General features: G+C 72.2%; 52 protein-coding genes (2 of these 52 only partly in view). 25 read left to right on the top strand and 27 right to left on the bottom strand.

The annotated features are described in order from the left end of the window. The 3 genes from ACZ60T_RS02915 to ACZ60T_RS02905 all read right to left on the bottom strand — a co-directional run. Nucleotides 1-717, bottom strand: the start of a protein-coding gene (locus ACZ60T_RS02915; protein WP_469663884.1) for an alpha/beta hydrolase. Its footprint begins 846 nt before the window's first position; 717 of the gene's 1,563 nt are visible here — the first part of the coding sequence; it begins with the start codon at nucleotides 715-717; the stop codon falls past the left edge of the window. A 109-nt stretch (nucleotides 718-826) separates the two neighbouring features. Further along, nucleotides 827-1,693 carry a helix-turn-helix domain-containing protein gene (locus tag ACZ60T_RS02910; RefSeq protein WP_469663882.1) on the bottom strand — a complete coding sequence of 289 codons (867 nt, stop codon included), beginning with the start codon at nucleotides 1,691-1,693 and terminating at the stop codon, nucleotides 827-829. A gap of 16 nt (nucleotides 1,694-1,709) precedes the next feature. Continuing rightward, complete coding sequence (locus ACZ60T_RS02905) at nucleotides 1,710-2,540, bottom strand: alpha/beta fold hydrolase (protein ID WP_469663880.1); 831 nt, start codon at nucleotides 2,538-2,540, stop codon at nucleotides 1,710-1,712. Nucleotides 2,541-2,838: 298 nt separating this feature from the next. Here ACZ60T_RS02905 and ACZ60T_RS02900 point away from each other — a divergent pair, with 298 nt between their 5' ends. Both ACZ60T_RS02900 and ACZ60T_RS02895 read left to right on the top strand, forming a co-directional pair. Then, on the top strand, nucleotides 2,839-4,293 hold the full coding sequence (locus ACZ60T_RS02900) for a hydrolase (protein ID WP_469663878.1): 1,455 nt from the start codon (nucleotides 2,839-2,841) through the stop codon (nucleotides 4,291-4,293). A gap of 157 nt (nucleotides 4,294-4,450) precedes the next feature. Beyond that, entirely contained in the window at nucleotides 4,451-4,843 is a 393-nt protein-coding gene (locus ACZ60T_RS02895; RefSeq protein WP_469663876.1) for a BlaI/MecI/CopY family transcriptional regulator, read from the top strand. Nucleotides 4,844-4,911: 68 nt separating this feature from the next. On the opposite strand, the gene ACZ60T_RS02890 is transcribed toward ACZ60T_RS02895, so the two are convergent. Together ACZ60T_RS02890 and ACZ60T_RS02885 are read right to left on the bottom strand one after the other, a co-directional pair. Beyond that, entirely contained in the window at nucleotides 4,912-5,364 is a 453-nt protein-coding gene (locus ACZ60T_RS02890) for a GNAT family N-acetyltransferase (protein WP_365630271.1), read from the bottom strand. Between the two features lie 58 nt (nucleotides 5,365-5,422). After that, the gene (locus ACZ60T_RS02885) at nucleotides 5,423-5,938 is read right to left on the bottom strand and encodes a mycothiol transferase (protein ID WP_365630274.1); all 516 of its coding nucleotides are present in this window, start codon (nucleotides 5,936-5,938) and stop codon (nucleotides 5,423-5,425) included. 142 nt (nucleotides 5,939-6,080) lie between these two features. On the opposite strand from ACZ60T_RS02885, the gene mgrA reads away from it, so the two are divergent. Together mgrA and ACZ60T_RS02875 are read left to right on the top strand one after the other, a co-directional pair. Further along, nucleotides 6,081-7,073, top strand: a complete 993-nt coding sequence (gene mgrA, locus ACZ60T_RS02880; protein ID WP_469664737.1) for an L-glyceraldehyde 3-phosphate reductase — start codon at nucleotides 6,081-6,083, stop codon at nucleotides 7,071-7,073. Between the two features lie 196 nt (nucleotides 7,074-7,269). After that, nucleotides 7,270-9,780 (top strand): ATP-dependent Clp protease ATP-binding subunit, encoded by a 2,511-nt coding sequence (locus ACZ60T_RS02875; protein WP_469663874.1) that lies wholly within the window; start codon nucleotides 7,270-7,272, stop codon nucleotides 9,778-9,780. A 37-nt stretch (nucleotides 9,781-9,817) separates the two neighbouring features. Here the strand turns inward: ACZ60T_RS02875 and ACZ60T_RS02870 are convergent, their stop codons facing one another. Further along, a complete protein-coding gene (locus ACZ60T_RS02870) occupies nucleotides 9,818-10,204 on the bottom strand; it encodes a nuclear transport factor 2 family protein (RefSeq protein ID WP_365630280.1) in 387 nt (128 codons plus the stop codon). A gap of 330 nt (nucleotides 10,205-10,534) precedes the next feature. Here ACZ60T_RS02870 and ACZ60T_RS02865 point away from each other — a divergent pair, with 330 nt between their 5' ends. Next, a complete protein-coding gene (locus ACZ60T_RS02865) occupies nucleotides 10,535-10,945 on the top strand; it encodes a hypothetical protein (RefSeq protein WP_365630283.1) in 411 nt (136 codons plus the stop codon). 16 nt (nucleotides 10,946-10,961) lie between these two features. On the opposite strand, the gene ACZ60T_RS02860 is transcribed toward ACZ60T_RS02865, so the two are convergent. Further along, nucleotides 10,962-12,209 (bottom strand): streptophobe family protein, encoded by a 1,248-nt coding sequence (locus ACZ60T_RS02860; RefSeq protein ID WP_469663872.1) that lies wholly within the window; start codon nucleotides 12,207-12,209, stop codon nucleotides 10,962-10,964. 186 nt (nucleotides 12,210-12,395) lie between these two features. On the opposite strand from ACZ60T_RS02860, the gene ACZ60T_RS02855 reads away from it, so the two are divergent. Then, the gene (locus tag ACZ60T_RS02855; protein WP_469663870.1) at nucleotides 12,396-12,821 is read left to right on the top strand and encodes a helix-turn-helix domain-containing protein; all 426 of its coding nucleotides are present in this window, start codon (nucleotides 12,396-12,398) and stop codon (nucleotides 12,819-12,821) included. A gap of 123 nt (nucleotides 12,822-12,944) precedes the next feature. Then, nucleotides 12,945-15,392 carry a SpoIIE family protein phosphatase gene (locus tag ACZ60T_RS02850; RefSeq protein WP_469663868.1) on the top strand — a complete coding sequence of 816 codons (2,448 nt, stop codon included), beginning with the start codon at nucleotides 12,945-12,947 and terminating at the stop codon, nucleotides 15,390-15,392. Between the two features lie 19 nt (nucleotides 15,393-15,411). Here ACZ60T_RS02850 and ACZ60T_RS02845 read toward each other — a convergent pair whose 3' ends face one another. From ACZ60T_RS02845 to ACZ60T_RS02815, 7 genes are read right to left on the bottom strand one after another with little or no spacing between them, the layout of a single operon-like run. Further along, nucleotides 15,412-16,056: an SRPBCC family protein gene (locus tag ACZ60T_RS02845; protein ID WP_469663866.1), complete on the bottom strand. Its 645-nt coding sequence runs from the start codon at nucleotides 16,054-16,056 to the stop codon at nucleotides 15,412-15,414. Nucleotides 16,057-16,110: 54 nt separating this feature from the next. Continuing rightward, nucleotides 16,111-17,223, bottom strand: a complete 1,113-nt coding sequence (locus ACZ60T_RS02840; protein WP_365630299.1) for an XdhC family protein — start codon at nucleotides 17,221-17,223, stop codon at nucleotides 16,111-16,113. 15 nt (nucleotides 17,224-17,238) lie between these two features. Then, nucleotides 17,239-18,378, bottom strand: coding sequence for a vWA domain-containing protein (locus ACZ60T_RS02835; protein ID WP_469663864.1), 1,140 nt, complete (start codon nucleotides 18,376-18,378; stop codon nucleotides 17,239-17,241). 1 nt (nucleotide 18,379) lies between these two features. Further along, nucleotides 18,380-19,237: an AAA family ATPase gene (locus ACZ60T_RS02830; RefSeq protein ID WP_469664735.1), complete on the bottom strand. Its 858-nt coding sequence runs from the start codon at nucleotides 19,235-19,237 to the stop codon at nucleotides 18,380-18,382. A 22-nt stretch (nucleotides 19,238-19,259) separates the two neighbouring features. Continuing rightward, a complete protein-coding gene (locus ACZ60T_RS02825) occupies nucleotides 19,260-20,117 on the bottom strand; it encodes an FAD binding domain-containing protein (RefSeq protein ID WP_469663862.1) in 858 nt (285 codons plus the stop codon). After that, complete coding sequence (locus ACZ60T_RS02820) at nucleotides 20,114-22,474, bottom strand: xanthine dehydrogenase family protein molybdopterin-binding subunit (RefSeq protein ID WP_469663860.1); 2,361 nt, start codon at nucleotides 22,472-22,474, stop codon at nucleotides 20,114-20,116. Before ACZ60T_RS02820 ends, ACZ60T_RS02825 begins: the two co-directional genes overlap by 4 nt. Next, nucleotides 22,471-22,941, bottom strand: coding sequence for a (2Fe-2S)-binding protein (locus ACZ60T_RS02815; RefSeq protein WP_469663858.1), 471 nt, complete (start codon nucleotides 22,939-22,941; stop codon nucleotides 22,471-22,473). Before ACZ60T_RS02815 ends, ACZ60T_RS02820 begins: the two co-directional genes overlap by 4 nt. 239 nt (nucleotides 22,942-23,180) lie before the next feature. On the opposite strand from ACZ60T_RS02815, the gene ACZ60T_RS02810 reads away from it, so the two are divergent. The 3 genes from ACZ60T_RS02810 to ACZ60T_RS02800 all read left to right on the top strand — a co-directional run bounded on the left by ACZ60T_RS02810 (nucleotide 23,181) and on the right by ACZ60T_RS02800 (nucleotide 25,386). Continuing rightward, the gene (locus ACZ60T_RS02810; RefSeq protein ID WP_365630314.1) at nucleotides 23,181-23,432 is read left to right on the top strand and encodes a hypothetical protein; all 252 of its coding nucleotides are present in this window, start codon (nucleotides 23,181-23,183) and stop codon (nucleotides 23,430-23,432) included. Nucleotides 23,433-23,668: 236 nt separating this feature from the next. After that, entirely contained in the window at nucleotides 23,669-24,757 is a 1,089-nt protein-coding gene (locus tag ACZ60T_RS02805; protein WP_365630317.1) for an S-(hydroxymethyl)mycothiol dehydrogenase, read from the top strand. Beyond that, nucleotides 24,757-25,386, top strand: a complete 630-nt coding sequence (locus ACZ60T_RS02800) for an MBL fold metallo-hydrolase (protein WP_469663855.1) — start codon at nucleotides 24,757-24,759, stop codon at nucleotides 25,384-25,386. The genes ACZ60T_RS02805 and ACZ60T_RS02800 overlap by 1 nt, the downstream gene beginning before the upstream one ends. Nucleotides 25,387-25,449: 63 nt before the next feature. Here ACZ60T_RS02800 and ACZ60T_RS02795 read toward each other — a convergent pair whose 3' ends face one another. Next, nucleotides 25,450-26,037, bottom strand: a complete 588-nt coding sequence (locus ACZ60T_RS02795; protein WP_469663853.1) for an RNA polymerase sigma factor — start codon at nucleotides 26,035-26,037, stop codon at nucleotides 25,450-25,452. 9 nt (nucleotides 26,038-26,046) lie between these two features. Between ACZ60T_RS02795 and ACZ60T_RS02790 the strand changes: the two genes are divergently transcribed. The 8 genes from ACZ60T_RS02790 to ACZ60T_RS02755 all read left to right on the top strand — a co-directional run bounded on the left by ACZ60T_RS02790 (nucleotide 26,047) and on the right by ACZ60T_RS02755 (nucleotide 36,449). Continuing rightward, a complete protein-coding gene (locus tag ACZ60T_RS02790) occupies nucleotides 26,047-27,417 on the top strand; it encodes a serine/threonine-protein kinase (RefSeq protein WP_469663851.1) in 1,371 nt (456 codons plus the stop codon). Nucleotides 27,418-27,544: 127 nt separating this feature from the next. Then, complete coding sequence (locus ACZ60T_RS02785) at nucleotides 27,545-28,261, top strand: DUF4232 domain-containing protein (protein ID WP_469663849.1); 717 nt, start codon at nucleotides 27,545-27,547, stop codon at nucleotides 28,259-28,261. Between the two features lie 107 nt (nucleotides 28,262-28,368). Continuing rightward, a complete protein-coding gene (locus tag ACZ60T_RS02780; protein WP_469663847.1) occupies nucleotides 28,369-29,190 on the top strand; it encodes an SDR family NAD(P)-dependent oxidoreductase in 822 nt (273 codons plus the stop codon). A gap of 179 nt (nucleotides 29,191-29,369) precedes the next feature. Then, nucleotides 29,370-32,270: a bifunctional glycosyltransferase/CDP-glycerol:glycerophosphate glycerophosphotransferase gene (locus tag ACZ60T_RS02775; RefSeq protein WP_469663845.1), complete on the top strand. Its 2,901-nt coding sequence runs from the start codon at nucleotides 29,370-29,372 to the stop codon at nucleotides 32,268-32,270. Then, entirely contained in the window at nucleotides 32,267-33,400 is a 1,134-nt protein-coding gene (locus ACZ60T_RS02770) for a glycosyltransferase (RefSeq protein ID WP_469663843.1), read from the top strand. The genes ACZ60T_RS02775 and ACZ60T_RS02770 overlap by 4 nt, the downstream gene beginning before the upstream one ends. Before the next feature lie 95 nt (nucleotides 33,401-33,495). Then, nucleotides 33,496-34,173: a response regulator transcription factor gene (locus ACZ60T_RS02765; protein ID WP_365630341.1), complete on the top strand. Its 678-nt coding sequence runs from the start codon at nucleotides 33,496-33,498 to the stop codon at nucleotides 34,171-34,173. A gap of 4 nt (nucleotides 34,174-34,177) precedes the next feature. Further along, nucleotides 34,178-35,557 carry a sensor histidine kinase gene (locus ACZ60T_RS02760; protein WP_365630344.1) on the top strand — a complete coding sequence of 460 codons (1,380 nt, stop codon included), beginning with the start codon at nucleotides 34,178-34,180 and terminating at the stop codon, nucleotides 35,555-35,557. 193 nt (nucleotides 35,558-35,750) lie between these two features. Then, a complete protein-coding gene (locus ACZ60T_RS02755; RefSeq protein WP_365630347.1) occupies nucleotides 35,751-36,449 on the top strand; it encodes a L,D-transpeptidase in 699 nt (232 codons plus the stop codon). Between the two features lie 220 nt (nucleotides 36,450-36,669). Here the strand turns inward: ACZ60T_RS02755 and ACZ60T_RS02750 are convergent, their stop codons facing one another. Further along, on the bottom strand, nucleotides 36,670-37,869 hold the full coding sequence (locus ACZ60T_RS02750) for a Gfo/Idh/MocA family protein (protein WP_469663840.1): 1,200 nt from the start codon (nucleotides 37,867-37,869) through the stop codon (nucleotides 36,670-36,672). Nucleotides 37,870-38,179: 310 nt separating this feature from the next. Here ACZ60T_RS02750 and ACZ60T_RS02745 point away from each other — a divergent pair, with 310 nt between their 5' ends. Further along, nucleotides 38,180-38,365: a hypothetical protein gene (locus ACZ60T_RS02745; RefSeq protein WP_365630353.1), complete on the top strand. Its 186-nt coding sequence runs from the start codon at nucleotides 38,180-38,182 to the stop codon at nucleotides 38,363-38,365. On the opposite strand, the gene ACZ60T_RS02740 is transcribed toward ACZ60T_RS02745, so the two are convergent. The 4 genes from ACZ60T_RS02740 to ACZ60T_RS02725 all read right to left on the bottom strand — a co-directional run bounded on the left by ACZ60T_RS02740 (nucleotide 38,319) and on the right by ACZ60T_RS02725 (nucleotide 42,299). Further along, a complete protein-coding gene (locus tag ACZ60T_RS02740) occupies nucleotides 38,319-39,506 on the bottom strand; it encodes a Cmx/CmrA family chloramphenicol efflux MFS transporter (RefSeq protein WP_469663838.1) in 1,188 nt (395 codons plus the stop codon). The genes ACZ60T_RS02745 and ACZ60T_RS02740 overlap by 47 nt on opposite strands. A gap of 272 nt (nucleotides 39,507-39,778) precedes the next feature. Beyond that, complete coding sequence (locus ACZ60T_RS02735; RefSeq protein ID WP_469663836.1) at nucleotides 39,779-40,351, bottom strand: MarR family winged helix-turn-helix transcriptional regulator; 573 nt, start codon at nucleotides 40,349-40,351, stop codon at nucleotides 39,779-39,781. A 93-nt stretch (nucleotides 40,352-40,444) separates the two neighbouring features. Beyond that, nucleotides 40,445-41,605: a permease gene (locus ACZ60T_RS02730; RefSeq protein WP_469663834.1), complete on the bottom strand. Its 1,161-nt coding sequence runs from the start codon at nucleotides 41,603-41,605 to the stop codon at nucleotides 40,445-40,447. A 37-nt stretch (nucleotides 41,606-41,642) separates the two neighbouring features. Then, entirely contained in the window at nucleotides 41,643-42,299 is a 657-nt protein-coding gene (locus tag ACZ60T_RS02725) for a nucleoside/nucleotide kinase family protein (RefSeq protein WP_469663832.1), read from the bottom strand. Nucleotides 42,300-42,306: 7 nt separating this feature from the next. Between ACZ60T_RS02725 and ACZ60T_RS02720 the strand changes: the two genes are divergently transcribed. The 3 genes from ACZ60T_RS02720 to ACZ60T_RS02710 all read left to right on the top strand — a co-directional run bounded on the left by ACZ60T_RS02720 (nucleotide 42,307) and on the right by ACZ60T_RS02710 (nucleotide 44,599). Then, the gene (locus tag ACZ60T_RS02720; RefSeq protein WP_469664733.1) at nucleotides 42,307-43,047 is read left to right on the top strand and encodes an HAD family hydrolase; all 741 of its coding nucleotides are present in this window, start codon (nucleotides 42,307-42,309) and stop codon (nucleotides 43,045-43,047) included. A 106-nt stretch (nucleotides 43,048-43,153) separates the two neighbouring features. Continuing rightward, complete coding sequence (locus ACZ60T_RS02715; protein ID WP_469663830.1) at nucleotides 43,154-43,546, top strand: hypothetical protein; 393 nt, start codon at nucleotides 43,154-43,156, stop codon at nucleotides 43,544-43,546. Nucleotides 43,547-43,615: 69 nt separating this feature from the next. Next, on the top strand, nucleotides 43,616-44,599 hold the full coding sequence (locus tag ACZ60T_RS02710; RefSeq protein WP_469663828.1) for an aldo/keto reductase: 984 nt from the start codon (nucleotides 43,616-43,618) through the stop codon (nucleotides 44,597-44,599). A 99-nt stretch (nucleotides 44,600-44,698) separates the two neighbouring features. On the opposite strand, the gene ACZ60T_RS02705 is transcribed toward ACZ60T_RS02710, so the two are convergent. Then, entirely contained in the window at nucleotides 44,699-44,959 is a 261-nt protein-coding gene (locus ACZ60T_RS02705) for a hypothetical protein (RefSeq protein ID WP_365630376.1), read from the bottom strand. 183 nt (nucleotides 44,960-45,142) lie between these two features. Next, nucleotides 45,143-46,102, bottom strand: a complete 960-nt coding sequence (locus ACZ60T_RS02700) for a threonine/serine dehydratase (protein WP_469664731.1) — start codon at nucleotides 46,100-46,102, stop codon at nucleotides 45,143-45,145. Between the two features lie 214 nt (nucleotides 46,103-46,316). Between ACZ60T_RS02700 and ACZ60T_RS02695 the strand changes: the two genes are divergently transcribed. Further along, entirely contained in the window at nucleotides 46,317-47,186 is an 870-nt protein-coding gene (locus ACZ60T_RS02695; protein ID WP_469663826.1) for a universal stress protein, read from the top strand. A 42-nt stretch (nucleotides 47,187-47,228) separates the two neighbouring features. Here ACZ60T_RS02695 and ACZ60T_RS02690 read toward each other — a convergent pair whose 3' ends face one another. The 5 genes from ACZ60T_RS02690 to ACZ60T_RS02670 form a co-directional block, all read right to left on the bottom strand. Continuing rightward, nucleotides 47,229-47,996, bottom strand: a complete 768-nt coding sequence (locus ACZ60T_RS02690; protein ID WP_365630382.1) for a dienelactone hydrolase family protein — start codon at nucleotides 47,994-47,996, stop codon at nucleotides 47,229-47,231. 102 nt (nucleotides 47,997-48,098) lie between these two features. After that, nucleotides 48,099-49,100, bottom strand: coding sequence for a TauD/TfdA dioxygenase family protein (locus ACZ60T_RS02685; RefSeq protein ID WP_469663823.1), 1,002 nt, complete (start codon nucleotides 49,098-49,100; stop codon nucleotides 48,099-48,101). 90 nt (nucleotides 49,101-49,190) lie between these two features. After that, nucleotides 49,191-50,006, bottom strand: a complete 816-nt coding sequence (locus ACZ60T_RS02680; protein WP_365630388.1) for an ABC transporter permease — start codon at nucleotides 50,004-50,006, stop codon at nucleotides 49,191-49,193. Further along, nucleotides 50,003-50,947, bottom strand: coding sequence for an ABC transporter ATP-binding protein (locus ACZ60T_RS02675; protein ID WP_469663821.1), 945 nt, complete (start codon nucleotides 50,945-50,947; stop codon nucleotides 50,003-50,005). The genes ACZ60T_RS02680 and ACZ60T_RS02675 overlap by 4 nt, the downstream gene beginning before the upstream one ends. 200 nt (nucleotides 50,948-51,147) lie before the next feature. After that, nucleotides 51,148-52,512 carry an FAD-dependent oxidoreductase gene (locus tag ACZ60T_RS02670; RefSeq protein ID WP_469663819.1) on the bottom strand — a complete coding sequence of 455 codons (1,365 nt, stop codon included), beginning with the start codon at nucleotides 52,510-52,512 and terminating at the stop codon, nucleotides 51,148-51,150. 402 nt (nucleotides 52,513-52,914) lie between these two features. On the opposite strand from ACZ60T_RS02670, the gene ACZ60T_RS02665 reads away from it, so the two are divergent. After that, nucleotides 52,915-55,344, top strand: coding sequence for a lamin tail domain-containing protein (locus tag ACZ60T_RS02665; protein WP_469663817.1), 2,430 nt, complete (start codon nucleotides 52,915-52,917; stop codon nucleotides 55,342-55,344). Between the two features lie 264 nt (nucleotides 55,345-55,608). Next, nucleotides 55,609-56,297, top strand: the 5' portion of a protein-coding gene (locus ACZ60T_RS02660) for a glutathione-independent formaldehyde dehydrogenase (protein ID WP_469664729.1). The gene runs 463 nt beyond the window's last position; 689 of the gene's 1,152 nt are visible here — the first part of the coding sequence; it begins with the start codon at nucleotides 55,609-55,611; the stop codon falls past the right edge of the window.

The following is a 56,297-nucleotide window of genomic DNA, read 5'->3' as shown; positions in this document are numbered from 1 at the left end:
CACCCCGTCGAGCGCCATCCGGCCCACCTTCGTGGGGAACTGGGCCGCGTACACCGCGCCCAGGCGTGTGCCGTACGAGAAGCCGAGGTAGTTCAGCTTCTTGTCGCCGAGCGCCTGGCGCATCACGTCCAGGTCGCGGGAGACGTTGACGGTCCCCATGTGGGGCAGGACGGGCCCGGAGTGCCGGGCGCACTGCTCGGCCAGCTTCCGTATCTGCCGCAGGGCGGCCCGGGGATCGCTGCCGCCGACGGGGACACCCACCCCGTCCGTGTTCTCTCCACAGCTCACGGGCGAGGACCTGCCGACCCCGCGCGGGTCGAACGTCACCACGTCGTAGGACGTCGTCAGGTCCGAGAACGCCCCTTGGGACGCGGCCAGTTGGGGAAGGCCCGGCTGGCCGGGGCCGCCGAAGTTCAGCAGGAGCGACCCCTGGGGCTTGCCGGTCGCCGGGAGGCGGGCCAGCGCCAGGTCGAGGGTTCCGGCGGAGGGGTGCGTGTAGTCGAGGGGCACGGTCACCTTCCCGCACTCCATGTCCTTCGCCATGTCCTCGCCCTTACAGGCGGACCAGGAGATCTTCTGGTGGTAGAAGCGGGACAGCGCACGGTCGGGGTCGCCGTCGGTCGCGACCGCCGACGGAAGCGCCGTGCCCCACAGGGCCAGCGCCGCGGTCGTGGCCGCCGCCGTGGTGAGGGCACGGCGTCTGCGCATGGGCTGCATGGTGCCTCCCAGGGCGCCCCGGCCGCGAATACCGGCGACGGCCCTTCGACTCACCATAGGCGGGCCGTCGGTGGCCCGCCCGCGGGCGGGCGGGGCGTACGGAGGTGCCCTATCCTCCCGGTCGCCGGGCCGGGGCGACCTGCGGACCGCCCGTCGGCCACGCGATGTCGTCGATCGCGAGCCATGGCGCGACGGCCACGGCCGTGGGCGTGAGCCCGGTGAACGCCTTGACCTCGCGGTGGAGATGGGACTGGTCGACGTAGCCGCTCTCGGCGGCGACCCCGGCGGGGGCGTGCCCGGCCGCGAGCAGGTGGGCCGCGTGGTCGAACCGCACCAGTCGTGCGGCGTGCTTGGGCGTGATGCCGAGCTGGGAGCGGAAGCGGGCCGACAGCCGCGTACGGCTCCACCCGACCTCGTACGCCAGCCGGTCGACCCGCACGCGTCCCCGACCGGTGCGCATCCGCCGCCAGGCGTGGGCGACCTCCGGGTCGACCGGTCGGCGGGTGCCCAGCCTGCGGCCGAGGAGCTCCGCAGCGATCGCGAACCGCTCGTCCCATGACGCGGCGGCACGCAGCCTGTCCTCGTCCCGCCCGGCGTCGCGGCCCCAGACGTCCTCGAAGGCGACCGCCGTCCCGCTCAGCTCGGCCGACGCGCCGAACAGGGCGGCCGCCGCGACCGGCTCAAGGCGGATCTGGAGGCATTCGCCCATGAGAGCGCCTGCCCAGAACTCGCCGGGATGGAGCCCGACGGCGACGCTGCCGCGCCCGTGCCGGTCGGGTGTGCGGTAGACGAGGCCCGCTGTCTCGCTCAGGTCGATGAGCAGGGCGACGGACGGGTGCGCGACCATGGCGATGTCCACGGTCGCGGGGACGCGGTGGCCGAACCCGGCCATGCGCACCCCCGGCAGGTGTCCAGACGGTCGCGGGACCGCGACCTCCGCCAACGCCCAGTCGAAGGGCCTCCCAGCCGACGTCATGTCAACAGCCTAGGTCTCAGGGGGCGATGGGCGGAATCTCCGTGGCCCTCGCGGCGAAGTCCAGGAGCAACTCGCTTGTCACGTCGGGTGCTTCGAACATGGGCAAGTGCCCTACCCCGGGCAGCACTTCGATCCGGGCGTTCGGCACCGCGTCGTACTGGTGCACCGAGGAGGGTGCGTAGCGGGGCTCGGCGGCGCCGAAGATCACCAGCACGGGGACGTCGAGGACGGCGAGACGCGCGGGCAGGGTCCGCTCGGTGAGGTACGCGGCACTGCGGCGCAGCACCTTCCTGAGCGCGGGGTAGGTGGTTCTCCGTAGATCGGCGACCACGTCGTCCGGTACGTCCACGGGGCGCGCGCAGATCCTGTCGAACTGCCCGCGGATCATCGCATCCGAACGCGCCGCCCAGAGGAGCGGGCCGAGGGGCGGGGTCAACAGGGCGCGCAGCAGGAGCGGTTGGGGGAGGAGGGCGTCGAGACTGGGGCCACTGCTGATCAGCGCGAGTGACCTCGCCAGGTCGGGGCGCTGTTCGGCGAGCGCGGTGGCGAGGTAGCCGCCGCTGGAGTGCCCGGCCACGGTGACGGGGCGAAGACCGAGGTCGTCGAGCAGCGCCGCCACCCGGCCCGCCTGCACGGGTACGTCGTACGACGTCGCGGGCGGGGACTGGCCGCAGCCGGGGAGGTCGATCCGGATGACGTGATGGTGGCGGGTGAGTGCCGGGAGCACCGGGTTCCAGTACGTGCCCGCGGCACCCGAGCCATGGATGAGCAACAGGGGCGGCGCCTGCCGAGGGCCGTCGTGGACGACATGCATCCCGTGTGAGAACTCTGTGCTGTGTTCGCTCATACCGGGCATGGTGAGGGGACTGTCGGCCGCCGGTCTTGTACTTATGTCCTCGTGGACTGGGCATGGTCCAGTCGGGATCTCGTCGTGGACCAGGCGAGGGCGAGTAACTCTCCTGTTCCATCTCTCCTGTTCATCCCTACGTCTGCCATGTACCGTTCAACCGGCCGTCATCCAGGCGGCGTATGAAGAGATGTCTACGCGCGCAGACCGCCGATGTGGTCCTTCTGCGGCCCTTCGCGCGAAGACTCGGCACCCGCACCGTTCCTTCCCCCCACTTCCTCATACGGAGGTCCGTCGGATGCACACACTCGCCAGGTCCCGCCGCGGACTCACCACGGCCCTCGCCGTGTTCGGCCTGCTCACCGCGGGCGCCGCCGTCCAGGCGACCGCGGCGGCGCCACCCGCGCACGCGGCCACGGCCGCCACTCACCGCGTCCTGTTCGACAACGCCCACGCCGAGACCGCGGGCAACGCCGACTGGATCATCTCCACCAGCCAGCCCGACCCCCTCGGCCAGAACCCCTCCCCGTCCGCCGAGAAGGACTGGACCGGGGCGCTCTCCTCCTGGGGCGTCGCCCTCCAGAAGACGGGCGACTACAGCCTGAAGACGCTGCCTTCGGGCTCCAGCCTCGCCTACGGCGGCTCGTCCGCGACCGATCTGTCGAACTTCGACACGCTCGTCCTGCCCGAGCCCAACACGCTGTTCACCACGGCCGAGAAGACCGCCATCATGACGTTCGTCAAGAACGGCGGCGGCCTCTTCATGATCTCCGATCACAACGGCTCCGACCGCAACAACGACGGCGCCGACTCGGTCAAGATCCTCAACGACCTGATGACCAACAACAGCGTCGACTCCACCGACCCGTTCGGCTTCTCCATCGACGTGCAGAACATCAGCTCCGACTACCCCACCGCCATCAGCGACAGCGGTGACCCGGTCCTGCACGGCTCCTTCGGCACCGTCACCAAGAGCCTGATCGCCAGCGGCACCACCGCCACGCTCAAGCCCTCCGACAACTCCTCCGTCAAGGGCCTGGTCTACCGCACCGGTTACTCCGGCAACACGGGTGCCTTCTTCCTCACCAGCACCTTCGGCAGCGGCCGGGTCGCGTTCTGGGGCGACAGCTCGCCCATCGACGACGGCACCGGCCAGTCCGGCAACACGCTCTACGACGGCTGGAACGACTCCGGAGCCACCAACGCCGCTCTCGCCCTCAACGCCACCGCCTGGCTCGCCGGGACGGGCGGCAGCAGCGGCGGTGGTGGCGGCTCCACCTCCTGCACCGCGGCCCAACTCCTCGGCAACAACGGCTTCGAGTCCGGCAACACCGTCTGGAACGCGAGCAGCGGTGTCATCACCAATGCGACCGGGGAAGCCGCCCGCACCGGCTCGTACTACGCCCGGCTCGGCGGCCACGGCTCCGCCGCCACCGACACGCTCTCCCAGCCGGTGACCATCCCCTCCGGCTGCGCCGCGACCCTGAACTTCGCCCTGCACATCGACACCGCGGAGACGACGACCAGCACGGCGTACGACAAGCTCAGCGTCCAGGTTCTCAACTCCTCCGGCACGGTCCTCGGCACCCTGGCCACGTACTCCAACCTCGACGCGGCCTCCGGCTACACCCAGCGCAGCTTCGACCTCAGCGGCTACGCCGGGCAGACCGTCACGGTCAAGTTCACCGGCACCGAGGGCTCCAAGCTCCAGACGTCCTTCGTCATCGACGACACGGCGCTCAACGTGAAGTGACCGATGTGAAGTCGTGAAGTGACGAGCGGGACACAGCGGCGGGCCGACATCCATGTCGGCCCGCCGTGTCGTGGGGCCGCCGCCCGGACCCCGGAGACTACTCTTCTGTAGACGCTCTACAGGGGGTGTGGCGACGGCAGGCGAAGGAAGGGTTTCCATGACCGAAGCGAAGGGCGAGCGGCGCCCGGCGGGCGAGCTGGAGGCCGGTGTCATGGCCGCCCTGTGGGCCGCGGACGCCCCCCAGACCCCCGGCCAGGTGCAGCGCAGCCTCGGGGCCGGTCTCGCCCGTACGACGGTGGCGACGATCCTGTTCCGGCTGCGCGCGAAGGGTGCCGTCGACCGCAGGCGCCAGGGCCGTGGCTATGCCTACCTGCCCGTCCAGGACGCCCATGGGCTCACCGCGCGCCGTATGCACACCGAGCTGGACCGGGGCGGCGACCGGCACACCGTGCTGGCGCGCTTCGTCGCCCAGTTGAGCGAGGACGACGAGCGCGTCCTGCGCGACCTGCTGGAACCCGGGAACGCCGGGAGCGACGCGGGGTGCCACTGAGGGGCGGGGCCCTCGCCCGTACGGCTTCCTGTCAGGCGTCCGTCAGCGGGTCAGGTCCTCGTACATCATCAGGTCAGGTCCCCGTTCAGGTCCTTGTACATATGGACGTCCTCCGCCCCGCCGGGGATGCCCGGGGTCCTGCCGGTCTCGACGTATCCGTGGCGTTGGTAGAACTCCGGCGCCTGGAACGTGAACGACGACACGCACACACGGTCGCAGCCGCGTCGTCGCGCCTCTTCCTCGGCGGCGAGAAGGAGCTTGCTTCCCCACCCTTCCCTGCGGCTCTCCTTGCGGACCCAGAGCATCTCGATGCCCAGCAAGCCGCCCCAAGTCCAGGCGGACAGGCCCCCGATGAGTTCACCACCGCCGTCGACGGCCTTCACCGAGAGCGTGCCCTCGTCGGCGGCGGTGGTCCCGGTGGCGGGGAAGTTGATCTCGTCCAGTCCTTGGGACAGGCGTTCGTTCAGCTCGGGGTCCTTGTGGCCGATGGTCAGCGCCGTGGCCGCGTAGTCATGTGCCATGCCGCAGAGCATGGCATCACCCGCCGTGCCGACCGAGCGCCGCGCCGTAGCGGGTCCGCTACGGGACGGCGCTCTGGAGCAGCCCCCGCGCATAGGCGGCCTGGCCGACGTGCTGGAGATCGTCGGACAGGACGCTGACCAGGCGTACGCCGAGGGTGACCGGCGGGTCCCAGCCCTCGTCCACGACACGCTCGAGGTCCTTGGCCTGTAGCCCGCGCAGGAAGCCGAGCGTCTGCTCGTGCACGGCGTCGTAGTAGCCGGTGAGCAGATCGCCCGACTCCACCCGTACCTTGGCGACCTTGTGCGGGTCGTGGCCGTACCCCGTGTCCTGCCGGGGCAGACCGAGCCCGAAGCGCCGCTCCCAGCCCTGCGCGAGCCAGACCTGGTCCAGGCCCGCGGCATCGGCGACGTGATCGTCCTGGACCCGGGTGAGATGCCAGACGAGCCACGCGAGGGAGTTGGTCTCGTCGGTGGGCCGGGCGTTCAGCTCCTCCGGCCCGAGACCGTCGACGGCGGCATGGACTTCTTCCCGGATGCGGCCGTACGCGTCGATGAGGATGTCCTTGGCATGCATGGCTCCAGCTTCACCCATCGCGGCCCCGGGCGCCGCCCGGACGCGCGTCGCGTCGGTCGGATGTGGGGCGACGACTGGACTGGTGTGCGGGTGGCAGGCGAGAGTGGGGCGTCGTCCTGAAACGTCCTATCTGGAGCGCATGTTGTACACGGCAGATCCCGCCCGCTACGAGGCCATGCCCTACCGTCGCACCGGACGCAGCGGTCTGAAGCTGCCCGCGCTGTCGCTCGGGCTGTGGCACAACTTCGGCCCCGACCGCCCGGTGCGGACACAGCGGCAGACCCTGCGCCGCGCCTTCGACCTCGGCGTCACCCACTTCGACCTGGCCAACAACTACGGCCCGCCGCCCGGCGCCGCCGAGTCCGCCTTCGGCGACGCGCTGAAGGCGGACTTCGCGTCCTACCGTGACGAGTTGGTCATCTCCACCAAGGCCGGCTACCTCATGTGGCCGGGCCCGTACGGCGAATGGGGCTCCCGCAAGTACCTGCTCTCCTCGCTCGACCAGAGCCTGAAGCGGATGGGCCTCGACTACGTCGACATCTTCTACTCGCACCGCCCCGATCCCCAGACCCCGCTGGAGGAGACGATGGGCGCCCTGCACACGGCGGTTCAGCAGGGCAAGGCGCTCTACGTCGGCATCTCCAACTACTCGCCGCAGCAGACGCGTGAAGCCGCCCGCATCCTGGGGGAGTTGGGCACCCCGCTGCTGATCCACCAGCCGCGCTACTCGATGCTCGACCGCGCCCCGGAGGACGAAGGGCTGCTCGACGCGCTGGAGGAGCTTCAGGTCGGCTCCATCGTCTTCTCGCCGTTGGCACAGGGGCTGTTGACGGGCCGCTACCTCGACGGGATACCGGCGGGCTCGCGGGCCGCGAGCGAGAGTCCGTTCCTCAGTGCCGACACACTCACCGAGGAACTCGTGGGCAAGCTGCGCGCGCTCGACGAGATCGCCAAGTCGCGCGGCCAGTCGCTGGCGCAGTTGGCCCTGGCCTGGGTGCTGCGCGGGGGACGGGTGACCTCGGCCCTCGTCGGTGCGAGCAGCCCGGAGCAACTGGAGGACAGCGTCGCGGCGATACGCAACCTGGACTTCGACGCGGAGGAACTGGCGCGGATCGACGCGATCATCAGGCCGTGACGCGTTCGCTCGTGCGGTCGTGACGCGTTCGTTCGTGCCGTAGAGAGGCGGGTGGCCGATCATCTATGGGTCGGCCGCCTCGTACGGGGTGCGGTTGTGCCCTTGCGTGACCTGGCGAAGACTGGTCGGGGTAGGGGCAATCGACTACGGCGGGCGCCGCGCGGCCGTGTGTCGCCCGCCGGACGGGTGGTCAACCGTGACGATCTCACCCTTCGGGTCGGGCGACCCGTTCTCCGACCTCTTCAACCGCTTCTTCGGCATGAGCCCGGCGACCTCGCCACCGGCCGTGCAGCGCGTCCCCATCGGCCGTCTCCTCAGCGACTCCTCGCAGGAGCTGCTCGCCGCCGCCGGGGGCCGGGCCGCCGAGGACGGGTCCGATCTCGACACCGTGCATCTGCTGTGGGCCGCCACCCAGGTGCCGACCGCCCGCCAGATCCTGGAGCAGGCCGGCGCGGACCCGGACCGGCTCGCCGCCGAGCTCCAGGAGTCGCTGCCCACCGGGACCGGTACCGGAGAGCCCGCGCTCACCCCGGCGGCCAAGCGCGCCCTGCTCGCCGCCCACGCCCGCTCCCAGGCGGCCGGTGCCTCCTACATCGGCCCCGAGCACATCCTCGCCGCGCTGCTGGAGGATCCGCGCTCCCCGCTCACCCGGACGCTGCGGGCCGAGGGTGCCTCGCCCGGCACGATCGGCGGGGCGGCCCGGGACGGGCGGACGGACAGCGCTCATCCCGACACCCCGACGCTCGACCAGTACGGGCGGGATCTCACCGACGAGGCGCGCGGCGGCCACCTCGACCCCGTGGTCGGCCGGGCCGACGAGATCGAGCAGACCATCGAGGTCCTCTCCCGCCGGACCAAGAACAACCCGGTGCTCATCGGCGACCCCGGCGTCGGCAAGACGGCGATCGTCGAGGGGCTGGCGCAGCGCGTCGTCGCCGGAGAGGTCCCCAAGGCGCTGCGCGACCGCCGGGTCGTCGCGCTCGACATGGCCGGGCTGGTCGCCGGGGCGCAGTACCGGGGCCAGTTCGAGGAGCGGCTGAAGAAGGTCATCGAGGAGGTCACCCAGGCCAAGAAGGGCATCATCCTCTTCCTGGACGAGCTGCACACGGTCGTCGGGGCGGGTGCCACCGGCGAGGGCTCCATGGACGCGGGCAACATCCTCAAGCCCGCGCTGGCCCGCGGTGACCTCAGTGTCGTCGGCGCCACCACCATCGACGAGTACCGCAAGCACATCGAGAAGGACGCCGCGCTCGAACGCCGCTTCCAGCCGGTCATGGTGCCCGAGCCCAGCGTCGAGGAGACGGTCGAGATCCTGCGCGGGCTGCGCGACTCGTACGAGGCCCACCATCAAGTCCGGTACACCGACGAGGCGTTGGACGCCGCGGCCGCCCTCTCCGACCGCTATCTCAGCGACCGGTTCCTGCCCGACAAGGCCATCGATCTCATGGACCAGGCCGGTGCCCGGGTCGGGCTGCGCAGTGTCGGCGGCTCCACCGAGACCGCCGAGCTGGAGGACCGGCTCACCCGGCTGCGCCGCGAGAAGGACGAGGCGGTCAGCACTGAGGACTTCGAGCGCGCGGCCGAACTCAAGCGCGAGGTGGGCGAGTTGGAGGAGCGGCTCGGCGCGGTCGGCGAAGGCGGGGAACCGACGCCCGCCGTCACGCCCGAGGACATCGCCGAGGTGCTCTCCGCGCGCACCGGCATCCCGGTCTCCCAGCTCACCGAGACCGAGCGCGAGCGGCTGTTGAAGCTGGAGGAGGTCCTGCACGAGCGGATCATCGGGCAGGACCAGGCGGTCACCGCCGTCTCCCAGGCCGTTCGCCGTGGCCGGGCCGGTATGGGCGACCCCGACCGGCCCACCGGCAGCTTCCTCTTCCTCGGCCCCACGGGGGTCGGCAAGACGGAACTCGCCAAGGCGCTGGCGGAACTCCTCTTCGGCGACCCCGACCGGATGGTCCGCTTCGACATGAGCGAGTTCCAGGAGAAGCACACCGTCTCGCGCCTCATCGGCTCCCCGCCCGGCTACGTCGGCTACGAGGAGGCAGGGCAGCTCACCGAGGCGGTGCGCCGCAAGCCGTACAGCGTCGTGCTGTTCGACGAGGTGGAGAAGGCCCATCGGGACGTGTTCAACCTGCTGTTGCAGGTCCTGGACGACGGACGGCTCACCGACGCCAAGGGGCGCACGGTGGACTTCCGCAACACCGTCGTCATCATGACCAGCAACATCGCCTCGAAGCGCATCCTGGACCACCGGGGTGACGTCGAGGAGATCAGGGACGATCTGATGGCGGACCTCCAGGCGCACTTCCGCCCCGAGTTCCTCAACCGGATCGACGAGGTCATCGTCTTCCACGCGCTGGGCCGCGAGGAGTTGGTGCGGATCGTCGACCTGCTCCTGGAGGGCAGTCGGCGCAGGCTGCACGCCCAGCGGATCGGCCTGGAGGTCACCGAGGCGGCCAAGGACTGGCTGGCCGACCGCGGCTACCAACCCGAGTTCGGGGCCCGGCCGTTGCGCCGCACGATCCAGTCCGAACTCGACAACCGGCTGTCGAACATGCTGCTCGAAGGCGCGCTCAACCCGGGTGACACGGTCGTCGCCGATGTCGCGGACGACGCGCTGGCCCTCAGCCTGAAGGCACCCGAGACGAAGGGTGCCGAGACCGGTGAGACCGGTGCGCCGGGTGGCTCGGAAGGCTGCGAACGCTAGCCATCGAGCCACCCCTGCCACCCGGTGAGGTGTCCTCCTAGACCGCGCCCGCCGGAACGCGGTCCAGGAAACCGTGGACGGTGAGGATGCGACCGTCGTCGTCCAGCTTGAGCACGTCGAAGCCCGCGACGGGCGCCGAGCCGTCGGCCCCGTTCACCAGCTCCCAGGTGAAGCGGGCGATGTCGTGGTGCCCGTCGACCGTGCCCGACAGCTTGAAGGAGAAGCCCGGGAACTGCGCCTGCGCTCCCGAGATCGCGGCGACGAGCTGCTCGTGGCCGCTGACCTCGACCAGCGGGTCGGTGTAGCTGCCGTCCGGGGTCCAGGCGGCGGCGACCGCCTTGGTCAGGGTCTCGGGGTCACCGGCGTTCCACGCCTCGAGGTAGCGGGCAACGGCGGACTCGTAGCGGTCGTTGACTGCGGACATGGGGATCAGCCTCCATCGAGGGCGTAGGTGCGGTTCATGCGCCGGATCCCGGGGGTGTTGTGCCCGCCGTGTTCCGACATCCATAACCATGCCCGGCCGCCGCCGGAGCGTCGATTACCTCCGGGGTAAGGAGGGAACGAACTGGTGCGGGCGACGCGAGCCGTGAACATGTCAGGAGACTGGCCGAAATCACATGGTGACAGAGCGTCAGGAGTGGCGATACTCGAGGGACAGGGTGATTCGGCCACGGCCGAAATGCGCCACCGTACGCATCGGTTCGGGTCGCCCCCGTGCACAGCGAGTGAACGAGCAGCGCGATGGGGAGCGATCGTGCACGACGAATTCCTGTGTCATGTGACGGCCTACGGTGTCTGCGGCGGCCGGCGTATCGGTGTCCCGCTCGGCACCTATCGTGCTCCCACCCTGGCCCTCGCCCTGTGGTGGATGCGGGACCGCGCCTCCTGGATCGCCGAACGGCTCGACCCGGACCCCGGCAACCCGCTCTTCCCGCCGAACTCCATCGCTCCCGTCGCCGACACCGTCCCCGATGTGCCGGGCATGCTGCGCGCCTGGTGCGGTGACGTGGGCCAACAGGAGCGCATCGCCGAGGAGTTGGCCGCCGGTCGGCTGGTCCGCGTCGCCACCCGGGACGAGACCACCGAGTACGAACTGCTCGCGGAGTCGGTGGACGCGCTGCGTATGCAGAGGGTCGTTCCCGCGCTCTCGACCCCGGCCGCCTGACCGCGCGGAACGCGCCTCAGCCCGCCCGGATCCGTCGGCGTACCCCTCGCGCGAGCAGTGCGCCGACGAACCCGGTGGCCAGTCCCCACACCGCGGCCGCCCCGAGCGCCGTCCCGAGGTCCGGGGTCAGGAACAGGACACCGGACAGTCCGCCGCCCAGGTCGCCGATGCCGATGAGTGACAGCCCGTAGTGCGCCGAGACGCGGCCGGTCAGACAGATCATGAGGACGGTCAGCGCCAGCGCGACCGCCATGCGTACGGCGTGCTGCCACAGCCGTGTCCGTGCCGGTGAGCGCGCCGCCATCACGTACGCCGCCGCGAGCAGCAGCACGGTGTTCACGGCCACGAGCCACCACACCCGGCCGTCATGGGCGGCCAGCGTGCGCAGATTCAGCGTCGCCGTGCCCGGTGTCCGCAGCACCTCGTCGAGCGGACGCGGCATGGGCAGCGCGAACGGCCCGTCCACGCGCCCGTACCAGGTGGCGCCCAGCCCGAGGGTGAGGATCAGCCATACGAGGTTGGGCAGCCCCAGCAGGATCACCGCGAACGTCTCGGCCGGGTGCCCGCGCGTCGCCGCCACGACCAGCGCGATGACGCCGCCCACGGCCACGTAGGCGAGCAGCAGGGCCACCATGGCGTACGCGGCCGGGCGTACCGGTTCCCGGAGGCGCGACAGCCGGTTCGGCAGCGGTGCGCCGCGTGACACCAGCAGGGCGAGGAGCAGCACGCCCGCCAGCCACAGCATGCCGAACAGCACAGTGAGGGGCAGGTCCGTCGCGTAGCCGATGCGAGGGGAGATGCCGAGCAGGTCGCCGATGTCGCCGAGCGGGATCGTGAAGATCTGGCGGGCCGCGAGCGCGAGCCCGATGAGCGCGGGCAGCCACAGGGCGGCGATCCGGGCGGCCCAGCCCGCCAGTTCGGCCGCCCCGGTGACGGCCCCGTGCCGCAGTGGGCGCAGGAAGCCCGCGGCGATGATCAGGGCTCCGGCGAGCGTCACCGACAGCGGCATCACCGTGAGCCCCGCGCGGGTGTCGGCGAGCGTGCCGGCTTCGCCCGCCAGCCGCACACTGCCGCCCACCGCGGCTACGACCGAGGCGACGACCACCCGGGGGAACCCGTTGTCGGGAAGACCGGTGCCTCCCGCCGCCCACAGCCCGAGCGCGGCGACCACACCCATACCGACCAGCCCGGCCACCACCGTCACGAGGGCCTGCGGCCACCCGTGCGGGGCGGCGACCCGGCCGGGCGGGGGCGAAGCGTTCACAGGGCCACGCTAAGCAGCCGGTACGGACGCCGCCTTCCGGCGGACCCGTCAAGGGGCGTGGCGCCGTCCTCCCGTGGGCGGACACCCGCATCCCAACTCGCTCCGGACCCCCGGCCGTTGCGGAGATTCACCCAGGGCGGAACGCCGAGCCCTTCCCGTGGCGCGCGTGGTCCCTAGGCTGGGAGGGTGAGCAACCATGTGCCGAACGAAGCCCGTGTCGTCCCTCTCCGCCCGCGGACCGCGCCGCCGCACGGCGGTGTGCCGCCCCGTACCCCGCAGCAGCGGCCCGCCCGGCGGGAGCCGCTCTGGCGCGACCTGGTCGGCGAGGCGCTGCGCCGTGAGCGGCTCGCCCAGGAGCGCACGCTCAAGGACGTGGCGGAGCAGGCCCGGATCTCGATGCCGTACCTGTCCGAGCTGGAGCGCGGCCGCAAGGAGGCCTCCTCGGAGGTCCTCGCCGCCGCCGCCCGCGCCCTCGGCCTGGACCTGTCCGACCTGCTCTCGCTCGCCCAGGACGAACTGGTACGGCACACCCGTGCCGACGCGGTGAGCCAGGGCCGTGTCGCCCGTACGACGCCGACGGCGCGGTACGGCGGTCTGCGCCTGGCCGCCTGACCGGGCGCGGGAGCCCGCCCCGAGGGCCGGGCGACAAGGGTGTCCCGCGGGGGATGAGCACACGTACGGGTGGGATTGGTTCACAGGGCTGCGCGAGCGACGTGGACGCGCTGTAATTGCAGTGTGAGCAGTGAGGGCGCTGCGGGGCGCGGAACGAGGCCGCCACGTGCGGAACTTGCCCTCAGGACGCTCACGGACCAGCTCGACCAGGTCGACCCCCGCGAGCGCCTGCGGCGTGTGCTCGAACAGGCGCTCGTCTTCACCGCGGCGAGTCTGGCCGCCGTGTACATCCCGGACGAGGACGGTCACCATCTGTACCTGGCCGAGTCGGCCGGTGTGCCGAGGGCGCTGTACGGGCTGCGCGACGCCTACCCCCTCTCCGGCGGAGCACCCGCGGTGAAGGTGCACCACTCCGGGCGGCCTCTGTGGCTCACCCCCGAGGACCTGACCCGCCGCGCCGACGCCCGACGGCTGCCCGCCAGGGACTTCTCCCTGGGGGTGCTGCCGCTGCGCGACGGCGGCTGCCTGGCCGCCGTCAGCGACCGCCCGGACGGCTTCGACGCCGAGGAGCGTGCGTGGCTGCGGCGCCTGGCCGACGCCGTCGCCAGCCCCGCGCCGGTCACGGCCGAGACCGGGAACCTGCCCGGCAACGCCTTCAGCCTCGCCGTGGACTCCGGCCGGGTCGAGGTCGACGACGGGATGCTGGAGCTGTTCGGGATCGACCCGCACCAGTTCGACGGCACGCTGGAATCCCTGCTCGCCCAGACCGTGCCCGAGGACCTGCCCTCGCTGATGTCCGTGGTCGAGGCCGACCACATGGCCATCGGCGACCGCGAGCTGGAGTTCCGCATCCTCCAGCCCTCCGGCGAGCCACGGTGGCTGCGGCTGCGCGGGCATCTGGTGCCCGCCGCGGACGGCCGCCCGGCGCGGCTCGTCGGCACGGTCGCCGACGCCTCGAAGGAACGCCCCGCCGTCAGCGACGTGACGCGCGTCCAGCGGCTCGCCGCGGCCCTCGCCACCGCGGGCACCGTCCGCGACGTCAGCCGGGCCGTCGTCGCCGCCCTGCGCACCCCGCTGCAGGCCGACCGCATCGCGCTCGCCGAGCTGGAGTCCGACCGGCTCGTCGTCACCGTCCTGGACCCGCCCGAACCGGAGGCCTGGCCCGAGCTGTGGCGCGCCGAGTGGCGCTCGGAGTGGCCCGACGCCCCCGTGCGCGCCATGCCGACCCTCGCCGCCGCGCTGCGCGAGGGCCGGGCCGCGGTCTGGTCCGGCGGCACGACCCTGGAGCCCCCGCTCGCGGAGGTCGGACCCGGCGGCCTCGCCGTGCTGCCGCTGCCCGCTGGCAAGCGCACGGCGGGGGCGTGCCTGATCGGCTGGGACAGCCCGCACGACTTCGACCCCGACGAGCGCGCCCTGCTCACCGCCGTGGCGGGTCTGGCGGGCCAGGCCCTGGCGCGCGCCCGCGCCTTCGACGCCGAGCACGAACTGGTCGGCATGCTCCAGCGCGCCCTCCTGCCGCGCCGCCTGCCCCGGCTGCCGGGCGCCGTCGCCGTGGCCCGCTATCTGCCCACCACCGCGGACCTGGAGCTGGGCGGCGACTGGTACGACGTGATCCCGCTGCCCGACAACCACGTCGCCCTCCTCATCGGCGACGTCCAGGGCCACAGCGCGGGCGCCGCCACCCTGATGGGCCAGATGCGCACCGCCCTGCGCGCCTACGCCGTCGAGGGCCACCCCCCGGACGTCGTCGTCTCCCACGCCAACCGGCTCCTCGTGGACATGGAGTCGGACCTCTTCGCCACCTGCTGCTACGTCGACGTCGACATGGAGCAGGGCATCGCCTGGTACGTCCGCGCCGGGCACCCCCCGCCCGTCCTGCGGTACCCGGACGGCAGTACGGAGATCACCGAGTCGGACGGCGGACCGCCGCTCGGCGTCGTCGCCGAGGCCGACTACCCGATGAGTCAGCTACGGCTGCGACCCGGCACGCTCGTCGCCCTGACCACGGACGGCCTGGTCGAGTCCGCCGAACTCGACATCGAGGACGGTCTCGCACGCCTCGCGGACGACCTGGCCGCGGCCGACCCGGCGTACCCCGGCCTCGTCGCGGACGCCCTGCTCGCCGGGGCCAACCGCAACGACGACGTGGCTCTGCTGCTCATGCGCTACGACGGCCTGGCGGTGCGCCCGCTGCGCGAGAGCTGGACGGTGTGGCGCGTCCCCGAGGCGGTCCGGCACGCCCGCCGCTTCACCCGCCGCGCCCTGCGCGCCTGGGGGGTGACGCGGGAGCCCGACACGGCGCTGCTCGTCGTCTCCGAACTCGTCACCAACGCCCTCGTCCACACCGACGGCCGGGTCCGCCTCGACCTCACGCTCGTCGACCAGCGGCTGCGCGTCGCGGTCGCCGACGCCTCACCGCGTACGCCCGTCAAGCCGACGAACATCGGCTGGGAGGCGACCGGTGGCCGCGGCATCCTGCTCGTCGAGGCCCTGTCCACCGCGTGGGGCACCCTCCCGGTCAGCGGTGGCAAGCAGGTGTGGGCGGACGTCGCCCTGGCACCTTCCTCCTGAGGCGCGAGCCAGGCACGGCTCAGGCCCGGCGGCAGCAGGAGCGGCGGAAGCGGCGTACCACCAGACACGCCAGCGCGACCGCCGCCACGGCCGCCACCGGGCCCGCGAGCCGCTTGGCCACCGGCACGCCCGCCGTGCGCAGCAGATCGATCGACTCGGCGGGCGCGGCCTGTTCGGTGAAGACGGGCGCCGCGGGCTCGGCCTGAGCCGCGGCGCGCTGCTCGTCCAGCCGCCGCGCCAGACAGTCCGCGAACTGGCCTACCAGCTTGTCTCCGACCTCCGCCAGCACACCGCGCCCGAACTGCGCCGGACGGCCCGTCACGGTCAGGTCCGTGCGCACCGAGACGCTGGTCCCGCCGCCGTCGCCCGGTACGAGCGTGGCCGTCACCGTGGCCCGCGCGGTGCCCTGCCCCCGGGTCTCCCTGCCGTTCGCGGCCAGCACCATCCGGTACGCCGTCTCGTCCTGCTCCTCGAAGACGGCCGTGCCCCGGTAGGTCACGGTGACCGGGCCGACCTTCACCTTCACCGACCCGGTCACGGTCCTGCCGTCGTACTCCTCGACCGTCGCGCCCGGCATGCACGGCGCGACCCGCTCGATGTCGAGCAGCGTCCGCCAGGCGTCCTCGACCGGGACCGGGACCGTGAACTCGTGGTGCAGTTCCATCGTTTCGTCTCCTCCTCAGCGCGATGCCTCTGTGCGATGCCTCTGTGCGATGCCTCAACGCGATGTGTGACCGGGCGGGTGGATCGCCCCACCCGTCGCGGTCAGGGGCGTGCCGCTGCCGCCCCACCGCAGGGACACGATCTCGGCGGCGACGGACACCGCGACCTCCTCGGGCGTGCGCGCCCCGAGGTCCAGGCCGATCGGCGAGCGCAGCCGGGCGAGTTCGGACTCCGTGAGCCCCGTCCCGGTCAGCCGCTTCATCCGGTCGTCGTGGGTACGGCGGCTGCCCATCGCCCCGATGTACGCGGCCGGCCGGCGCAGCGCCTCCTCCAGCAGCGGGACGTCGAACTTCGGGTCATGCGTCAGGACGCAGATCACCGTGCGGTCGTCGGTGTCCGTGCCCCGCAGATAGCGGTGCGGCCAGTCCACGACCACCTCCACGCCCTCGGGGAAGCGCTTGGGGGTGGCGAAGACCGGGCGGGCGTCGCACACCGTGACCCGGTAGCCGAGGAAGGAGCCGATCCGGGCGACCGCCGCCGCGTAGTCGATGGCGCCGAAGACCAGCATCCGCGGCGGTGGCGCGAAGGAGTGCAGGAACACGCTGACCGCGTCCTCGCGCCGCTCGCCGTGCGGGCCGTAGTGCCGCAACCCGGTGGCGCCGAGGGCGAGTTCGCCTCGCGCGTCGGCGGTGACCGCGGCGTCCAGACCGGGGGAGCCGAGCGAGCCCGCCACCTCGTCGGGCCACACCGCGCGCGAGGCCCCGCGCGGCGCGGGACCGTCGAGCACCGTCGCCACGGTCACCGGACGCCCCACGGCCACCGACTCGGCCACCGCCGCGAACGAGACGTCCTCCTCGGGCGTCACCCGGCGTACCAGGAGCGTGATCTCGCCGCCGCAGGTGAGCCCCACGGCGAACGCGTCCTCGTCGCTGTAGCCGAAGGTCTCCAGCCGGGCGGTGCCCGACTCGACGACCTCCTGGGCCAGTTCGAACACCGCGCCCTCGACACAGCCGCCGGAGACGCTGCCCACCACCTCGTCGCCGGGCCCGACGGCCATCGCCGCCCCCGGCTCGCGCGGCGCGCTGCGGCTGACCGCGACGACGGTGGCCAGGCCGAACGGGGCGCCCGTCACATACCAGCGGTGCAGCGCCGGAAGGATCTCACGCATCACGCGCTCCCTCGGTCACGGTTCTGTTCCTCTCGATGCTCCCTGCGCCACGGTGGCTCCGCGCACCACGGCCGCGAGCCGCTCCAGCGCGGCCAGGCTGTGGCCCGCCACGAACGCGTCCACGCTCGGCAGCGCCGCCGCCATGCCCGCGGCCAGGGGCGCGTAACCGGGGCGCGCCTTGCGCGGGTTGGCCCAGACCACCCGGTGCGCGAGCCGGTGCAGTCGGCGCATCTGCGCCCCGAGCAGGGCCGGATCGCCGCGCTCCCAGCCGTCCGACAGCACCACCACGATCGCGCCGCGCGCCATGCCCCGCTGCCCCCACCGGTCGAGGAAGGCGCGCAGCAGTTCGCCGAGCCGGGTGCCGCCGCGCCAGTCCGGCACGGCCGCCGCGACCTGCGCCAGGGCCGCCTCGGGGTCCCGGTGCGCCAGTTCGCGGGTCACCCGGGTCAGCCGGGTGCCGATGGTGAACACCTCGGTCCGGCCGCCGCGCACGGCCGCGTGGGCGAAGCGCAGCAGCGCGTCCGCGTACGGGGACATGGAGCCGCTGACGTCCACCAACAGGACGACGCGCCGGGGCCGTTCGGTGCGGGCGTGCCGTCGTGGGCGCGCGGGCTCGCCGCCCCGGCGCAGCAACTCCCGTACCGTGCGCCGGGGATCGAGGTCCCCGCGCCGGGCCGGACGGCGCCGTGCCGTGCGCCGCGCCTCGCCGCGCAGCGTGAACGCGGCGAGCAGGCGCCGCAGTTGCTCCCGCTCGGCCGCGGTCAGCCCGGCGAAGTCACGGTGGCGCAGGATCTCGGTACGGCTGGCGAGCGCGGGTGCCGCGAGGCCGTCCTCGGCCCCGGTGGCCGTACCGGGAAGGGGACTTGGCGCCCGGACGGCCGCCACCCGCAGGCGCGGTGGGGGAGCCACGCGGGTCCTTCCGGGGACCGGGCCGCCCCCGAAGTAGGCGCCGAACACCCGCTCGTAGCGCTCCAGGTCGTCCCGGCCCGCGCACAGCGTGAGCCGTCCCGCCCAGTACACATCGGAGCGGACGCCGGGCCGCAGCGCGTCGAGTGCGCGCAGGAAGACCTGGACGCGGTCCGGTCCGGCGTCGACGCCCGCCGCGCGCAGGGCGCGGGCGAACCCGACGAGCACGGCGGGCGCGTCGACGTCCATGTCACACCCCGCGTGCCGCGAGGATCGCCGACAGGTCGAGCCCCCGCGCCCGCTCCAGGTCCTCCCGGTACTTGAGCACCGACCCCAGCGTGGTCACCGCCAGTTCCGCGTCCACCTCCGTGGCGCCGAGCGCGTCCAGCGCCCGCGCCCAGTCGATCGTCTCGGCGACCCCCGGCGGCTTCACCAGGTCCTCGGCGCGCAACGCCTGCACCAGCGTGGTGACCTGCTCCGCCAGCCGGGCCGTCACCTGCGGCAACCGCCGCCGCACGATGGCGAGTTCGCGGGCGAAGCCGGGGTGGTCGAACCAGTGGTAGAGGCAGCGGCGCTTGAGCGCGTCGTGCACCTCCCGCGTGCGGTTCGACGTCAGCACCACCACGGGCGGCTCCTTCGCGCGCAGCGTGCCCAGTTCGGGGATCGTGACCGAGAACTCCGACAGCAGCTCCAACAGGAACGCCTCGAACTCGTCGTCGGCGCGGTCGATCTCGTCCACCAGCAGCACACAGGGGTGGGTCTCCAGGGCCTTGAGCAGCGGGCGGGCGACGAGGAACCGGCGGTCGTACAGCTCGCCCTCCAGCCGGTCCGGATCCCGGACCCCGGCCGCCTCCGCCGCCCGCAGATGCAGCAGTTGGCGCGGGAAGTCCCAGTCGTACAGCGCCTGGGAGGCGTCGATGCCCTCGTAGCACTGGAGCCGGATCAGCGGGGCGTCGAGTGCCGTCGCGAGGGCGGACGCGAGCGCGGTCTTGCCCACGCCCGCGTCGCCCTCGCAGAAGACCGGCCGGTGCAGCCTGAGGGCCAGGAAGCAGGCGACGGCCAGCCCTTCGTCGACGAGATACCCCGTCTCCTCCAGGCGTGCGCGCACCTCCTCGGGCCCTCTCACGCGCTCACTCCCCTCCCGCCGCGGCCAGCACCGCCCGCCGGGTGAGCACCCGGGCGAGATGGGCGCGGTACTCGGGCGTGGCCGACGGGTCAGAGGAGGGGCGGGTGCCCTCGGCCGCCGACGCGGTGGCGCGCGCGACGGCGTCCGCCACCGCCGGGACCCCGGCGAGCGCCGCCTCGGACGCGGTGGCCCGCAGGGGCGTGGCGCCCATGTTCGTCAGCCCGATCCGGGCCTCGGCGATGTGCCCGTTCTCGCGCCGTACGAGCGCCGCCACACCGACCACCGCCCAGGCCTGGGCGACCCGTTGGAACTTCTCGTAGTGGAAGCCCCAGCCCTCCCGCTCGGGGACCCGCACCGCCACGAGCAACTCGTCGGGCCGCAGCGCGCTCTGGAGGTAGTCGACGAAGAACTCCCGGGCCGGGACGGTGCGTTGACCCTGCGGTCCCACCACGACCAGCTCGGCGTCCAGGGCGAGCGCCACCGCCGGGAGATCACCGGCCGGATCGGCGTGCGCGAGCGACCCGCCGAGGGTGCCGCGATGCCGTACGGCCGGGTCGGCGACGGTCCGGGTGGCCGCCGCGAGCAGGCCCGCGTACCGGCCCACCAGCGGGTCGCGGATGATGTCGTGGTGCGTGGTCAGGGCGCCGATCACCAGCGTGTCGCCGTCCTCGCGCACCCCGCTCAGACCGGGGATCCGGCCGATGTCCACGACCAGTTCGGGGAAGGCGAGCCGAAGGCGCAGCAGCGGCAGCAGGCTCTGCCCGCCGGCCAGCACCTTCGCCTCGTCGCCCGCCTCGGCGAGGGTCCGTACCGCCTCCTCGACGCTTGCCGGACGGGCGTAGTCGAATGCCGGGGGGATCATGCCGACGCCTCCTCGATGGCCTGCCAGACCCGCTGGGGTGTACAGGGCATCGCCACCTCGGTGACGCCCAGCGGACGCAGCGCGTCCACGATCGCGTTCACGACCGCCGGGGTGGCCGCGATGGTCCCGGACTCGCCGACCCCCTTGGCGCCCAGCGGGTTGGAGGTGGCGGGCGTCTCGGTGCGGTCGGTCACGAAGTCGGGCAGGTCCACCGCCGACGGCACCAGGTAGTCGGCCAGGGTGCCCGACACCAGATTGCCCTCGTCGTCGTACACCGCCTCCTCGTACAGGGCCTGCCCGATGCCCTGGGCGACCCCGCCGTGCACCTGCCCCTCCACGATCATCGGGTTGACGACCCGGCCGACGTCGTCCACGCACACGTACGAGCGGATCGTCGACCGCCCGGTCTCCGTGTCCACCTCGACCGCGCACAGATGCGTCCCGTGCGGATAGGAGAAGTTCTCCGGGTCCATGACGTGCTCGGCGTTGATGGTGGGTTCCATGCCCTCGGGCAGGTCGTGCGAGGAGAACGCGGCGAAGGCGATCTCCTGGATCGTCGTCCGCGCCTCGGGCGAGCCCTTGACCGAGAACACCCCGCCCGCGAAGTCCAGATCGTCCTCGTCGGCCTCCAGCAGATGCGCGGCGACCTTGCGGGCCTTGCCCACCACCTTCACCGCGGCCTGGTGCACGGCGGCCCCGCCGACGACCAGGGAACGCGACCCGTAGGTGTCCATGCCCTGCGGGGCCGCCTTCGTGTCGCCGTGCACGACCTCCACGTCCTCGAACGGCACGCCGAGGACGTCCGCGGCGATCTGGCTCCAGGACGTCACATGCCCCTGCCCGTGCGGGCTGGTGCCCGTGACCACCTCGACCTTGCCGGTGGGCAGCATCCGGATGCTCGCCGCCTCCCAGCCACCCGCCCCGTACCGCAGATCGCCGAGGACCCGGCTCGGGGCGAGCCCGCACATCTCCGTGTACGTCGACACGCCGATCCCGAGCCGCACCGGGTCCCCGCGCTCATGGCGCTTCTGCTGCTCCGCGCGCAGGTCGTCGTAGCCGAACAGCGCGAGCGCCTTGTCCGTCGCCGCCGCGTAGTCACCGCTGTCGTAGGTCAGACCCGCGATCGACGGATAGGGGAACTCCTCGCGGCGGATCCAGTTCCGGCGCCTCAACTCGATGGGATCCAGGCCGAGTTCGGCGGCCAGCTCGTCCATGATCCGCTCGATGGCGAAGGTCGCCTCCGGGCGCCCCGCGCCCCGGTAGGCGTCCGTGGGCGTCCGGGTCGTGAACACACCGGTGCAGGTGAAGTCGTACGCGTCCATCTTGTAGATGCCGGGGTACATGAACGCGCCCAGGATCGGCACGCCAGGGGTGACGAGCATCAGATACGCGCCCATGTCGGCCAGCAGATCCACCTTCAGGCCGAGCAGCCGCCCCTCGCGGGTCGCCGCGATCTCGACGTCCTGGATCATGCCCCGGCCGTGATGGGTCGCGAGACAGCCCTCGGAGCGGGACTCGGTCCACTTCACCGGGCGCCCGAGGCGGCGCGCCACGGCGAGGGCGAGCGCCTCCTCCCCGTACACCTGGAGCTTGGAGCCGAAGCCGCCGCCCACGTCGGGGGCGATCACGCGCAGCTTGTGCTCGGGGATGCCGGTGACCATGGCGAGCATGATCCGCAGGATGTGCGGGATCTGCGTGGTCGAGTGCAGGGTGTACTCACCGGACGCGGGCAGCGGGGTGACCACGACGGCGCGCGGCTCCATCGCGCTGGGGATCAGGCGCTGTTGGCGATAGCGCCGGGTCAGGACGACGTCGGCGCGCTCCTTCACGCGCGCGTAGTCCTCGCCGGTGGCCAGCGGCCAGACGTAGCAGCGGTTGGTGCCCTTGTCGGCGTGGACCAGCGGGGCGTCCTCGGCGAGCGCCGCCTCCAGGTCGAGCACGGGCGGCAGGGGCGTGTAGTCGACCTCGATCGCCTCCAGCGCGTCGGCCGCCGTGTACCGGTCGCGGGCCACGACGACCGCCACGGGATCGCCCGCGTACCGCACCTCGTCGACGGCGACCGGCGGATGGTCGGGCATCACGATGTCCTCGGTCACCGGCCAGGCGCACGGGAGCGAGCCCAGCCCCTCGGCGAGATCACGCCCGGCGAACGCCGCGACGACACCGGGGCGTTCGAGCGCGGGGGAGACATCGACCCGGTCGACGCGGGCATGGGCCATGGGGCTGCGCAGGATCGCGAGATGCAGCAGCCCGGTGAGCTGGATGTTGTCGGTCCAGGTGGTCTGCCCGGTGACGAGCCGGGCGTCCTCCTTGCGCAGCCGGGCCCGGCCCACCTCCCGCTCGGTCGCCTCGGTCATGACGCGACCTCCTGCCCGGCGGCGGCCAGCACGGCACGCACGATGTTCTGGTACCCGGTGCACCGGCAGAGGCTGCCCTCCAGGGCGTGCCGCACCTCGTCCGCGGTCGGGGCGGGGTTCTCACGGAGCAGATCCCGGGCCGCCATGATCATGCCGGGGGTGCAGTATCCGCACTGGAGCGCGTGCCGCTCGCGGAACGCCGTCTGAAGCGGATGCCACGCGTCCCCGCGGGCGAGCCCCTGGACGGTGGTCACCTCGCTTCCGTCGGCCTGGACCGCGAGCACCGAGCAGCTCTTGGCACTCTCCCCGTCCAGATCGACCGTGCAGGCACCGCAGTTGGAGGTGTCGCAGCCGACGGGGGTCCCGGTGAGCCCCAGCCGGTCCCGCAGATAGTGCACCAGGAGGAGGCGGGGCTCGACCTCGTCCTCGTACGTCGTGCCGTCCACCTTCACCGAAATACGGGTCATGTGTGCCCTCCCAGAGAGCCGGGTGAGGGGTGCAGTCGGTTTACGTGACCTGCGTCACTGTAGAGCCGGGCGTCGGGGCGGGGCGAGTGGCACGACAGCAATGGCCGACGGCGTACGGCTGTGGCCGGGGGCGCACTGCTGTGACGGGAGTCGTAAACGCTGTCGACCCGGTGCGCCCTCTCGGGTGAGCGGGGACCGGGTGCCGTGACCGCCGATGGGCCGGTGGAGTTGTTGAGGGCATGATCTCAACACGACGCATCGTCGCCGCCGTCGGTCTCGCCATGGGTGTCACGGGTCTGGCCGCGCCGCTGGCGACCGCCGCTCCCGTCGCCCCCGTCGGGGCCCAGGACACGGCGAACCCGGTCGCCCTGCTCGACTCGATCTCCCGCACGGGCATCCCGCCGGAGCACCAGAACAAGATCCCGCGGCCCTCGGCGGGTCTGAGCAAGGCCACCGACCTCGTCGCGCCCCTCACGGGACGCCTGACCTGACCGACCGGCGCTCCGCGGGAGCACGTGCCCTCCGCCCCCGGACCCTTGCGGCCGGGGGCGGTTCGGTGCGTGGCCGCGTCAACTTCCGTGTGGCACAAGGGAGGTCGCCGACGGCCGACGGAGGCCCGTGCCGCCCGTTCGCGGATCCCTCCCCGTAGAGGATCATGGGGAGGGGCCGTACGGCCCGCAGCGGGCGCGCGCGAGGCGCCCGTACCACCGACGGAAGGCAGCAGCCCATGGCGCAGGAAGTGCGCGGCGTGATCGCCCCTGGCAAGAACGAGCCGGTACGGGTCGAGACCATCGTCGTACCGGATCCGGGTCCCGGTGAGGCGGTGGTGCAGATCCAGGCCTGCGGGGTGTGCCACACCGACCTGCACTACAAGCAGGGCGGCATCAGCGACGACTTCCCGTTCCTGCTCGGTCACGAGGCGGCCGGGATCGTCGAGTCCGTCGGCGAGGGCGTCACGGACGTCGCCCCCGGCGACTTCGTCATCCTCAACTGGCGTGCGGTGTGCGGCCGGTGCCGCGCCTGTCTGCGGGGCCGCCCCTGGTACTGCTTCGACACGCACAACGCCCGGCAGAAGATGACCCTCGCCGCCACCGGCCAGGAACTCTCCCCGGCTCTCGGGATCGGCGCCTTCGCGGAGAAGACCCTCGTCGCGGCCGGGCAGTGCACCAAGGTCGATCCGTCCGCCGCCCCGGCGGTGGCGGGCCTGCTCGGCTGCGGCGTGATGGCGGGCATCGGCGCCGCCATCAACACCGGGAACGTCGGCCGGGGCGACTCGGTCGCGGTCATCGGCTGCGGCGGTGTCGGTGACGCGGCGATCGCCGGGTCGCGGTTGGCGGGCGCGGCGAAGATCATCGCGGTGGACATCGACGAGCGCAAGCTGCGGACCGCACGCGAGATGGGCGCGACCCACACGGTCAACTCCAAGGAGACCGACCCCGTCGAGGCGATCCGCGAGCTGACCGGCGGCTTCGGCGCCGATGTCGTCATCGACGCGGTCGGCCGCCCCGAGACGTACAAGCAGGCCTTCTACGCCCGCGACCTGGCCGGCACCGTCGTCCTGGTCGGCGTGCCCACCCCCGAGATGAAGCTGGAACTGCCGCTCCTCGACGTCTTCGGGCGCGGCGGTGCGCTGAAGTCGTCCTGGTACGGGGACTGCCTGCCCTCCCGCGACTTCCCGATGCTGATCGACCTGCACCTCCAGGGCCGACTGGACCTGGGGAAGTTCGTGACCGAGACCATCGCCCTGGACGAGGTCGAGAAGGCCTTCGAGCGGATGCACGAAGGCGACGTGCTGCGGTCCGTGGTGGTGCTGTGATGACCGCGCGCATCGACCACCTCGTCACCTCCGGCACGTTCTCCCTCGACGGCGGCACCTGGGAGGTCGACAACAACGTATGGATCGTCGGCGACGACCACGAGGCCATCGTCATCGACGCCGCCCATGACGCCGACGCGATCGCCGAGGCCGTCGGCGACCGGCGGCTGCGCGCCATCGTGTGCACCCACGCCCACAACGACCACATCGATGCCGCGCCCGCCCTCGCCGAGCGGACCGGCGCGGCGATCTGGCTCCACCAGGACGACCTGCCGCTGTGGCGGATGACCCACCCCGACCGCCTCCCCGACCACTGGCTCGTCGACGGGCAGGTCATCGAGGCGGCCGGTACCGATCTGACCGTCCTGCACACCCCGGGCCACGCGCCCGGAGCGGTCTGCCTCTACGACCCGGCCCTCGGCACGGTCTTCACCGGAGACACCCTCTTCCAGGGCGGACCGGGCGCCACCGGACGCTCGTACTCCCACTTCCCGACGATCGTCGAGTCGATCCGCGAGCGGCTGCTGAACCTGCCGCCCGAGACGGTGGTCCGCACCGGCCACGGCGACTCGACCACCATCGGCGCCGAGGCACCCCACCTCGACGAGTGGATCGCGCGCGGCCACTGAGCCGCCGCGCCGGCTGTCCGGCCTCCGCGACGAGGAGGCCGGACAGGCAGCGTCGCGTCCCCCTCACCCCATGCCGCTCAGCCACGGCCTGACCTGCTTGCGCGCCTCGTGCAGCCGGGACTTCAGCGTGCCCAGCGGCACGCCCACGCGCTCGGCCGCCTCCGCGTACTCCAACTGGCAGATGTCCCGGTAGACCAGGGGCGCCACCAGATGCGGATGCTCGCGCTCCAACCGCTCCAGCGCCTCCAGCAGATCGATCCGCGACCCGGCGATCACACTCGTCGTGCGCGGGTCCACCTGCCGTGCCGGGTCGATGGGCGCGGGCTGCTCGGCGGCGCGGCGCTTCAGCTCGCGGTACTTCTGCCGGGCGCAGTTGGCGACCACCGTGTACAGCCAGGTGCCGAAACGGCTGCGGCCCTGGAACGTGGTGATCTTCCGGGCCACCTGCAACAGCACGTCCTGCGCCGCCTCCTCGGCGTCCTCCCGGCAGGGCAGGAACCGCCCGCAGCGCCGCACGACCTCCGGCCGGATCTCCCGGAGCAGCGCCTCCAGAGCCGCCGGGTCGCCCGCCGCCGCGCGCCGCGCCAACTCCTCGGTGTCCGCGGCATTCCCCACTGGCCGTTCCCCTCGCTGTCGATCCGGGACAGGCATGATAGTGGCATGCACTCCCTGGAGCGGATCGACCGCTACCGCCTCGAACGACGCCTGGGCGGCGGCGCGTTCGGTGTGGTGTGGCTCGCGCATGACGACGCCCTTCAGGCGCCCGTCGCGGTGAAGGTGCTCGCCGAGAACTGGGCCGACCGGCTCGATGTACAAGAGCGCTTCCTGGCCGAGGCCCGGTTGCTGCGCAAGGCCGGTTCGAACCGCGTCGTCCAGGTCTACGACATCGGTGAACTCCCCGACGGCAGGCCCTACTTCGTCATGGAGTACGCGGACGGCGGCACCCTCGCCGACCGGCTCGACGACGGCCCGCTGCCCGTGGCCGAGGCGCTGCGCCTGACCGCCCTCGCCGCCCGTGCCGCGGGCGCCCTGCACGACGCGGGCATCGTCCACCGCGACATCAAGCCGTCCAACGTCCTGTTCCGCGCCGCGCCCGACGGATCCACCCGGCTGCTGCTCGCGGACCTGGGCCTGGCCAAGAGCCTCGCACAGGCGTCCGGACTGACCATGGCCGCGGGCTCCGCCGGGTACGCCCCGCCCGAGCAGACCGCGCCCGGTACGGGCATCGACGCGCGCGCCGACGTCTACAGCCTCGGCGCCCTCGGCTACCACCTCGTCACCGGCACGGTCCCCGCGCCGCCCGGCAAGGTGGTACGCCCCGACCGGCTGCGCCCCGACCTGCCACGCGAGGTCCAGCGGGCGCTGCTGCGGGCCATGGCCTGCGACCGCGAACGGCGCTGGCCCACCGCGGAGGCGTTCGCCGACGCACTCGACCGGCTCGCGGCGACACCCGTCGGCAGGCCGCGCCGACGTCGGGCGCCGCTGGTCCTCGCCCTGGCCGGGGCGGTCGTGGCCGCCGCCACCGGGGTCACCACCGCGCTGGTACTGCGTCAGCAGCCCGCGGGCGAGGTCACCGTCCGGGACTCGACCGGGCGGATCGAGGCCACCGTGCCCGCCGCCTGGGGCCGTCAACTGCGCGATGTCGGCTGGGATCCGAAGACCCTGGGCCTGCCGACGGCCCACGCGCCCGCCCTCGCCGTCGCCGACGACCTGACGCACTGGCAGAACCTCGGCTCCCGCGTGAACGGCGTGTTCATCGGCCTGGGCGGGCACGACGGTCTGACCGCCGCGGTCCGCGCGCTCCACCACACCGGCTGTCACTACCAGGGCAGCAGCGACTACCGCGGCACGGCCTGGCACGGACCCGTACGCACCTGGAACAACTGTGCGGAGGGTGAGGGCACGCTCGTGGAGGCCGCCCTCGATCCGGCCCACGGCACCGGCTCGCCGCAGGTGTACGTCCAGATACGCCAGAACGGCGGTGGTGCCGAGGCCCGCCGTGTGCTGGACTCCGTACGGGTCACCGGCTGACCCGGCCCCCGGTCCACACGAACGCGTCCGAACCTTTTCGCCTGACCACGCATCGGACATGGATGACGGGGCACACGGCGCCGTTCGCCGGCGCCGGGCGCGGGCGGTGAGACTCAAGGAGCTGAACATGGTGACCTTCTGGCGCGGTACGGCACACACGGCCCGCTTCCTCTCGACCCGACGCACGGCGGCGGCACTGGGCGCGGTCGCCGCCCTGGGCCTGCTCACCGCCTGCGGCAACGACGACAAGGGCACGAGCGCCGCCCCCGAGACGCTGCCCGGAACGGCCCAGCCCGCCTCGGGTGACACCGGGCCGACCGACGACAGCAGGGCACCGGTCGGCTCCGGCGCCCCGAGCGCACCCGCCACCCAGGGCGGCCCCGGCACCCCGTCCGCCACCACCCCCTCCGGCGACCGCGCCACCGGCACCCGCTGCCACACCTCCGAACTGCGCGCCGCCGTGGGCCCCAACAACCCCGGCGCCGGGCAGGAGAACTTCCCCCTCGTCCTGACCAACCGCTCGCAGCGCACGTGCACGATCAACGGCTACCCGGGCGCCGCCTTCGTGGACGCGGCGGGCAAGCAGGTGGGACCGGACCCCAAGCGCGCGTCCAACGGCCCCACGAAGATCACGCTGGCCCCGGGCGCGAGCGCCTGGGCCGGGCTGACGTTCTCCAACCCCGAGGTCAGCGGCGCCCGTACCGCCACACCGACGGCGATCCTCATCACCCCGCCGGACGAGAAGGCCTCCCTGAAGGTGGCGTGGAAGGGCGGCAAGGTGCCCGTGGCGGGCAACTCCTCCTCGGCGTTCCTCACCGTCTTCAACGCGGGCACCGGCGCCTGAACCGCTTCCCCGTACCCCTCGTTGCCGCACCCCGCTGCTTCGTCCGCATCAGCGGGGTGCCCGCGGCCCTCTGCCCTCGCGATCGCCCGAGCACTAGCGTCGACGCCATGGATCACATGAGGCGTTTCGAGGGATACGGAGTCCTGATCACGGGCGCGGCGCGCGGCATCGGCGCCGCCACCGCCCGGCGGTTCGCGCGGGAGGGCGCCCAGGTGCTCGTCACCGACATCGACGTGACGCACGCCCGCACGACCGCGGACGCGCTGCGGGAAGAAGGCGCGCGAGCCGAGGCGTTCGCGTGCGATGTCGCGGACCGGGCCTCCGTCGAGGCGGCCGTCGCCCACGCGGTGGACGCCTTCGGCACGCTGGACGTGCTCGTCAACAACGCGTACGGCTGCACGCCCGACGTCCCGCTCTTCGAGGACGAACCGGACGAGGTGTGGGCGCGCGACATCGACCTCACGCTGACCGGCGCGTACCGCTCCAGCCGCGCGGCACTGCCGCATCTGGTCGCCTCCGGGCGCGGCGCCATCGTCAACATCGGTTCCGTGAACGGCATCCAGAGCTTCGGCAACCACGCCTACAGCGCCGCGAAGGCGGGCCTGGAGTCCCTCACCCGTACCCTCGCCGGGCACGCGGCACCCCGCGGGGTCCGGGTCAACCTGGTGGCGCCCGGCACGATCCGTACCCCCGCGTGGGAGGGCCGCGACGCGGATCTCGCCGCGGTGAGCGGGCTGTACGCGCTGGGCCGGGTCGGCGAGCCCGAGGACATCGCGGGGGCGGTCGCCTTCCTGGCCTCCCCGGACGCCGCGTGGATCACGGGCACGACACTCCGCGTCGACGGCGGCCTGCTCGCCGTCAACACCGGATTCCGGGACTGCATGGACGCCCCCCGGACGCCGGAGAACCGTTCACGCACCGGCGGCTGACGGCCCGTACGCGCGCGGCGGACGATACCCGACCGGCGCGTGTCGGAGGTGGCCTCGCCCGAGGCGCCGTCCCTAGCGTGGAAGGGCGGCCACCGCCCAGGCCCTTGTCCGGCCCTCCCCGTCCACCGCGACGCGCGGGCACCAGGCCGCCGCCCGGACGCCGGAACCCGAGACGAGAGGTGGCCGTGTCGATCGTTACCCCCGAGTCAGGCGGGACGGAGCCGGACATCAGCGTGGTCGTCATCGTCTACAACGACGACCGGCGCCTCCCGGTGGCCGTCCGCTCCGTCCTCGACCAGTCGTTGCGCACCGTGGAAGTGATCGTCGTCGACGACTGTTCGACCGACGGCTCCTACGACACCGCGCGGGCGCTGGCCGCCGCCCACCCCCGACGCGTCCGCGCGCTCCGGCTGTCCGAGAACAGCGGCGGCTGCGGAGAACCCCGTAACCACGGCATGGCCGCGGCGCGCGGACGCTACGTCATGTTCCTGGACAGCGACGACACCCTGGACCGCCACGCCTGCCGCAACCTCCTGGAAGCGGCCGAGCGCACCGGCGCCGACCTGGTCTCCGGGCGGTGCGTCCGGGTCCACACCGACAGCCGGCACGCCAAGCGGATCCCCTGGTACCCCTGGCTGTACGGGACCACGACCACCGTCGAGTCCATCGCCGATCTGCCGGACCTCTTCGTCTTCGACACCCTGTCCACCAACAAGTGCTACCGGCGTGCCTTCCTCGTGGACCACGGCCTCACCTTCCCGCGCGGCATCCACTACGAGGACCTGCTGTTCTCCGCCGAGGCGTATCTCGCGGCGGCGCGCATCACCCTGATCCCGCACACCGTCTACTTCTGGAACGTGGCCGAGAAGACCACGGCCAAGTCCATCAGCAACCGGCGCCATGAGATCAACAACTTCACCGACCGGCTGGAGATCCACCGCCGTATCGACGCCGTGCTGGACCGGCGCGGCCTTGCGGAACTCAAGCTGCGCAAGGACATCAAGTTCCTCAAGCACGATCTCGTCCTCTACCTGCGCGACCTGCCCTTCCTCGACAACGACTACCGCCACCGCTTCGCCCGACTGGCCCGCGGCTACGTCCAGGACTTCCCGCAGGAGGCGTACGACAGCCTCGACGCGGTGCACGCCATCTGCGCCTACCTGTTGATGCGCGAGGACTGGGACCATCTGATGCCCGCCATCGACACGCTGATCAACCGTAAGAAGATCTCCGCGCCGCTCGCCGAGCGGGACGGCCGGATCTACTGGTGCGACCGGCATCTGGACGACCCCGCGGCCCGTGAGGTCATGGACGTCACCGGACTCGGCTACCACGGCAAGCCGCTGGAGAAGATGTTCCTGCGCAATCTGCTCACCCGCTACGCCGTGCGGGGCGGCACCGTGCTCCTGGCGGGCGCCGTGGTCAACCCGCTGCGCACCGTCCCCGCGGACGCCGACCTCACCGCCGAGCTGGAGCTGCGGGCCCGCCGTCGCAGCCTGCGCGGCTACCGGTTCCCGGTGCGGACGGTACGTCACGAGGGCGACGCCCTCACCTGGCAGGCGGCCGTCCCCCTGGCCCGCGTGTTCCGCCCGGTGGGCGTCCTGGACGAGGTGTGGGACATCCGGCTGCATCTGACCGCGGACGGGCAGCGGACCACCAGCCGGATCACGGCCGGCAGCGTCGACTTGGAGAACGCGCCCGCCCTGCCGGTGCGCCCCTGGCTGACCCGGCTCGTGGCCGACCGGCTCGCACCCCAGGTCTCCGCCAAGGGACATCTCGCCTTCCGGCTCACCCAGCACAGCACCGCGGCACAGCGCGGACGCGCCCTCGTGGACCGCAATCTGCACGGGCCCGCCGCCAGGGCCGCCAAGCGCACCTACCGCGGACTGCGGGCCGTGCGCCGGGACCTGACCTCCGGGACCCGCAAGGTGCAGGTCTACCACCGCGTGCTGCTCCTGCTCCCGGTCCGCAAGGGCACCGTCGTCTTCGAGAGCCATCTCGGCAAGCAGTACAGCGACAGCCCCCGCGCCCTCTACGAGGAACTCAGACGCCGTCAGATGCCCGTCACCGCCATCTGGTCCTACGCGGGCGCGAGACCCACGGGCTTCCCGGCGGACGCCGAACTCGTCCGCCGCTGGTCCTGGCGGTACCTCAGGGCGCTGGCCCAGGCCGAGTTCTGGATCGACAACCAGGGCTTCCCGCTCAAGCTGGCCAAACGTCCGGAGACCACCTACCTCCAGACCTGGCACGGCTCGGCACTGAAGAAGATGGGCTTCGACCAGCCCGCTCACCGGGTCATGTCCGAACAGGCCCAACGCGCGTACCAGCAGGCGCTGGACCGCTTCGACCACTTCCTGGTCCGTGGCGAACACGACGTCCGCACCCTCGCCCGCGCCTACCGCATCCCCGAGCACAAGCTCCTGCGCCTCGGCTACCCCCGCAACGACGCCCTGGTACGGGCCGCCCAGGACCCTCGCACCCCCGCCCCGTACCCGCGCCGCCTCGCCGAACGCCTCGGCATCCGCCCGGGCCGCCGCGTCCTGCTGTACGCGCCCACCTTCCGCTCCCGCCCCGACGGCCGCCCCCGCGACTTCGCGTTCCCCTTCGACATCGAAGCCTTCGCCGAGCGCTTCGCGGACCGCTACACCCTCCTCGTCCGCTCCCACTACCTGAACCGGATCACCCTGCCCCCGTCGGTCACCGGCCGCGTGATCGACGTGACCGGCGAACCGGACATCACCCCGCTCCTGCTGCTCTCCGACGCCCTGATCACCGACTACTCCTCGGTGATGTTCGACTATGCGCTGCTGCGCCGGCCGATGGTGTTCTACGCCCACGACTGGGAGGAGTACTCCCGGGACACCCGCGGCACCTACTTCGACCTCCCGGCCGAGGCGCCGGGTCCCGTCGCGCACACCGAGGACGAACTCTTCGCCGCGCTCGACGACTTGACCCGTCTGAGCACCCGCTACGAGGCACGGCTCAAGGAGTTCGTGGACCGCTACGGCGAGTACGACCGCGGGGACGCGGCGGCTCGCATCGTGGACCGGTTCTTCGCCCCCACGAGGCAGGCCCCATGACACAGCGTGAGATCTTCTTCGTCGCCAACGAGGTCAACGAGCTGGGCGGGGTGGGTCGTTGGCAGCATCAGATGGCCCGGCTGCTGTCCGAGCGCGGCCACCGGGTCCGGATCATCGGCGTCTCCCCGCCCCAGGTACCGATGGACCTCGGCGCACACCCCCCGTACGAGACGCTGACCCTCTACGACCGGCGGCCCCCCGGCCGTCGCAAGCCACGCATCGGGCTCGGCCGGTTCGATCCGGCCGTCCGGCGGCAGGAAGCGAGCCGACGCGCCGTCGCCGAGCGCCTGTCCCGCTCCTTCCGCGCCGCACGGCCCGGAGCCGTGATCATCGTGACCCAGGTGTGGGCCATGGAGTGGGTGGCGCTCGCCGACACTGCGGGGCACCTGGTCATCGGCATGAGCCACGAGTCGTTCGGAGCGACCCGCCACTCCTCGCGCTTCGCCCGCGTGCGCAGGTACTACCAGGACGTCGACCGCCTGCTCGTCCTCACCCAGGAAGACGCCGACCGCTGGGCCGTCGAGGGACTCACCAACGTCTCCTTCCTGCCCAACCCGCTGCCCCTGACGCCCGACGCCCCCTCACCGCGCACGGAGAAGGCGGTGGTCAGCATCGGACGGCTCGACCACGCCAAGGGCGTCGATCTGCTGCTGGACACCTGGGCCGAGGCCGCGCCGCGGCAACCGGGCTGGCTCCTGCGCGTCTACGGCGCCGGGGAGTACGAGGCCGCGCTGCGGCGGCAGTGCACGGACCTCGGCCTGGACGGCTCGGTGGAGTGGGCGGGCCGGACCGACGACGTGGTCGGCGCGCTCCGGCGGTCGTCCGTGTTCGTCCAGTCCTCGCGCGGCGAGGGCTTCCCGCTCGTCCTCCTGGAGGCGATGGCCTGCGGCGTGCCCTGTGTCGCCTTCGACTGCTCGCCCGGGGTACGGGAGATCGTCAGGAACGGCGCGGACGGACTGCTCGCCCGGCCCGGCGACATCTCCGAACTCGCCGTTCACCTCGGCCGGTTGATGGCCGACGAGAACCTGCGCGACACGATGGGGGAGCGGGCCCGGCAGAACGTCCGGCGCTTCGCCCCCGAGGCGATCACCCGCCGCTGGGAGGAACTCTTCGCCTTCCTGGAGCGCTGACCCGGGGCCTCCCGCGAGGGGCCGCCGGGCCGTCGCCAGGCGAACTCGGCGCGCGGCCCCGACCATCTCTTCGTAGGGTGGAAGAGAGGTCGGCCATGCGCGTGCTGGTGATCGAGGACGAACGCGGGCTCGCCACGGCGATCGCCCGAGGGCTCGCCGAGGAGGGCTTCGTCGTCGATGTCGCCCACGACGGCGTCGACGGACTGTGGCACGCCGCGCACGAGCCGCACGACGCGATCGTGCTGGACCTCATGCTGCCGCGGATGTCCGGCTACGAACTCCTCAAGCGACTGCGGGCCGCCGCCGTCTGGACCCCCGTCCTCATCCTCACCGCCAAGGACGGCGAGTACGACGAGGCGGACGCCCTCGACCTCGGCGCCGACGACTACCTGAGCAAGCCGTTCTCCTACGTGGTCCTGGTCGCCCATCTGCGGGCGCTGCTGCGCCGCGGAGCCCCCGCCCGGCCCGCCGTGCTCACCGCGGGCGACCTCGACCTGGACCCGGCGCGCCGCCGCTGTCATCGCGCGGGCCAGGAGATCACCCTGACCGCACGGGAGTTCACCCTCCTGGAGTTCCTCCTGCGCCACCCCGACGAGGTCGTCAGCAAGACCGCCATCCTCGAACACGTCTGGGAGGAGAACTTCGACGGCGACACCAACATCGTCGAGGTCTACATCGGCTATCTGCGGCGCAAGATCGACGCCCCGTTCGGCCGACAGACGATCGAGACCCTCCGCGGCGCCGGGTACCGGCTGCGCGGCACCGGGAGGTGAGCCGGTGCGCCTTCCCGTCCCGGCGTGGTGGGCCCGGCGCTCCCTGCGCCTGCGGCTGACCGCGGCGGCGGCCCTGATGATCGCGGCGGCCCTGGTCGGCGCCTCGCTGCTGCTGATCGTCTGGCTGCGCGCCAGCCTCATCGGCGGACTCGACCAGCGGGCGCTCGAACAGGCCCAGGTGATCGCCGCGAACATCGACAGCGGGAACCTGCCCCGCACCCTGCCGCCCTCCGGCAAGGGCGAGACCGCCGTCCAGGTCGTCGACGCGCGGCGTGTCGTCCGCTCCAGCTCGGCCAACCTCAAGGGCAGACCGCCGCTGTTCACCTTCTCCCCGGCGCCCTCCTCCGGCGTCTCCCAGGTCCACAGCGTGCACGACCTGCCGCTGACCCGGGACGGCACCTGGCGCGCCGTGGCGGTCACCGCCGGGCCCGACAAGGACCCGCTGACCGTGTACGTCGCCGTGCCCACCGAGTCCGTGTCCCACAACCTCGCCGACCTCGCCGCGGGCCTGGCCATCGTCGTACCGCTGGCCGGTGCCGCGCTCATCGGTGTGGTGTGGCTGCTGACCGGGCGGGCCCTGCGGCCCGTGGACGCCCTGCGCTCCCAGGCCGCCGAGATCACCGTCTCCGACCTCGGCCGCCGCCTGGACGAACCGCCCGCCGACGACGCACTGGGCCGACTGGCACGCACCCTGAACGATCTGCTCGCCCGCCTCGACGCCTCGACGCAACGCCAGCGGGAGTTCGTCGCCGACGCCGCCCATGAGCTGCGCAGCCCTTTGAGCAGCCTGCACACGCAGTTGGAAGTGGCCGTACGGCACCCGGACTCCGCGGACTGGCGCACGCGGGGCCCGGCGCTGGTCGAGGAAAGCGAGCGGCTGTCCCGGCTCGTCGACGACCTCGTACGGCTCGCCCGCCTCGACGCCCGGCCCCGGCTGCGCAAACGCCCCGTGGACCTGGACGAGATCGTCTTCCACGAGGTGCTCCGCGCCCGGCTGAGCACCTCCGTCCTCGTCGACCAGCGCGGCGTCAGCGCCGCCCGCGTGTACGGCGACGGGGAGGCCCTGGCCCGGGTCGTGCGCAATCTGCTGGACAACGCCCTGCGGTACGCCGTCGACCGGATCGAGGTGAGCCTCCGCGTGTGCGACGGCATCGCGACCCTCGTCGTCGCCGACGACGGCCCCGGCATCCCGGCGGCCGACCGCCGCCGCGTCTTCGACCGCTTCACCCGGCTGGACGGCGCCCGCGCCCGGGACACCGGCGGAAGCGGCCTGGGGCTGGCGATCGCCCATGAGGTGATCGCCGCCCACCACGGCCGCATCCATGTCGAGGACAACGACCCGGGTGCCCGCATCGTGGTCCGTGTCCCGGCGACGGACCAGTAGGAGCCGGTAGAAGAGGAGCGATATCAGGCCACCAGGCCAATATCAGGCGTCACACCCGGCCGTCCACAGTGGATTGTCACTGTTTCGTAGCAATCGGTTCCGTTCCCCCTCCCCATGGACCTCGGGGGCGGTCTAATCGGCAGGATCCGCGCCGTGTACGGTAGCCGCCGTACAAAAGATGAAAGGCCTACCCATGGGGGACATACGCAGACGTGGCGTCGTCGCGCTCGGGATCATCGCCCTGACCGCCCCGCTCACCGTCGCGCTCGGTACCACGCCCGCGCAAGCCGCGAGCAGTTGCACCACGAAGACCGGCCCGTACCAGAAGCAGGTGGAGAAGTTCCTCGGCCGACCGGTCGACGGCAAGCAGTCCTCGACCGACTGCAAGGCGATCCAGGCCTTCCAGAACAAGCACCGCATCACCCCGAACATCGGGTACGCCGGTCCCGTCACCTGGGGCGTGATGGACCTGATGAACCGGCAGAAGGCCGTGGGGAAGAACCCCAACAAGGCCGGGAAGTGCCCGACCAACAAGGGCCGTATCGCCTGTGTCGACCTCACGCTCCAGCTCAGTTGGATCCAGGACGGCAAGAAGCTCGTCTACGGCCCCGTCCCGGTCCGCACCGGACGCAAGGGCTACGCGACCCGCACGGGTCTGAAGAAGATCTACTGGCGCCACCGTGACCATGTGTCGAGCCTCTACGACACTCCCATGCCCTACAGCCAGTTCTTCGACGGCGGCCAGGCCTTCCACTCGGTCGGCGTCAGTGTGTGGAACCCGCCGGGGTCGCACGGCTGCGTCAACATGACCACGACGGACGCCAAGAAGTACTGGTCGCTGCTGAAGAACGGCGACGACGTGTTCGTGTACGGCCGCAAGTCCGGTACCTGAGACGGCCATGGTCCGGCCGTCACCGTCACCGTCAACGGCCGGACCACAGGCGCTAGTGCCCCGGCAGGCAACGTTCGCCCCGTCGCGACGCCCGGCACGCACTCTCGCCGCACCGGACGGAAGCCCACGTACGTCCAGTACGAGGGCTTCCGTCCGGCACGCCGAGAGCACGCACCGAACGCCGCTCCTAACGGGCAAACGTTGCCTGCCGGGGCACTAGTTACGCGGGCGCGTCCCCGAAGTCCGGGATCTCCAGCCGTACTCCGCCCTTCAGGGCCGACTCGTGCGCGATGACCCCCGGCAGGGTGTAGCGGGCCGCGACCCAGGCGTTCACGGACGGCAGGGTGCGGGTGGTCACCGCGGTCACGAAGTCGTCCACCAGGAAGTGATGGCTTCCCTCATGCCCGTTGGGCAGGGTGTCGAACTCCCGCGGCAGCCGCGCCCGGTCGTGCACCGGAGCCGAACCCGAGGTGAACGCGGCCCGCAACGTCGGCGCGACATGGGCCAGTGACGGATCGTCAGGAGTCAATGAGGCCTTGGGTTCCAGCAGTTCGGAGATGTCCCGCACCCCGGACTTGTCCTGCCACAGCGCCACCGTGGCGAGTTGCTCCATGCTCGCCTCCGTGCCGAAGAACCGGAAGCGCGACTCCCGGACGGGCGAGGGGTAGCCGACCCGCCGGAACTCGTTGGTACGGAACGAACCGCCGCCCGCCACCTCGAACAGCGCGGTGGCGTTGGAGAAGTCGTTGTCGAACCGGCTGATCTCCTTGTCGAACACACCGTCCCCGCGCTCGTCGCGCACCCCGATCGCGGACACGCTCACCGCGTGCGTCCGCCAGGCGCCGAGCACCCCGCCGACCGCGTGGGTCGGGTAGAGCAGCGGGGGATAGCTGGCGGTGGCCTTCCAGTTCTCGCCGCCGCTGTACTGGTACGCCTCGTAGAACCCGAGGTCCATGTCGTGGACGTAGTCGCCCTCGGCGTAGAAGAGCCGGCCGAACGCGCCCCGGTCGGCCTGCCTGCGGGCGTGCACCGTCGCCGGGTGGTACTGGCTGGTCTCGCCCATCATGTACGTCAGCCCGGTCGCCTTGACCCGATCGACGATCGCCGCGATCTCCTCCGTACTGATCGCCATGGGAACGGCGGAGTACACGTGCTTGCCCGCGTTGAGCCCCTGGACGACGAGGGGGCCGTGCGTCCAGCGCTGGGTGAAGATGGCGACCGCGTCGATCGCCTTCGACTCCAGCATGGCCTCGTACGAGGGGAACGTACCGCTGAGGCCCACGGTGGCGGCGAGGCGTTCGGCGCGTTCGGGGAGCAGATCGGTGATGTGGACGTTGCCGACGCCGGGGTGGGCCAGGAACAACTGGGCGAACTGGCCGGAGAACTGACCGGCGCCGACGATGCCGAGCGAGAACGTCATGAGGCGCGTGCCCTTCGCTGGGGAGAGCCGGATCGGTCCGGCAGGTGGGGAGTTGGGGCCGCGCGCGTCGGCGCCGCCGTCATTGCCTTCGGGCTTCCGTCGTCACCTTTGGGGTTGGGGATCCTGGCGTCAAGACTCCTGCGGTTCCGCGTCGAAAGGTGGTGTCCCCCTCACCTTTCGACGGTGAACGCGGTAGCGTGGACGTGTAGTTGAGGCGTGAACGGTTTCGTCGGGCCGAAGTGATCAGCTTCACGGTCCGGAATGCCAGGAGTCGCCTGATTGCTCACGATGTCTTCACACTGGACCCCGTATGCTTCACACCATGTCCACCACTCCTGAACCCACAGCGGCGCGCTCTGCCGACGAGGTCAACGAGGAGATCCGGGCCTTGTGGTTCCGGAGCGGCGGATCGCTGAACGCGGATCAGCGGCTGGAGTACCAGCGGCTCGTCATGGAGTGGGCCGCCGCGTCCCCGAAGGACACGGAAGCGGCGTGAGCGCCCGCTCGGCCCCCGCGCCGAGCAGCGCGAGCGCGACGAGAAGACCGCTCGTCCAGAGCGGCCCCAAGGGCCCCGCCCTCGTGCCGAGCGTGGTCGCGGCGAGGAGCGGTCCCATGGTGGCACCGACGTTGAGCGCGGCGGTCGCGTACGAACCGGCCATGGTGGGGGCGCCCGCCGCCTCGTACAGCACCCGTGTGATCAGTGTGCTGCCGAGCGCGAACGACAGCGCGCCCTGCGTGAACACGAGGACGAGCAGCGCGACCGGCCGGTCCGCCAGGACGGCCAGCGCGGGCCAGCCGATGAGCAGAAGCGGACCTCCGGCCGCCACGACCAGGCCGGGGCGCTGATCGGAGAGCCGCCCGGCGACGGTGACACCGACGAAGGAGCCGGTGCCGAACAGCACCAGCGCGACGGGGACCCACAGCTTCCCCAGCCCCGCGGTGTCGGTCACGACCAGGGCGAGGAAGGTGAAGCTCGCGAAGGTCGCCGCGTTCACCAGCGCGCCGACCAGCATGACCAGGACCAGCCGCGGACTCCTGAGCCGCGCCAACTCCCCCCGCAGGGGCGGCCCGTCGACCGGGCCGACCGGCAGCGGACGTGCGGGAACTCCCCTGAGGACACCGAGCGCCGCGGGCAGACAGAGAGCGGCGACGGCCCAGAACGTGGCCCGCCAGCCGAGCATCGTGCCGAGGACCGCGCCCGCGGGGACCCCGGCGATCGTGGCCACCGTCGTGCCCGACAACAGCACGGCGAGCGCGCGTCCCTTCCGGTCGGGCGGGACCATCGTGGCCGCGGTCGTCAGGGCCACGGCGAGGAACCCCGCGTTCGCGAGCGCGGCGACCACCCGGGTCGCGAGCAGGACGGAGAAGCTCGTGGTCGTGGCCCCCACGGCATGGGCCGTCGCGAACACGAGGACGAAGCCGAGCAGGGCGGTCCGGCGCGGCCAGGCGCGGGCGAGCCCGGCCATGAGCGGGGCGCCGACGACCATGCCGACCGCGAACGCCGAGGTGAGCAGGCCCGCCGTCCCGACGGTCACGCCGAGACCCGAGGCGATGTCCGGCACGAGACCGGCGAGCATGAATTCGGAGGTGCCCATGGCGAAGACCGCCAGGGCGAGCAGATACAAGGGGAGGGGCATCGAGTGACTCCGAGGCGAGGAGAGATACGAGGGACTCGTCTCGTCACCGCGGTCAGCACCCAGGTGCGCACACGTCCGGGCCGCACGACAGGCGGGGGACGGCAAGGCTACGGACTCAGGGGTTCAGGGGGCTGACGGCGTGACCGAAAGCCCCCACCCTGTCCGACTCAGGGCTCGACATGACGCGCAGCGTACCCGGCCGAGGCCCGCCGAAGCACCTCGGTTTCGCACGGCACGAACACCCGTGTCCCGTCGGCGAGTTCCCGCCCGCGTCAGGCCTTCGGGCGACGGCCGCTGCGGCGCGGCGGCGGCTCCGCGCCACCCAGCAGGGCGCGGCGGCGCTCCTCGCCGTGCTCCTCGACCTGGAGGACGACACCGCGCAGCCCCTCGGCCAGCCGACGGCACTCGGCGTCGCTCAACTGCCCGGTGACGAAGACCTCTTCCTCGTTGAACGCCGGGAAGACCCGCTGCATCAGTTCCTCCCCCTCGGCGGTGAGGCTGAGCAGGACCAGCCTGCCGTCGGAGGGATGACCGGTGCGCCGCACCAGCCCGCGGGACTCCAGCGTGCGTGCCACGCCCGTGAGCGTTCCCTTGGAGATCCCCGCCTCCTCGGCCACATGCCGGGTCTCCGATTCACCCCACACCCAGACCACCCACAGGACGACGAACGCCGTCCAGGTCAGATCCGACCCCCGCAGCACGGAGTTCTCCAGATGCTGACGCACCGCCGACGCGGCCCGGTAGATGTTGGCCACCGCCGCCATCTGGTCCCGGCGGAGCGGGAAGCCGCCGAGCTTCGCCGCGGCGAGCTTCTCGGCCTCGGTGATGGATCGCTGGCCGGGCACGGGGGCTCCTCGGGTCTGTTCGCGGCGTGAATCGGGGCGGCCCGTCCGGCCGCTCGGTCGTTCGGTCGTGTCGGTCATGGTGATCGTTCGGCTTCAAAGTGTACGGAGGTCACGGCGCTGTTCGGGCGCTCCCCCCATCCTCCGCAGCATCCCGCGCCCGCCGGTCCGCAGGAACCGTACGAGCAAGGCGGCGGCCAGCAGCAGGAACGCGATGTTGAGCCAGGTCGTGTAGTCCCACCGGACGCCCTCCTCGGGAAGCCTGGCCCGCGCCTGGTCGGGGACCAGCCCCAGCGCGCCGAACACGAACTCGACCACATACCCGGCGACCACCATCGCCGCGAAGAACGTACCGAGCAGGAACGCGGCCATGCGCGCCCCGTAGTACTTCCGGTAGATGGACAGGATCGGCAGGATGAGCAGGTCCGCGTAGAGGAAGGCGATCACACCGCCGAAGCTGATACCGCCCTTCCACAGCACCACCGCCAGCGGCACGTTGCCGATCGAGCACACGAAGGTCGCCAGCGCCACCAGCGGTCCGACGAACGGCCCGATCACCTTGGCCGCCAGCGGATGGTCGGCCAGGAAGAACGTACGCCAGAACGCGTCCGGCACCCACGCGGCGATGGCGCCCGCGATGAGCAGACCGCCGACCAGATCGCGCAGGATCGCCGCCCACTCCATCACGAAGATGTGCGAGACGGACGTGAGGCCCGCGCGGGAGGACAGGCGGCGGACGAAGCCGCCCTCGCCGCCCACCGACATGTCCATCGCCGCATGCCCCTCCATGGACCCGGCCAGCCCGCGGGCGGCCTGTTCACGGGCCCGGCGCAGCAGCCGCTCACGCAGCAGGAGGCGGAAGAGCACGGCGAGGACCGCGATCATCACCGGCCCGCCGACGAACTCCGCGACGGTGAACTGCCAGCCCATCAACAGGGCCAGGATCACGCCGAGTTCGATGACGAGATTGGTCGAGGCGATCTCGAACGCCATCGCCGCGGTGAAGTCCGCGCCCTTGCGGAACAGGGACCGCGCCAGGGCGACCGCCGCGTACGAGCACGAGGACGAGGCGGCACCGAGCCCGGCGGCCAGGGCGAGCGTACGCGGCCGGTCGTCCCCCAGCAGCCGGACGACCGTCGAGCGGCGCACCACCGCCTGCACCACGGCGGAGAGGGTGAACCCGAGGATCAGCGCCCAGGTGATCTCCCAGGTCATCGACCCGGTGATGGACAGTGCGTGGCCGATCGCGTCCCACATGCGCAGCTCTTCTCCCCGGCGGCACGAAACGGGATCACTATGCCCGCAGGGGAAGACCGATCACCACGTCCGCCCGGTCCCGTGTCGTGGCGACCAGATCCGCGTTGCGCTGGTCAGGGCCCCGTACCCACGCCACCGCGGCGGCGTGGTCCTTGCCGAACTCCTCGTGGCGGGCGACGAGTCGGCGCACCCGCTCCGCCTCGTCGACCTCGCAGAACCACACCTCGTCCAACTGCGGCCGGACCCGCGCCCAGGCACCCGTCTCCAGCAGCAGGTAGTTGCCCTCCGTCACCACCAGCCGGGCCGTCGGAGGCACCGGGAGCGCCCCCGCGAGCGGCTGTTCGAGGACCCGTTCGAAGCCCGGTGCGTACACGGTCTCGCCGTCCTCCTCCGTCCGCAGCCGCCGCAGCAGCGCCGCGTACCCGGCCGCGTCGAAGGTGTCGGGCGCGCCCTTGCGACGGCGGCGGCCCAGCCGGTCGAGTTCGGCATCGGCCAGATGGAAGCCGTCCATCGGCACATGGGCCACCCACGGCGGCCCGTCGCCGTTCAGCTCGCGCACCACCCGCTCGGCGAGCGTCGTCTTGCCCGCACCCGGAGACCCGGCGATGCCGAGGAGCGCACGGCGGCCGGGGCGCGCCAGGCCCGCGGCCCGCTTCAGCAGTGCGTCGAAGGTCTTGGGAGAAGGTGGCTCCATGACACCCATGACAGCAGAACTCGGACTTCCGGACGGCATCCGGGCCTGCCTCTTCGACCTCGACGGGGTCATCACCAAGACCGCCGCCGTCCACGCCGCCGCGTGGAAGCGGACGTTCGACGCCTTCCTGCGCGAACGGGACGGGGACGCCTACCGCCCCTTCGAGGACGCCGACTACGAGCGGTACGTCGACGGGCGCCCTCGCGCCGACGGCGTCCGTACCTTCCTCGCCTCCCGCGACATCCGGCTGCCCGAGGGCGACCCCGACGACCCGCCTGACCGGCAGACCGTCCGAGGCCTCGGCAACCGCAAGAACGCCCTGCTCCTCGAACTGATCCACACCCACGGCGTCGAGGCGTACGACGGCACGATCCGCTACATCGAGTCGGTACGCGCCGCCGGGCTGCGCACGGCCGTGGTCTCCTCCAGCGCCAACTGCCGTGATGTGCTGCGCTCCGTCCACGCCGAGCGGCTCTTCGACGTGACGATCGACGGAGTCGTCGCGGCACGGCGGAAACTCCCCGGCAAGCCGCGCCCGGACACCTTCCTCGCCGCCGCCCGTGACCTCGGCGTCGAGGCGCGGGCCGCCGCCGTCTTCGAGGACGCGCTCGCCGGGATGGAGGCCGGGCGCGCGGGCCGCTTCGGGTACGTCGTCGGCGTGGACCGCGTCGGCCAGGCGGACGCCCTGCGCGCCCACGGCGCCGACATCGTCGTACAAGATCTCGCGGAACTGGGGGAGCACCCGTGACCCGCGAGGGCCCCGACGGGCGGGCGCGCCGCATCGGCCGTACCGTCGTGCCATGGGGGGCCTCGGCGTGGGCACGCGCGCCGGGCATCGAACGAGAGGAGCGGCCGTGAACGCGCCCCTTCCCCACGCACCTCAGGTCGAGGTGGTGATCAGCGGCTGCTCGGCGACCGACGCCGGAAGCCTGTTCGCCGAACTGTGCCGCCGGTTCGGCTCCGACCGCGCCGCCGAGGAGGCGCCGCACGAGGCCACGGGCGGTCGGCCCACGATGTGGACCGGCACCTTCGACACCTCCGCCACGCTCGGCGGACCCGGGCGGACGACGGGACAGGCCCCGCGCCTTTCGGGTCCCGTGACCGCCGAACTCCAGGGCGAGCCCCGCGCGGTGGAGTGTCTGCGCCGCGCCCTGGACGAGACGTACGTCGTCCAGCAACTGGGCCTGGTCGCGGGCGATCAGGAGGTCGACGTCGAGTTGCGACTGGAGAGCCGCACACCCGCCTGAGACACACCGACGGGCGCCGCTCTCCGGGGGCGTCCGCGCGCCGACGTGCGCGGATGACAGACTGGCCCGATGGAAGAGCGAGAATTCCGCAGGTCGGGGCAGCACGCGTCGGTGATCGGCCTCGGCACCTGGCAGTTGGGCGCGGACTGGGGCGACGTCGACGACAAGGACGCCCATGAGGTACTGGAGGCGGCGGCCGAGTCGGGAGTGACCTTCTTCGACACCGCCGATGTGTACGGCGACGGGCGCAGCGAGCAGACCATCGCCTCCTTCCTGCTCGGCAGGCCGGATCTGCATGTCCTGGTGGCGACCAAGATGGGCCGCCGCGTCGACCAGGTCCCGGAGAACTACGTCCTGGACAACTTCCGTGTCTGGAACGACCGTTCCCGGCGCAACCTCGGCGTCGACCGGATCGACCTGGTGCAGTTGCACTGCCCGCCGACGCCCGTCTACTCCACGGACGAGGTGTACGACGCCCTGGACACGCTGGTCGAGGAGGAGCGCATCGCCGCGTACGGCGTGAGCGTCGAGACCTGCGACGAGGCGCTGGCGGCGATCGCCCGCCCGAACGTGGCGAGCGTGCAGATCATCCTCAACCCGTTCCGGATGAAGCCGCTGCGGCAGGTCCTCCCGGCCGCGCGGGAGGCGGGCGTGGGCATCATCGCCCGGGTGCCGCTGGCCTCCGGTCTGCTGACCGGCAAGTACACCAAGGACACCGTCTTCGCCGCGAACGACCACCGCTCGTTCAACCGCCACGGCGAGGCCTTCGACCAGGGCGAGACGTTCTCCGGCGTCGACTTCGCGACGGGCGTGGAGGCGGCGGCCGAGTTCTCCGCGCTCGCCCCGGAGGGCTTCACCCCGGCGCAGACGGCGCTCGCCTGGATCGTCCAGCAGCCCGGCGTGACCGCGGTGATCCCGGGCGCCCGCTCGGCGGACCAGGCCCGCGCCAACGCGCAGGTCGCGCGGCTGCCCCGGCTCTCGCAGGACACGCTCGACGCGATCCAGAACCTCTACGACCGGCGGATCAAGGACCAGGTCGAGAGCCGCTGGTAGGCATCCGGACCTCCGGGCCCCGGATCTCCAGGCGTCCGGATGTCCGTCCCTGACCGGTCGGTGGGATCTTCCCCCGGCCGGTCAGGCCATCAGCACCGGTCAGGCCGTCAGGACCCGGCGTGCCGTACGGGACGTGCGGGACGTACCGCGGCCGGCGGCTCTTATCCGGTACGTGGTCTTGGCCTGGTCGATCACGGGATCGCCGAGCACTATCCGACCCGCCGCGCACAGCGCGTCGCACTCCTCGGTGGGCAGCGCCATGGGCAGCCCGTCGGACCGCCAATAGCCGTACCGGCGCCGCCCGTTGGCTCGTACGGTGAGGAACACCGGGGCACGCTGGTCCGTGATCAGGCGCAGCACTTCGGCAGCATCGGGACTCAGCCGAGGGCGCGTCATGATCGGTCGGCCTTTCCGGGACACGGGCGGGGCGGTTGTCCGCCCCGAGGGACTAGTTGATCTTTACCCCGCATTGTCGCCGAGTGCACTGACACCGCGCACCCCACCTGCCGAAGCAGATGTGGCGCGTTCGTGGCCGGGCCCCGCTCACCTCAGCCCGAACCGCTCGGCCCACCCCATGATGTCCGTCACGGTCGCGTTGCCTCCGCACACCACCAGCCCCAACCGGGCCCCGTCGCCGACCCGTTCGCGTATCTGCCGGGCCGCGGGCAGCAGACAGCCCGCGGCGGGCTCGGTCCACACCTTGGCGTGCTCGGCGAGTTCGAGGCTGCCCCGGACCGCCGCCGCGTCCGGGACCACCAGGACCTCGGTGACGAGCGCCGCCACATGCTCGTACGTCAGCGGGGAGACGGTGGGCGCGCTGAGCGTGGTCACGACCGACGACGGCTCCACCGGCACCGGCCCGCCCGCCGCCAGCGCCCGGGACATGGCCTCGGCGCCCTCCGTCTCCACACCCCAGACCCGCACCCCCGGCCGCAGGGCGTGCAGCGCCGCCGCCACGCCCGCGATCAGCCCGCCGCCCCCGACGCTCACCACCACGTCCGTCAACTCGCCCGCGTCCTCGGCGAGTTCGAGGCCGACCGTGCCCTGTCCCGCGATCACGTCGGGGTCGGCGAAGGGATGCACCAGGGTCAGCCCCTCGTCCCGCAGCCGCTCGGTGAGCGCGAACGCCTCGCCCATCCCGTCCGTCAGCCGCAGCGTCGCGCCCGTCGACTCGACGATCCCGATGGACCGCGCGGGCGCGGCCCGCGGCATCACCACCGTCGCCTTCACCTGAAGCGCGGCGGCCATGACGGCGAGCGCGATCCCGTGGTTGCCCCCGCTGACGGCCACCACCCCCGCCGCCCGCTCCGCCTCGTCCAGCGCGAGGAGCCGTGCCGTCGCGCCGCGTGCCTTGAAGGAACCGGTGCGTTGCAGCAACTCCAGCTTGGTGGTCACGGGAACGCCGAGCAGCTCGCCGAGCCCGGGGCTCTCCACCGTGGGCGTGCGCACGATGTGCGGGGCGATCCGCTGCCCGGCAGCGCGTACGTCCGAGATCCCGATCAATGCCTCTACCTCCCAGGACAGTTCCATCCGGCCACGACGCCGCTGTCGCACCGCCCCCTACCCTGGCACGCGCCGTGCCGCCGCGGGAGTCCCCGGCCGAGCACGGCCGACGCCCCGCCCCCACGGGGGAATCGGTCCGCCGCGCCTCGTAGTGTGGTGAACACCGAAGCGGTAGGCGTGAGGCCGACCGGAACCCGGACAGGAAGGCAGCCGTATGACCCGCCCGATCATCGTGGGAGTCGACGGATCACCGGAGAGCGCCGCCGCCGCGGCGTGGGCGGGCCGGGAGGCGGTGCGCCGGTCCCTGCCGCTGCGGATCGTGCACGCCTGGCAGTGGCAGTCGTACGACTTCGCCCCGGCCGCCGACCGTGACGCGCAGGCGGGCTGGGCGCAGGAGATCGTCGACGGGGTGCGGCACACGGTCGCCGAGCGGCACCCGGGGCTGGCCGTGACCGCCGAGGTGCTGGAAGGCTCGCCGGTGGGCTCCCTGGTCGCCGAGGCGGCCGAGGCCGAGATGCTGGTGCTGGGCTCGCGCGGGCACGGCGCGGTCGTGGGCTTCCTCATCGGCTCCGTGGGCCGCCAGGTGATCGCCGAGTCCGCCCGGCCCGTGGTACTCGTCCGCTCCGACGACCTCGCCACGGCCGAGGCCATGGGCCGGGAGATCGTCGTCGGCCAGCACGGGGAGCCGGAGGACGGCGCCGCCGCGCTCGGCTTCGCGTTCGCCACGGCGGCGGCCCGGGGCGCGACCGTCCGGGTCGTCCGCGCCTGGACCCTGCCGCCCGTCTTCGCCTACAGCCCCGCCTCGCTGAAGCTGCTCGAGGAGGCCGGCGGTCTGGAGCCGTACGAGAAGAAGGCGCTCGACGCGGCGCTGCGGCCCTGGCGGGAGCGCTACCCGGACGTGCCGGTGGTCGAGCAGGTGGAGATGGGAAGCGCGAGCCAGGTGCTACTGACCGCGGCCACGCAGGCCCAGCTCGTGGTGGTGGGGCGCCACGCGGCCCGCGCGGTGGTGCCGCGCATCGGCTCGGTGGCGCAGGCGCTGCTGCACCACGCGCCCTGCCCGGTGGGCGTCGTCCCGCCCGCCTGACGGACGAGCGGGCGGTCTGCCCGCGGCATGCACCGCCGTGACTCAGCCGGTGTGGTGGTGCAGGGTCCGGCCCAGCAGGGCCAGCAGTTCCCGCCAGTGCCGTTCCGCCGCCTCGGCGTGGTACACGGACGTGTCGGCCTGGGTGAACCCGTGCTTGGCGCCCGGGTAGACCTCGGTGCGGTGGGGGACGTTCGCCGCCGACAGGGCCCGCTCCAGCCGCTCGATCTGCTCGGGCGGCAGCGAGGGGTCCTCGTCGGCGTGGCCGAAGTACACCTCGGCGGTGACCTGCTCGGCCACCCGGTGCGGGCTGTCGGGGGCGTCGGTCGCGAGCCGCCCGCCGTGGAAGCCCGCCATGGCGGCGACCCGTCCCGGCTGGCAGGCGGCGGTGAGCAGGGCCAGCCGCGCGCCCATGCAGTAGCCGGTGACCCCGATCGGTCCGTCGGCCGCCTGGGGGCAGTCGGCGAGCCAGCGCAGGTAGGCGTCGGCGTCGCGCTCCACCAGGTCCTCCGTCAACGACCGGACCATGGGCATGAGTTGCTCGAAGACCTGCGCGCGGTCGGTGTCGATGAACTCGGGCAGATCGACCAGGGGCGCCCGCCCCTGGCGGTAGAAGACGTTGGGCACGAGCACCGTGTAGCCGTTCTCGGCGAGGCGGTCGGCCATCGCCCGCAGATGCGGACGCAGCCCGAAGGCGTCCATGTAGAGCAGCACCGCGGGATGGGGGCTGTCGTCGTCCGGGTGGGCCAGGTAGGCGTCGGCCGTGCCGTCCTGGGTCGGGATCTCCACCACTGTGCCACGCGTGGCTGTCATGCGCTGTTCTCCTGCCTGTCGACATCCGGCCGAGACGATCCGGCCGGAGGATCTTGAGGCGCCATCATCGCAAGGCCACCGCCCCGCCTCCTTGCCGACCCGTCACCAGCGGCCCGGTGCCGTGCCGGTGAGCGGACGGGACGGCGTGCCGTCGACCCCCACTGGGATGTCACCGGCGAGCATGACGCGATGCATGATCCGCGGGGTGTCGGCGGTGACGAGATCGCCGGGGGCGAGATGGACGGTGGCCCGGTTGTCCCAGAAGGCGACGGACCCCGCCTCCCAGCGGAACCGGACCGTGTACTCGGGGCGCGTGGCCTGTTCCAGCAGCAGGTGGAGGAGGTGCGCGCTCTCGGCGCGTGACAGGCCGCTGATCTGCTCGACGTAGTAGCCGTTGACGAAGAGCACCCGTTCGCCCGTCTCGGGGTGCACCCGGACGAGCGGGTGTTCCGTGGCCGTCTGATGGCCGAGCAGATGCCGCAGATACGCGTCGTCGCCGGGCCGTGGCTGGTAGCCGACGCCCAGCCGGTGCTCGGCGCGCAGCCCGTCGACGAAGTCCCGCAGCGGCGCGGACAGGCCCGCGTAGGCGGCCACCAGATTCGACCACTGGGTGTCCCCGCCGTACGGCGGCACGCTCTCGGCCCGCAGGATGCTCGCCGCGGGCGGATCGATCCGGGCGCCGTGGTCGCAGTGCCAGCCCCGCAGCAGCGAGTGACGCCTGCGCCGCAGCCACTCCTCGTGGTCCATGCCGTAGCGCCCGCCCAGCTCCAGGCGGTCGGCGGTGGTCTCGATCTCGGGGAAGTCCGGCGGCGAGACGCTGCCGCGCCTGCGCGGGACGACCGGCTCGCCGAAGCGCCGCGCGATCGCGATGTGCGCGGCGTGGTCCAGGTGCTGGTCCCGGAAGAAGACGACCTTCCAGCGCAGGACCGCCTCCCGGATCGCGGCCACCACGGTGTCGGCCAGGGCGTCCGGGCGGGTCAGATCGACCCCGGAGATCTCGGCGCCGATATGGCCCGCGACGGGTCTCACCTCGACCTCGACCTCGGTGACCGCCGTACTGCCCGTAGCGCGTGTACCGCCTGTACCGCCGTGCGTCGTCGTCATATCGGCTCCGTGGGGCGCGTGCGGATCGTCCGGCAAGCTTCGCGCGTTCGCCGTCCGCGCGGAAGGTCGCATGGTGCGCGGGCCCGGTGGTCAGGCGTCCCGTCGCCTGAGCGCCACCGCGGCCCCGGCCAGGGTCGCCAGCGCGTAGCAGCAGAAGACCCCGAAGCCCACCCAGGGGGCGAGCGTGTGCGGCTGGTGCTGGATATGGACGAGGCCCTGTCCCGCCGTGCTCGGCAGGAACTGGTTGATCACGTCGAACCAGGTCGACGGCAGGGCCTCCGCGAGCACCGGAAGGATCAGCAGCGCGCCGAGGAGCGTGGCGATCGCGCCCGCGGTGTTGCGGATCAGCGCGCCGAGCGCCACCCCGATCAGACCCACGACCGTCAGATACAGCCCGGCGCCGAGCACCGCGCGCAGCACGCCCGGAGCGCCGAGGGAGGTGCCCAGCCGGTGGCCGGACAGCGCCGCCTGTCCCACCAGGAACGCCGCCAGCGAGGCGGCCGTCATCAGGACCCATACGACCGCCGAGTACACCAGCGCCTTGGCCCACAGCACGGGAAGGCGGCGCGGCACCGCGGCCAGCGAGGCGCGGATCATCCCGGTGGTGTACTCGCTGCTGACCACCAGCACCCCGAGAACGCCGACGGCCAACTGGGCCAGGAAGAAGCCCCGCAGACTGACCAGCGTCGGATCGAAGGCGAGCCGCTCCTCCGGCGGCAGATGCGGCCAGCGGTCGGCGGTGAAGTAGCTGAAGAGGAAGCCGAGGCCGATCATCGCGGCGACCGCGGCGAGCAGGGTGCAGAGCGTCGAGCGCAGCGACCGCAGCTTGATCCACTCGGAGTGGATCACCCGGAGCTGGGTGACCTCGCCCCGCTCGGCCTCGGGAATCACCGTGGCCGTCGTCATCCCGTACCGCCTTCTCCGCCCGTGCCGACGAGTTGGGCCGCCGGGGCCTGGAACTCCAGGGCGCTTCGGGTCAGTTCCATGAAGGCCTCCTCCAACGACGCCTGCTGGGGTGTCAGTTCGGCCAGGGCGACGCCGTGGTCGGCCGCGATCCGCCCGATCCGCTCGCTGCTGAGCCCGGTCACCGAGAGCACGCCGCCCTCCTGCGCGGTGACGGACACGCCGGCCCCGGTCAGCAGCCCGCGCAGCTTCTCCGCCGCGCCGGTCCGTACCCGTACCACCTCGCCCGCGGCCCGCGCGGTGAACTCCGCCACCGAGGTGTCCGCGATGAGCCGCCCCCGCCCGATCACGATCAGATGCTCGGCGGTCAGCGCCATCTCCGACATCAGATGCGAGGAGACCAGCACCGTGCGGCCCTCGGCGGCGAGCCCCTTGAGCAGATGGCGGATCCACAGGATCCCTTCCGGATCAAGGCCGTTGACGGGTTCGTCGAGCATCACCGTCGCCGGGTCGCCCAGCAGCGCGCAGGCGATGCCCAGCCGCTGTCCCATGCCCAGCGAGAACGAACCGATCCGCTTGCGGGCCACCGCGCGCAGTCCGACGAGGTCGATCACCTCCTCGATCCGGCCCGTGGAGATCCCGTGCGTCGCGGCGAGCACCCGCAGATGGTTGTAGGCGCTGCGCCCCGTGTGGACGGTACGCGCCTCGAGCATCGCCCCCACCTCGTGCAGCGGCGCCCGGTGCGCGGCGTAGCTCTTCCCGTTCACCACGGCCCGGCCCGAGGTGGGCGCGTCAAGGCCGAGGAGCATCCGCATCGTGGTCGACTTGCCCGCCCCGTTCGGCCCGAGGAACCCGGTCACGGTGCCGGGGCGCACGGTGAAGCTGAGGTCTTCGACGGCGGTGCGCTCTCCGTAGCGCTTGGTGAGGGAATGCGCTTCGATCATGGGAACGTCCTCACATCGCGCTCAGGTCGTCGCGGGGGTGGACTCCTCGGTCTCCTCCACCTTCGTACGCGTACGAGGGTCTGTCGCGCCGGACTGCTCCGGCCGCGCGCGGGCGTCCGGTGCGCACCGCGGCGAGCGCGCCGCACAGCAGAACCCGCCGACCGGAAGGCTCCGGTCGGCGGGTTCAGAGGGGTCGGCGGTCAGGCGCCGCTGGCCTTGAGCATGTCCTCGCGCTCGACGATCTTCACGCGCTCACGTCCCTGGGGCTCGCCCAGCGCCTTCTCCGCGGCGTCGAGGCGGTACCAGCCCTCCCAGGTGGTGAAACGGACGTTCCGCTCGGCGAGGAACGCGTCCACGGCCTCGGGCGCGGGGGAGACCGGGGTCTGCAGCCGCCCGGCCGCGTGGTCCGCGAGCAGGTTGGCGACCGCCTCGTTGGCGTCGCCCTTGGTGTGGCCGATCAGGCCCACGGGGCCGCGGCGGATCCAGCCGGTCACATACGTGGACGACAGGTGCTCGCCGCTCTCCTCGATGACGCGCCCGCCCTGGTCCGGCACGGTTCCCGAGGCGAGGTCCCAGGGCAGCTTGGGCAGGCTCTCGGAGAGGTAGCCCACGGCGCGGTAGACCGCGGTGACGTCCCAGTCCTTGAAGGCGCCGGTGCCCTTGACGTTGCCGGTGCCGTCGAGGGCGGTGCGCTCGGTGCGCAGGCCGACGACCTTGCCGTCCTCGCCGAGGATCTCGGCCGGGGACTCGAAGAAGTGCAGGAACAGCTTGTGCGGCCGGTCGCCGGTGTCCCGGATCGCCCAGTTCTCCAGCGTCTTGGCGACCATGTCGGCCTGCTTGTTGCCGCGCCGGGTGGCGATCGAGCCCTCGTCGTAGTCGATGTCCTCGGGGTCGACGATGACCTCGATGTTCGGGGAGTGGTCCAGCTCCCGCAGTTCCATCGGGCTGAACTTCGCCTGCGCCGGGCCGCGGCGGCCGAAGACGTGGATCTCCAGGGCCTGGTTGGCCTTGAGGCCGTCGTAGACGTTCGGCGGGATCTCGGTGGGCAGCAGTTCGTCCGCCGTCTTGGCGAGGACGCGGGCCACGTCGAGCGCGACGTTGCCGACACCGAGGACGGCGACCTTCTCGGCGGTCAGGGGCCAGGTCCGCGGCACGTCGGGGTGCCCGTCGTACCAGGAGACGAAGTCCGCCGCGCCGTAGGAGCCGTCGAGGTCGAGGCCGGGTATGTCGAGGGCCCGGTCGGCCATCGCGCCCGTGGAGAAGATCACGGCGTCGTAGAACGCGCGCAGATCGTCCAGGCTGAGATCGTTCGGGTAGTCGACGTTGCCGAACAGGCGGATCTGCGGCTTGTCCAGCACCTGGTGCAGGGCCGTGACGATGCCCTTGATCCGCGGATGGTCGGGGGCGACGCCGTACCGGATGAGGCCGAACGGGGCGGGCATCCGCTCGAAGAGATCGATGGAGACACCGGGGTCGGCGGCGGTCTCGGACTTCAGCAGCGCGTCGGCGGCGTAGATCCCGGCGGGGCCGGCTCCGACAATGGCTACCCGCAGGGGGCGGGACATGATCAGATTCCCTTCGAGCGATAACGGACAACTCGCCCGAAATTCTAAACTAAGGCAAGCCTAAGTAGATGTGCGGGTCTGCTGCATGACCCTATAAGGCCGCCGGGTGATCTCGTATTCCGGGTCCCCCTCTGTGGATGCTCTGCGGGTCCTCTGTGGCGAGGGCGGACGCGAGTGACGCCACGTCAGGCGCCGTATGCCCGCCCGCGTCACCAAGGTCCGTACTTTCGGCCAACAGTTGGGAAACGCTTGCCTTCTGACGCGCTCGGTGTCTTGTTGCCCCGTATCTACGCGCGTATCTTTGGGCCGACTTCAGGGGCGCCCCGCTTCCGGGTGACCGCCCCTCTCTCATGGTCAGCCTGCGTCTTCCTCACGTCTTGTTCCCGCAAGAAAGAGCTCCACGTGTCCTCACGCATACCCCCGGCCCTGCGCGGCAAAGGTGCCAAGGCCGTTCTCGTGGCCCTGCCCATCGGTCTCACCGGATCGCTCGTCGCGCTTCCCTTCACCGCCCAGGCGGCGCCGTCCTCGGACGCCGTCATCTCCGAGGTCTACGGCGGTGGCGGCAACTCCGGTGCCTCCCTGACCCATGACTTCATCGAGCTGGGCAACGCGGGCTCCGCGCCGCTCGACCTCGGCGGCTGGTCCGTGCAGTACCTCAGCGGCTCGCCCGGCTCCACCACCAAGTGGCAGGTGACCCCGCTCACGGGCGCCCTGCCTGCGGGCGGCAGCTACCTGGTCGCGGAGGCCAAGGGCGCCGGCGGCGACACCGCCCTGCCGACCCCCGACGCCACCGGCACCATCGCCATGTCGGCGACCGCGGGCACCGTCGCGCTGGTCCACTCCACCACCGCGCTCACCTGCCTGACCGCGGCCGACTGCGCGGCGGACGGCACGATCAAGGACCTCGTCGGGTTCGGCACCGCCGTGGTCCGCGAGGGCAGCCCCGCCACCGGGGCCGGCAACACCACCTCGGTCGCCCGCGGTGCCGCGCTCACGGACACGGACGACAACGGGGCCGACTTCACCGGCGCCACGCCCGGCCCCCGCAACTCCGCGGGCGACGGCGGCTCCACGACGCCCACGCCCACCCCGACGCCCACCGACACCACCCCGGGCGCCCTGCGGATCCACGACATCCAGGGCACCACGCGTATCTCGCCGCAGAACGGCAAGACGGTCACCAACGTGCCCGGCGTGGTCACCGCCGTGCGCAGCACCGGCTCCAAGGGGTACTGGATCGAGGACACCGCCCCGGACGCGGACCCGGCCACCAGCGAAGGCGTCTTCGTCTTCACGGGCTCCGCCACCCCGCAGGTCAAGGTCGGCGACTCGGTGCTCGTCTCGGGCAAGGTGAGCGAGTACTACCCCGGCGGTCAGAGCAGCGGCTCGCAGTCCGTCACCGAACTGACCGGCCCGCAGGCGATCGTGCTGTCCTCCGGCAACGAACTGCCGAAGGCGACGGTCGTCGACGCCTCGACGCTGCCCGACGCCTATGTGCCGCAGGCCGGGGGCGGCAGCATCGAGGGCCTGGAACTCCAGCCCGCCACCTACGCGTTGGACTGGCTGGAAGCCCACGAGGGCATGCGGGTGCAGGTCACCGACACCCGTGTGGTGGGCGCCAGCAACGACTACAACGAGACGTGGATCACCACCAAGCCCCAGCAGAACCCGACCCCGCGCGGCGGCACGGTCGTCACCGGCTACACCAACCCCAACTCCGGCCGTCTGCTGATCACTCCGCTGATCGGTGACAAGCTCAAGGCCGACGTGGGCGACACCCTCACCGGGACGACCACGGGCCCCGTGGACTACTCCAACTACGGTGGCTACACCCTCGCGGCGACCGCCCTCGGCCAGGTGAAGTCCGGCGGCATCACCCCCGAGGTGGCGAGCAAGGGCAAGTCCAACGAGGTCTCCGTCGCCACGTACAACGTCGAGAACCTCGCCCCGGGCGACGCGCAGAGCAAGTTCGACCGCCTGGCCGAGGGAGTCGTCAAGAACCTGGCCGCGCCGGACGTCGTGAGCCTGGAGGAGATCCAGGACAACAACGGCGCCACGGACGACGGCACGGTCGCGTCGGACAAGACCGTCGCCAAGTTCGTCGACGCCATCAAGGCGGCCGGCGGCCCGGCGTACGACTGGCGCTCCATCGACCCGGTCAACGACGAGGACGGCGGCCAGCCCGGCGGCAACATCCGTATCGTCTTCCTCTTCGACCCCGAGCGCGTCAGCTTCGTGGACCGTCCGGGCGGCGACTCCACCACGGCCGTCGAGGCCGTCCGCGACGGCAACAAGGGTGTGAGGCTCTCGGCCTCGCCGGGCAGGATCGACCCCACCTCGGACGCCTGGAAGAGCAGCCGCAAGCCGCTGGTCGGCGAGTTCGTCTTCCGCCAGAACCACAAGCAGTTCTTCGTCATCGGCAACCACTTCAACTCCAAGGGCGGCGACCAGCCGGTGCACGGCGCGCTCCAGCCGCCGACGCTCGGCTCCGAGGTCCAGCGCACGAAGCAGGCCGAGGAGGTCAACGGCTTCGTCGCGAGCCTCCTCGCCAAGGACGCGAAGGCCAAGGTCGTCGTCCTCGGTGACATGAACGACTACCAGTACTCCAAGCCGCTGGCCACGCTGACCTCGGGCGGTGTCCTCACCGACCTGATCAACACGCTGCCGGTGAACGAGCGGTACAGCTACGTCTACGAGGGCAACTCGCAGACCCTGGACCACATCCTGGTCTCGCCCGGCATCAAGAAGCCGGACTACGACGTCGTCCACATCAACGCCGAGTTCTCCGACCAGACGAGCGACCACGACCCGCAGGTGGTCCGCTTCAAGTAGCCGTCTCCCAGCGGCGGATCGTCCCTTCGACGGGGGACTGTGCGACGGGGGACCGTGTGGCGTTCGCGCCGCACCTGCGGTGCCGAACGGCGTGGGTTGCGACCCACGCCGTTCGGGCGTTACCTGGAAGAAGTCGGCGGTGGAGCGAGAGCACCCGGGGCCACGGCACAGCCCGCCGGGGCCGCGTCTGCCTGAATGTCCCCGCCGGAAGCGGTCCGGCTCCCACGCCGCCGTCATCGAGCGCTGGACGCGGAGGTGACCGACGTGAAAGCCGTCGTCTACGAGAAGCCCTTCCAGGTGGCCGTGCGGGACGTCGAGGAGCCGGAGGTCCAGCACCCGAACGACGCCGTCATCCGGATCACGTCGTCCGCGATCTGCGGCTCGGACCTGCACATGTACGAGGGCCGCACGGCGGCCGAGCCGGGCATCGTCTTCGGCCATGAGAACCTCGGCATCGTCGAGGAGATCGGCAGTGGTGTGACCACCCTGGTCCATGGGGACCGCGTCGTCATGCCCTTCAACGTGGCCTGCGGGTTCTGCAAGAACTGCCTTGCGGGCAAGACCGGTTACTGTCTCACGGTCAATCCGGGCTTCGCGGGCGGCGCCTACGGCTATGTGGCGATGGGTCCGTTCCCCGGTGGCCAGGCGGAGCGGCTGAGAGTGCCCTTCGCCGACTTCAACTGCCTGCGGCTGCCGCCGGGCAGGGACTTCGAGTCCGACTTCGTCCTGCTCGCCGACATCTTCCCGACCGGCTACCACGGATGTGAACTCGCCGAGGTGTCCCCGGGCGAGAGTGTCGCCGTGTACGGCGCCGGACCGGTGGGGCTGATGGCCGCCTACTCCGCGTTGCTGCGCGGCGCGGCGCAGGTCTACTGCGTCGACCGCGTGCCCGAGCGGCTCGCCAAGGCGGAGGAGATCGGCGCCGTCCCCATCGACTTCACCCAGGGCGACGC

This window comes from Streptomyces sp. NPDC104371 (genome assembly GCF_055583785.1).
This window is presented reverse-complemented; position numbering and strand designations above follow the sequence as displayed.

Excerpts from the sequence above, each read along its gene's own strand:
- ACZ60T_RS02910 (WP_469663882.1), bottom strand. The coding sequence starts at position 1,693 with ATGACGTCGGCTGGGAGGCCCTTCGACTGGGCGTTGGCGGAGGTCGCG.
- ACZ60T_RS02905 (WP_469663880.1), bottom strand. The coding sequence starts at position 2,540 with ATGAGCGAACACAGCACAGAGTTCTCACACGGGATGCATGTCGTCCAC.
- ACZ60T_RS02900 (WP_469663878.1), top strand. The coding sequence starts at position 2,839 with ATGCACACACTCGCCAGGTCCCGCCGCGGACTCACCACGGCCCTCGCC.
- ACZ60T_RS02895 (WP_469663876.1), top strand. The coding sequence starts at position 4,451 with ATGACCGAAGCGAAGGGCGAGCGGCGCCCGGCGGGCGAGCTGGAGGCC.
- ACZ60T_RS02890 (WP_365630271.1), bottom strand. The coding sequence starts at position 5,364 with ATGGCACATGACTACGCGGCCACGGCGCTGACCATCGGCCACAAGGAC.
- ACZ60T_RS02885 (WP_365630274.1), bottom strand. The coding sequence starts at position 5,938 with ATGCATGCCAAGGACATCCTCATCGACGCGTACGGCCGCATCCGGGAA.
- ACZ60T_RS02870 (WP_365630280.1), bottom strand. The coding sequence starts at position 10,204 with ATGTCCGCAGTCAACGACCGCTACGAGTCCGCCGTTGCCCGCTACCTC.
- ACZ60T_RS02845 (WP_469663866.1), bottom strand. The coding sequence starts at position 16,056 with ATGGAACTGCACCACGAGTTCACGGTCCCGGTCCCGGTCGAGGACGCC.
- ACZ60T_RS02840 (WP_365630299.1), bottom strand. The coding sequence starts at position 17,223 with ATGCGTGAGATCCTTCCGGCGCTGCACCGCTGGTATGTGACGGGCGCC.
- ACZ60T_RS02835 (WP_469663864.1), bottom strand. The coding sequence starts at position 18,378 with ATGGACGTCGACGCGCCCGCCGTGCTCGTCGGGTTCGCCCGCGCCCTG.
- ACZ60T_RS02825 (WP_469663862.1), bottom strand. The coding sequence starts at position 20,117 with ATGATCCCCCCGGCATTCGACTACGCCCGTCCGGCAAGCGTCGAGGAG.
- ACZ60T_RS02820 (WP_469663860.1), bottom strand. The coding sequence starts at position 22,474 with ATGACCGAGGCGACCGAGCGGGAGGTGGGCCGGGCCCGGCTGCGCAAG.
- ACZ60T_RS02815 (WP_469663858.1), bottom strand. The coding sequence starts at position 22,941 with ATGACCCGTATTTCGGTGAAGGTGGACGGCACGACGTACGAGGACGAG.
- ACZ60T_RS02810 (WP_365630314.1), top strand. The coding sequence starts at position 23,181 with ATGATCTCAACACGACGCATCGTCGCCGCCGTCGGTCTCGCCATGGGT.
- ACZ60T_RS02805 (WP_365630317.1), top strand. The coding sequence starts at position 23,669 with ATGGCGCAGGAAGTGCGCGGCGTGATCGCCCCTGGCAAGAACGAGCCG.
- ACZ60T_RS02800 (WP_469663855.1), top strand. The coding sequence starts at position 24,757 with ATGACCGCGCGCATCGACCACCTCGTCACCTCCGGCACGTTCTCCCTC.
- ACZ60T_RS02795 (WP_469663853.1), bottom strand. The coding sequence starts at position 26,037 with ATGCCTGTCCCGGATCGACAGCGAGGGGAACGGCCAGTGGGGAATGCC.
- ACZ60T_RS02790 (WP_469663851.1), top strand. The coding sequence starts at position 26,047 with ATGCACTCCCTGGAGCGGATCGACCGCTACCGCCTCGAACGACGCCTG.
- ACZ60T_RS02785 (WP_469663849.1), top strand. The coding sequence starts at position 27,545 with ATGGTGACCTTCTGGCGCGGTACGGCACACACGGCCCGCTTCCTCTCG.
- ACZ60T_RS02780 (WP_469663847.1), top strand. The coding sequence starts at position 28,369 with ATGGATCACATGAGGCGTTTCGAGGGATACGGAGTCCTGATCACGGGC.
- ACZ60T_RS02770 (WP_469663843.1), top strand. The coding sequence starts at position 32,267 with ATGACACAGCGTGAGATCTTCTTCGTCGCCAACGAGGTCAACGAGCTG.
- ACZ60T_RS02765 (WP_365630341.1), top strand. The coding sequence starts at position 33,496 with ATGCGCGTGCTGGTGATCGAGGACGAACGCGGGCTCGCCACGGCGATC.
- ACZ60T_RS02755 (WP_365630347.1), top strand. The coding sequence starts at position 35,751 with ATGGGGGACATACGCAGACGTGGCGTCGTCGCGCTCGGGATCATCGCC.
- ACZ60T_RS02750 (WP_469663840.1), bottom strand. The coding sequence starts at position 37,869 with ATGACGTTCTCGCTCGGCATCGTCGGCGCCGGTCAGTTCTCCGGCCAG.
- ACZ60T_RS02745 (WP_365630353.1), top strand. The coding sequence starts at position 38,180 with ATGCTTCACACCATGTCCACCACTCCTGAACCCACAGCGGCGCGCTCT.
- ACZ60T_RS02740 (WP_469663838.1), bottom strand. The coding sequence starts at position 39,506 with ATGCCCCTCCCCTTGTATCTGCTCGCCCTGGCGGTCTTCGCCATGGGC.
- ACZ60T_RS02730 (WP_469663834.1), bottom strand. The coding sequence starts at position 41,605 with ATGTGGGACGCGATCGGCCACGCACTGTCCATCACCGGGTCGATGACC.
- ACZ60T_RS02725 (WP_469663832.1), bottom strand. The coding sequence starts at position 42,299 with ATGGAGCCACCTTCTCCCAAGACCTTCGACGCACTGCTGAAGCGGGCC.
- ACZ60T_RS02720 (WP_469664733.1), top strand. The coding sequence starts at position 42,307 with ATGACAGCAGAACTCGGACTTCCGGACGGCATCCGGGCCTGCCTCTTC.
- ACZ60T_RS02710 (WP_469663828.1), top strand. The coding sequence starts at position 43,616 with ATGGAAGAGCGAGAATTCCGCAGGTCGGGGCAGCACGCGTCGGTGATC.
- ACZ60T_RS02695 (WP_469663826.1), top strand. The coding sequence starts at position 46,317 with ATGACCCGCCCGATCATCGTGGGAGTCGACGGATCACCGGAGAGCGCC.
- ACZ60T_RS02690 (WP_365630382.1), bottom strand. The coding sequence starts at position 47,996 with ATGACAGCCACGCGTGGCACAGTGGTGGAGATCCCGACCCAGGACGGC.
- ACZ60T_RS02685 (WP_469663823.1), bottom strand. The coding sequence starts at position 49,100 with ATGACGACGACGCACGGCGGTACAGGCGGTACACGCGCTACGGGCAGT.
- ACZ60T_RS02680 (WP_365630388.1), bottom strand. The coding sequence starts at position 50,006 with ATGACGACGGCCACGGTGATTCCCGAGGCCGAGCGGGGCGAGGTCACC.
- ACZ60T_RS02675 (WP_469663821.1), bottom strand. The coding sequence starts at position 50,947 with ATGATCGAAGCGCATTCCCTCACCAAGCGCTACGGAGAGCGCACCGCC.
- ACZ60T_RS02670 (WP_469663819.1), bottom strand. The coding sequence starts at position 52,512 with ATGTCCCGCCCCCTGCGGGTAGCCATTGTCGGAGCCGGCCCCGCCGGG.